Genomic DNA, 57,671 nt, shown 5'->3' on the forward strand with positions numbered 1-57,671 from the left:
TTTGTATAAAATTTTGCGTGGTTGGATGTTGTGGATGGCTAAAAATGTCTACAGTTGTACCATACTCAATGACTTGGCCAGATTCCATGACTGCAATATAATCACAGACTTTTTCAATGACATCCATTTCATGTGTCACCATCACAATGGTTATTTTTTGTTCTTTATTAATTTTTTTTAGTAGATCAAGTACAGATTGTGTGGTTTGAGGATCTAATGCAGACGTTGCTTCATCGCATAATAATATTTTGGGGCGATTGACTAATGCACGAGCGATACCAACGCGTTGCTTTTGTCCTCCAGAGAGTTCATCGGGATATGCATCTTTTTTATGTTTTAGGTCAATAAATTCTAGAAGTTCATCAACCCGTTTTTTGCGTTCAGATGCACTATAACCGAGAAGTTGCATCGGCATAGCAATGTTTTGACTCACTGTTTTTGTTTGCATAAGGTTGAAATGTTGAAAAATCATTCCAATATGCGTACGTTCTTGGCGTAACGCTTTTGCACCTAAAGCTGTGAAGTCTTTTTGATTGATAATGATTTGACCAGTATTTGGACGTTCAAGTAAATTAATCAAGCGAATAAGGGTACTTTTTCCTGCACCACTATAGCCAATAATTCCAAAAATGCTTCCTTCTGGAATATTTAGATTAATTTGATTTAACGCGTTTACACGTTGTCCTTTAAGCATATAGTGCTTAGAGATATTTTTAAATTCAATCATATGTCAAAACAATGCTCGGCATGAAAAACAGGTAAAGTAGTCTTACTTTACCTGTTCAAAGAGAAAAAAGCATAAATATGCAGTGGTTTACTTTTCAGTGAGGTAGCTAATTGGTTTGTTTACATCAATTTTAGTACCACCAAAACGATCAGCAATAAACTTCTTCACTTCTTCACTGTGGTAAAGTGGAACAAGTTTTTGTAGGGTAGGATCGTCTTTTTTCGCTTCTGAAGTAACGAGTAAGTTGATATTTAGCTTGGTTGATTGATCAACTGGTTCATAGAATAAAGCATCTTTAAGTACATTTAAACCACCTTCCATAGCTAGCGTATTACCGAGCACAATCCCATCTACATCACTCATAATGCGCACGGCTGTTGCCATAGGAATGAGTTTTAATTGTAAATTTTTTGGGTTAGCGGTAATGTCTTTTAATTGACCATGGATTGGATCGAAGTCTTTTTTCAGTTCGATCAAGCCTGCACTTTTGAGTAATGATAATGCACGTGCTTGGTTTGATGTATCATTTGGAATAGCGATTTCAGCATTATTTTTGATATCATCTAATTTTTTATATTTGCTTGAGTAAATACCCATTGGCTCAATATATGTCGTTGCAATAGGTGCAAGCTTGTCTTTATTTTCAGTATTATACGCTACAAGGTAGTTGTAGGTTTGAAATGCATTGACATCAATTTCACCTGCTGCAGTTGCTTTATTCATAGCAACATAGTCAGTCATGTTTTTCACATCAATTTTGATTCCTGCTTCTTTAGTTGCAGGAAGCGTTGCAATATAACGCCATACATCAGTATCTGAACCATCAGATGCAAGTACAATTGAAGTCACTTTTTTATCTTCGGTGGTATTTGCTTGATCAGATGGTGCTTTGCTGCAACCTGCTGCAACCAAAAGGCCTGCGCCCAAAAAAACACTCAGTAATTTTTTCATATGTTGAATTGTCCTATGTAGATAATATAGGTTCTCTATATTTAGGGTTTCTCAGTTGAATGGGCTGTTTACCCTAATCATATGAAAGATCGTCATCACATCAAAAACATTTAGCACGCACTGTGTATTTAAATGACATCATAAAATGAACATTTACACGGTGACGAGATATGTTTTGCTATCTTCAGCGGATATTTGAGTGAGAATCACTTTTATACAACAGTGAACTGATAAGATTATGGGCAGTATAAAGTCTATTTTTTTTAAGTCAAAACAATAAAACTCACAATCTATATGAATTTTATTCATTTAAATAATAGATTTACCAATAAAGATTAAAAAAGGATGCATCCAAGAGAGGATGCATCCATATGCTTATGATTCGTGCTGTTCACGTGCAATGGCACGATAACCAATATCAGTACGATATTGCATGCCTGTAAATGTGACTTGACCACAAACTTCGATTGCATTGACTTGTGCTTCAAGTACACTTTCACCAAGGGCAGTTACACATAGCACACGACCACCTGAGGTGATAATGTAGCCATCTTCATTGAGTTTTGTGCCTGCATGAAAAATTTTAGTTCCTTCAGGGGATTGTTCTAAACCTGAAATAACATCACCTTGACGGGCAGTTTCAGGATAGCCTTCAGATGCAAGTACGATACCAATGGCTTTACGCGGATCCCACTGTGCTTGCGCTGGGAGCTGTCCATCTATACCTGCTTGAATAAGGTCGACCAATGATGATTGTAATCGCATCATGATCGGTTGAGTTTCAGGATCTCCAAAGCGACAGTTGAATTCAATGACACGAGGGTGTCCTTGTTCATCAATCATGAGGCCTGCATATAAAAATCCAGTATATACATGCCCATCTTTTTTCATACCAGCCACGGTTGGACGCATGATTTCTTGCATCACACGCTCAAATACTGCATCGGTAACGACAGGTGCAGGTGAGTAAGCACCCATACCACCTGTATTTGGCCCTAAATCACCTTCAAAAATACGCTTATGGTCTTGAGATGTTGCCATAGGTAAAATGTTGTCGCCATCAATCATACAAATAAAGCTGGCTTCTTCACCTGCTAAAAACTGTTCAATAACAACTCGACTGCCTGCATCACCAAACTTGTTGCCAGCGAGCATATCGTCGATGGCTGCAAATGCTTCATCATTGCTCATTGCAACAATCACACCTTTGCCTGCAGCTAAACCATCGGCTTTAATAACAATTGGCGCACCATGTTGTTTAATATATGCTTTTGCAGGTTCAATGTCAGTGAATACATCATAAAACGCAGTTGGAATGTCATGGCGTTTAAGAAAATCTTTTGCAAACGCTTTTGAGCCTTCAAGTTGGGCTGCATATTGGGTCGGCCCCCAAATGCGTAAGCCTGCCGCACGTGTAGCATCTACTACACCATTGACCAGCGGTGCTTCAGGTCCAACAACAATAAGGTCGATTTGATTGCTTTGAGCAAACTCAATAATGGCGCTATTGTCTAAAATATTAAGTGCAACATTAGTACATTTATTTTCAGTGGCTGTGCCTGCATTGCCAGGTGTAACAAAGACTTGTTTGACTTGGTCATCTTGTGCAATTTTCCATGCAAGTGCATGTTCACGACCACCGTTGCCTAAAACTAAAATATTCATGAAGATTCTCTCTATGAATGTGGCATGTCAATGTTGTGTTTTAACATGCCAAGCATACCGTAAGGGGTTCTTAGTGACGGAAGTGGCGCATGCCTGTAAAGACCATAGCAATGCCAGCTTCATCTGCTGCAGCAATGACTTCTTCATCACGCATTGAACCGCCCGGTTGAATAATGCATTTAATGCCTGCTTTTGCTGCATTATCTATGCCGTCACGGAATGGGAAAAATGCATCTGATGCCATGACAGCGCCTTCAACAACAAGGCCTGCATGTTCTGCTTTAATCCCTGCAATACGTGCTGAGTTTACACGGCTCATTTGACCTGCACCCACACCCACAGTTTGGCGATTTTTTGCATAAACAATCGCGTTTGATTTTACGTATTTTGCAACTTTCCATGCAAAAATTAAGTCATTGATTTCAGCATCTGTTGGTGCGCGTTTGGTCACCACTTTAAGATCGCTTGCTTTAATCATACCTAAGTCTTGGTCTTGAACCAATAAACCGCCATTTACACGTTTGTAGTCGAGTTGCGTAGCTCGGTTTTCAAGGTTTGGTAACTCACCACAGGTCAGTACTCGGACATTTTTCTTAGTTGCAGTGATCTCTAACACGCCATCTGCAATGCTTGGTGCAATGATGACTTCAACAAATTGACGTGAAACAATGGCCTGAGCTGTTACTACATCTAATTCGCGGTTAAATGCAATAATACCACCAAAAGCGGACTCGGTATCTGTTGCATACGCTAGATCATAAGCAGTTTGTATGCCATCTAAAGATACAGCAACGCCACAAGGGTTTGCGTGTTTTACAATCACACATGCGGGTTTTTCGAATGATTTTACACATTCAAGGGCTGCATCTGTGTCTGCAATATTGTTATAAGATAAAGCTTTACCTTGTAATTGTTTTGCTGTTGAAACTGATGCTTCTGTAGCATTTGCTTCGACATAAAAAGCAGCAGATTGGTGTGGGTTTTCCCCATAGCGTAGGTCTTGTGCTTTTTGTAATTGTGTATTGAATGTACGAGCAAACGTATCTGCTGAGCCATCTGTATGACCAACACGTGCACCTAAATAAGAGGCAATCATACCGTCGTATTGGGCAGTATGTTCAAATGCTTTAACTGCGAGGTCAAAACGTGTAGCTTGAGAAAGTGTTTTTGCTGTTTTTAATTCATGAATAACAGTGATATAGTCTGATGCATTGACCACAATACCGACTGACGCATGGTTTTTAGCGGCTGCACGCACCATGGTTGGGCCACCGATATCAATATTTTCAATGGCATCTGCCAAACTACAGTTTGGTTTAGCAACAGTTGCTGCAAATGGGTAAAGGTTTACAACCACTAGATCTATTGCTGCGATATCATGTGCATGCATGACATCTTCATCAATACCACGGCGAGCAAGAATACCACCATGAATTTTAGGATGAAGTGTTTTTACACGGCCATCCATCATTTCAGGGAAGCCAGTATGTTCTGAAACTTCGATTACTGAAATATTATTTTCTTTAAGGAGTTTATACGTTCCGCCAGTAGATAAAATCTCTACTCCGAGATCAGAAAGATTCTGCGCAAATTCAACAATACCTGTTTTATCAGAAACAGAGATTAGAGCACGTTTAATAGTCATGATGTATTTAGTCTTTGAAGTTGGAAAACAAAAGGCAAAAAAAATGCCCACGAAGACGTGAGCATTTTATCATTTATTCACTCATTAATCCGTGAGCTTTCAACTTTTTACGTAGCGTACCACGGTTTAAGCCTAGAATTTCGGCTGCACGTGTTTGATTGCCACGGGTGTATTCAAGTACTACAGACAAAAGAGGTTTCTCCATTTCTGCTAGCACCATGTCGTAAACTTGCGATGGTTGCTCACCTTGCAAAGATGCAAAATAGTGACGAACTGCGCGATCCACGTGGATACGAAGCGCAACATCAGACTGTGCAGTAAAAATAGGAGATTTGCTATTCATGCGTTTTAATCCGAAATCAATCCAAACCCGACCAAAAAATGGCGATGGTTTTATATTTAAAAGGTAGATATAGACTCATTTATAAAATGAGATATCTAGAAAACGAGTATAGCTTGCCACATTTTTCTCGCTTTGGTTGAAAAATAACCGTAACAAATATTTAAGAATTGTTACAGCCATTAATCAAAAACAAAAAATAGCTGTATGCGCAATATTGAATAGTGCACATGAGCTTAATTTTTTCTTAATGGGGTAAGACGAGGCGTTTGTTTGGCTAAGCTTTCTTGGCGCACATAATAACATTGTGCAAAATAAAGTGAGTAAATTTGAGTCAGTTTTTTTGTGTTTTTTAATCGTTTTTTTGAATTGAATTGTATTTTTAATTGCTTAAAAGGATTTTGAAGCGGCTTTTATTTACAAGGTGAATATTTTGTGTGTTTTATTTTTTAAGATTATTTCGGTTTTAAGGGTTTTAACCGATGCCAATTAGGCTGTAGGCCAAAGCAATTAAAATAGATAATCCTAAAAATAATACACTGATGATGCTGATCATAAACATTGAAAAAGAGAATTTTTTCGGGCGATAAAGTCCTTTAAATGGAGATATCTTGATTGGGTATTGTCTTTTTTGAGTGAGAGATTCTGATGGTGTGTAAGACGTGTTATTGAGATAAGTTTGTAAGCTAATATTTGACGCATTACTTTTATGATTAAAAATCTCTAATGTAGGATGGTCGTTATGCTGTGGAAGATTATCTAAGTGAAGATCTGTGGTCTGTGGTGTACGCTTTGGTTTGTATTGATCAGATATGCAGTGGTATGCATTAAAATTTTTTGCGCACTTAAAGCAGTTTACATTGCCCTGAGCAATGCGTAGTTGTAAAACAGATACGCGGTATCTGGTTTTACAACTTGGGCAAATACTAGTAATCGAGAGCATCTGATGGGGTTAAGCTAAACGTTTTCCTGAAATACGACACCAACATTCATCTCGTTTTTGAATTTCTATGACTTCAAATAAAGGAGTATAAGCATTGCAGACGTCTTCAAGTTGTTCTTCGATAACACCTGCAAGTGCAAATTCGGCATGTGGTTGAGTTAATCGGCTAAATTCTGGTGCCAAAGCCATTAGAGGCCCTGCTAAAATATTGGCAACCAAAACATCTGCGCGTTGAGTGGTAAATTGTTGATTAAATACCTCGGGTAAATCAACAAATAGCCCTTCTGATACATTGTTTAGTACAGCATTTTGTTGTGTGGCAAGTACGGCTTGAGGGTCAATGTCTGTTGCATAGACTTTTTTTGCACCGAGTAGAAGTGCAGCAACACCTAAAATTCCAGAACCACAGCCGTAGTCAATGACTGTTTTGCCTTTCAGATCTGTTTTACCTAACCATTGTAAGCACAAAAAAGTGCTGGCATGATTTCCTGTACCAAATGCAAGACCTGGGTCTAATTTGAGGTTAACAGCCTTTGGATCAGGTGGTTCTAACCATTCTGGAACAATCCAAAAGTGGTCTGTGATTTGAATGGGTTCGTAATAGTCCATCCATGCTCGTTCCCACACTTGGTCTTCGAGTATGTCATGACAAATAGGTGTACCTGTAGCCAATTGTGTTTCTAAGAACGAGATGAGAGCATCTGCATTCATCGGTGCTGTTTCATCTTGCTGATAGATACCCGTGACAATGACTTTGTTCCACAGCGGGGTTTCTCCAGGAAGTGGTTCAAGGAGTGCTTGATCTTCTGCATCGTCAAGCGTCACGCTGACAGCGCCTAGAGACAGAAGTAGTGACTCTGTCATCTCGACTTGAGCTTGATCAACAGTTATATGAATTTGTAACCACTTCACTGAAATAACCTAATTTTGCTAAATTGAGACGCCATTGTATCGAAAATATGTCAGCTTATAAACGTTAGTTTGTTGATTGGTGCATAGATCTACGAGGCTATAGATCAGTGAATGCTGTGTTGTAAGGTATTTAGTTCTCTTTTACTAAATCCGCGTGACATGAGTACGCGTTTAATTCCTATTGCCACGCCTTCATCATGAGTGGCTTGTAGTGCTTGTAACAGTTCCTCATTGCTTTTACACGCGCAGTCATTTTCGACGCATGCAATGTTGTTTTTGCCACCATTTACAATATTTTTAGGGAGAAATAGTTTTTGCCAAATACTCATAGGAGCTGTGACCTTTAACAAAGATATGTCGAAATATAAATCAAAAAATAAAAAATTCAAGACACGAGTATTTGAGTACATGTGTATATAAATTTTGATTTGATTTCAAGTTGATTTGTTAGATGATAGAACATATTGAATTACTTATAAATTTAGAAAGATATTTTTTTAATATTTTGAAACATTTTGACTTTTTATTTATGTAAACATATTGTTTTTTAAAAGTTTTTTTGAATTGATATTTTATTTTGATTGGTAAAGTAGATCGTGTGTGGTGGTTTTCTTAACCACCACAAGACAACAATTTAACGTTTTTCTAGTAAAATACCACTTTCTACATGATGGGTATAAGGGAACTGATCAAACAATGCAAAGCGTACAATACGATGTGTTTGACATAGTGTTTGCAAGTTCTCTGCTAAAGTGTCTGGATTACATGAAATATAAATGATGTGATGAAAATTTTGCATTAATTGCAGGGTTTTGGTGTCAATGCCGGCACGAGGTGGATCTACAAAAATAGTGCCAAAATCGTAGTCTGAAAGTTCAATATTGGCTTCTTGTAAGCGTCTAAATGTACGTTCACCTGTGTAAGCTTGGGTGAATTCTTCAGCGGCTAAACGAGCAATTGCGATATTGTTGATGCGATTGGTTTGAATATTCCATTCGGCAGCATAAACAGATGATTTAGCCAATTCGGTAGCAAGAACTTTGGGAAATTTTTGAGCAAGAGGCAAAGTGAAATTGCCATTACCACAGTAAAGTTCAAGTAAGTCGCCCGAACAAGTATTTGCAACATCAGATGCCCATTGCAACATTTTTTGACAAATAATGGCGTTGGGCTGTGTGAAGCCATTTTCAATTTGTTTGTATTGAAATATTTTTTGATCGACTTCAATTTTCTCTACAACAAAATCATCACTTAAAATTAATTTTTGACCCCGACTACGACCAATAATTTTTATATTTAATTTTTTTGCTAATGTGTGTGCCAATTGTTGCCACTGTTCATCTAATTTATGATGATAAATGAGCGTGACTAACATTTCACCGCTCAAACTTCCAAGAAAGTCGATCTCAAATAAACGGTGATGTAAGGCTTTTTCTTGTTTCAGTTCTTGAAGGAGAATCGGCATCAATATATTGATGTCAGTTGAAGCAATCGGTAATTGGTCAACACGGACAGCTTTTTTATTTTTACCAGTATCATCACGTTCAAACATGGCATAAAAAAAGTCATTTTCTGTATGCCAAATACGAAATTCTGCACGCATACGAAAATTGGTTTCAGGCGACTCAAACACTTCAAGGTGTGGTGGTTGAAACGTTTGAAATTGAGCACTAATGCGTTCAACTTTTGCTTGCAACTGTTGTTGGTATGCAGATGTCATAGGTTGGTTGGCCACACGCTAAAAATAGGAGCGGCAATGTTAACAAACTACGCCATTTTAGCCTAGTGCTGAAAATGGCGTAGTAGAAAGTTAAAGAATGTTAAGCCATAGTCATTAGGCTTGCATTACCACCTGCTGCAGTTGTATTGATGCTGACAGCATGTTCAATCACAAGTCGTTCTATGGCAACGTGTAAACTATGCGTCGGCTGATGATGAATTGAAACGATCGCACCATCTTGCGTAGCAATGTGTTGTTGTAATGCAGAAAGCTCATCAGTTTCTCCATGATGTAATACGGCATCAAACGCGGCTGTATTGATGTCTGAAACCAATTTAATTTTTGACTTTACTGAGTGAGGTAAATGAGCAAAGTGCGTTTGAATAAACGACGCATCTTTTGCAATCACTGCCTGCGCATTGACTGCAAAAATAGCAAGTAGTTGAGTAATGTAATCTTGCTCATTATTTGCAATACTTGCAATATATTGGCGCGGTTGCATGGTGTATTGATTACTTTCACCTGTTGGGCCTTGTAATTCATAGGTTGTACCCACCATAAATGGTTGAATATCTACGACCTGTAAGGCAGGGAAGGTCGTTTTTGCCCAAGCTTTAAATGCATGTAAAGCTTCAAAATCTGGTTTAGATTGATGATGTAGCTCTTGTTTAACCGCAAATGGTGTGGTGGCATTAAATGTATGAGCTTGTGCGAGGCGATGTAAATAAAGTGGGCCACCTGCTTTTGGTCCTGTACCAGATAGTCCTTCACCACCAAAAGGTTGTACGCCAACAACTGCACCAACAATGTTGCGGTTAACGTATAAGTTACCTACATTTGAATGATTAATGACTTGTTGTATGGTGTCATCAATGCGGGTATGTACACCCATCGTTAAGCCATAGCCTTTATCATTAATGCGCTGAATGAGTTGTGGTAATTCATTTTGCTGATAGGTAATAATGTGAAGTACAGGGCCAAATACTTCTCGTTCTAGATCATCAAGATTAGGAAGTTCAATGACAGTAGGTGGTATAAACGTCCCTTCTTTTGATGCATTTTGAGTATCTACATCGTCAAAAGTATATTGATGAACGGGATAACCTTTGCTTTTCATTTTTTCAATATGACGTTGAATGGTTTCTTGAGCTTCAGCATCAATGACAGGTCCAATATCAGTATGTAAAAAGCGTGGATTACCTAAACGTAATTGTTGCATTGCACCTTTAAGCATGGTTTGGATAGAGTTTGCACAGTCTTTTTGTAGACATAAAATACGTAGGGCAGAGCAACGCTGACCTGCACTGTCAAATGCTGAACTGACGACATCGAGCACAACTTGTTCTGTGAGTGCAGATGAATCTACAATCATTGCATTTTGTCCACCTGTTTCAGCAATGAGCGTAACAGGGTTGCCTTCAGGGGTAAGGCGTTTAGATGTGGTTTTTTGTAAAATTTTAGCGACTTCAGTTGAGCCAGTAAACATAATGCCATGAATACGTTCATCTGCACTTAAAGCAGCCCCTACACTTGCACCGTCTCCTGGTAAAAACTGTAAAGCAGCCGTTGGTATACCAGCGTGATGTAACATTTTAACTGCTTGATAAGCAACCAATGGTGTTTGTTCAGCAGGTTTTGCAAGTACACAATTTCCAGCCACTAAAGCTGCTGCAATTTGCCCTGTAAAAATAGCCAATGGAAAGTTCCAAGGACTAATACAAAGTACGTTACCAAGCGGTTTAATTTTTTCGTCAAACGTATGCGCTTGTTTTGCATAATACCGTAAAAAGTCAATCGCCTCTCTCACTTCTGCAATGGCATTGGCATATGTTTTACCACTTTCACGGCATAGTAATACCATAAGCTCAAGCAGTTGGCTTTGCATTGCATCTGCTGCCGATTCCAAATAGTTGGCCCGTTCAGCAGGTGAGGTCGCTGCCCATGTTGGTTGTATGGTTTGCGCTTTTTCTAAGGCTAAATGGACATCTTGTGTATTGGCCTCAATTACATGTCCTACAATATCTTGATGTTGTGCTGGATTGAGAACAGGTTGTGCAGGGGTTGTATATTGTGTTGCATCTTGATCTGCAATGAGTGGAGTGGCTTGCCATTGTTGCTGATGTAAATTTTGAGCGATTTTATTTAACTCAGCTAAACAGCTATCGTCATTTAAATCAAAGCCAGATGAATTGATTCGACCTAAGCTATACAAATCTTTAGGTAAGCTAATGGATGGATGTTTTGCACCAACAACATGCTCTTTACTGGCAGCGGTTTGAATATCTTGAATTGGAGATTGAATAAGCTCATCAATTTTTACAGACTTGTCTGAGATACGATTGACAAAAGATGTGTTTGCACCATTTTCAAGCAATCTTCGCACCAAATAAGCAAGTAGTGTTTCATGATTGCCCACAGGTGCATAAATACGGCAAGGTATGCCAAGCGAAGTTACCACTTGTTTGTATAGGGGTTCTCCCATACCGTGTAAGCATTGAAATTCGTATTGTGTTGGGTAGTATTGCTCAGGGTTGGCGAGATGATAAATGGTTGCTAAGGTTTGAGCATTGTGTGTGGCAAATTGTGGGTAAATTGCTTCAGGTTCGGCCAATAATTTTTTTGCACAAGCCAAATAAGAAAGATCTGTATGTACCTTACGTGTAAACACGGGGTAGTCTTCCATACCATCGACTTGTGCTTTTTTAATTTCACTGTCCCAGTATGCACCTTTCACTAAGCGAATCATTAGGCGTTTTTCACTGCGTTTCGCCAAATCTACAATATAGTCTATTAAAAAGAAACAGCGTTTTTGATAGGCTTGAATCACAAAACCAATACCATTCCATCCTGCAAGTTCAGGCTCAAAACATAAACGTTCAAGTAATTCTAAAGACAGTTCAAGGCGTTCACTTTCTTCTGCATCTATGTTTAAGCCAATATCATATTGTTTTGCAAGCAATGCTAATTCGACAATACGAGGATAAAGCTCACGATGTACGCGATCTACTTGTGCACGTTGGTAGCGTGGGTGTAGGGCAGATAGCTTAATAGATATGCCCGCACTGGCATAAACCCCTTTTTTTTGTGCAGATTGACCAATGGCATGAATGGCTTGTTCGTAATCTTGCATATAGCGCTTTGCATCGTGTTCGGTGAGTGCTGCCTCACCAAGCATGTCATAAGAGTATAAAAAACCTGCATTTTGCATTGGTTTAGATTTTTCTAAAGCCTCTTGAATGGTTTCGCCTGTAACAAATTGCTCACCCATCATTCGCATAGCTACATCAACAGCTTTACGAATAATGCCCTGACCACTACGTGCCAAAATTCCTGTGAGTGTGCTACTCATGCTTTTACGTGTAGGCGTAGCCATAAGTTTGCCTGTGAGCATAAGACCCCAAGCAGCAGCATTAACAAAGATTAAGCTGCTTTGACCGACATGTTCTTTCCAGTTACCTTGGTTAATTTTATCTTTGATTAAGCGATCTCGAGTGGCTGCATCTGGAATACGCAGTAGTGCTTCAGCCAAACACATGAGTGCAATACCTTCTTGTGAAGACAGTGAAAACTCTTGTAGAAGGCCTTGTACAATGCCTGCTTTACCTGATGCTTTGCTTTTTTCACGTAAATGTTCAGATAATGAATATGCTAGGTCGTAAATCTTTTGATTCAACGCATTGGGTATTTGTGTAAATTCCAAGAGTTGAGTAACACTTTCACTTTCATTAGTACGCCAATGGGTATTAATGCTTTTTTGTAGTATTGTGTGTTCCTGAAGGGGTGTAATATCTTGGAACGCTGTAGAGCAAGGTGACGTAGAGTGATCTGGTGTGTTCATAAGATGACATCCTAGCATTTGGAACGGTGAATAGTGACTTTTGGTTTATAAAATTAATCATTGCAAAAAATATGCCGAATAACTCACTATATTTTTATTTTTTTTTAGGTAAATATTTTATGGCTGATGGAGATGCATCACTAGATCGTATTGATCTTAAAATTCTTGATTTATTGCAAAAAGATGGACGTATATCAAATACCAAACTTGCTGAAGCAGTAAACTTATCACCGACAGCAGTGTTGGCAAGGGTACAGCGCCTCGTTGCAGATGGTTATATTTTAGGCTACTACGCGCATTTGAATCCAGAGAAACTTAATGCAGGGTTTTTGGTGTTTATTGAAATATTGCTTGATAAAACGACACCTAATGTTTTAGATGAGTTTATTGAAGCTGCTCGTAATTATCCTGAAATTATAGAGTGCCATATGATTAGTGGTGGTTTTGATTTTTTAGTCAAAGTGCGCAGTAAAAATATGGATGATTTTCGTCGTATTGCCGGTAATGTCATCTGGAAATTACCAGGCGTAAAAGAAACTCGAAGCTATCCTGTAATGCAAATGGTTAAAGAAGGGCAACAGATTAAGATTCTAACCAAAACGGACAAACCTAAGCGGTAAGATTTGTATGTTTTTTATTACATGTAAAGTCGCCAAAACAGGGACGTTTTGACGACTTTCGTGCAGATTTAGTTTTTGAGTGCAGGTTTTGCAGCCGCCATTGCAGCCGCAACAGCGTCATCTTCTGATAAATGAGCATTTGCTTTTTTCGGTTTGACTGTCTCAGTCGCAGCAACTTTTTCTACTTTTACATCTGCACTTGGCGTGCTTGGAATCTTTTTGACTTCACGATGAACGTGTGTTGTTGTGGTGTCAGTGTTGTTAGCTTCGGTTGTAGCCACCTTTTCAGTACTCTCTTGATGTTCTGTGTGGTGTTTACGATGTGGTTTTTCAGCAGGCTTAGCCGCAGCAGGTTCTGCCATAATGCTCGATGCTTCATCTTTGCTTAAACCTTGAAAAGGTTCAGACGCTGGTGTTGCTGGCGTAGTCATCGGTTGTAGTGGTTCTGACGCAGGATTTTTAGCGACAGGTGTTTGGCTTTCACTTGTTGTTTGATTGTCTGTTGGTGGTGCTTCATGTTGTTCTTTTTTAGAGCAAGCCGCTAGGATCAAACAGGCTGCAATGGCTGTGCCAATAAAAATTGTTTTCTTCATCATTTTTTAGATTCTAATCAAGTGTTGACTTGGCCATTATAACAAAAAAATGCATCACGACATGATGGCAGTTTATATTTCATGTCATTTTATTGTAGATAATATGGGCGACTATAAAGAGTTGTGTGAATAGATGCTGAATGACTTTGCTTAAAATGGCAGAGTAAAGTAAAATTATCCAACATTGCATGCCAATTTAGGCTTGATTGTACGAGAACTCGAATGACCCATTTTATTTTCGTTACTGGTGGTGTTGTATCATCATTAGGTAAAGGTATTTCAGCAGCTTCAGTTGCTGCATTGTTAGAAGCCCGTGGCTTACAAGTGACCATGGTTAAAATGGATCCATACATTAATGTTGATCCAGGAACAATGAGCCCATTTCAGCACGGTGAAGTCTTTGTGACAGAAGATGGTGCTGAAACAGATCTTGACTTAGGTTACTACGAGCGTTTCTTACGCCGTGCAAAAATGACCAAGCTGAACAATTTTACCAGTGGCCGTGTTTATCAAGATGTATTAAACAAAGAGCGCCGTGGTGACTATTTAGGTGGCACAGTCCAAGTCATTCCACACATTACAGACAATATTAAAGAACGTGTACTTCGTGCAGGCGAAGGTTATGACGTTGCGATTGTCGAAATTGGTGGAACAGTCGGTGACATCGAATCACTACCATTTATGGAGTCTGTGCGTCAATTAATGGTTGAGCTTGGCCATAAACACAGTATGTTAATGCATTTAACGCTGTTACCTTATGTAAGCTCTGCTGCTGAATTGAAAACCAAACCAACACAGCATTCTGTGAAAGAGTTACTCTCTATTGGTATCCAGCCAGATATTTTGATTTGTCGTACAGAACACGATGTAGATGCTGATACTACCCGTAAAATTGCCTTGTTTACCAATGTTCAAGCACGTGCAGTCATTGTTTGTAAAGATGCCAAAACCATTTATCAAATTCCACGTAATTTTTCTGAACAACAGGTTGATGACTTAATTTGCGAGCGTTTTGGTTTTGATAATTTACCAAAAGCTGATTTGTCAGATTGGGATCAGGTATGTGAAGCATTATTTAATCCAGAGTACACGGTGCGTGTTGCTATGGTAGGTAAATATGTTGAACTCCCTGATGCATATAAGTCAGTAAATGAAGCCTTGTTACATGCAGGTATTCAAAACCGCGTTAAAGTCCAAATTGACTATGTAGATGCTGAAAGCTTAGAGTCGCAAGATCTTGCGATTTTATCAACCGCAGATGCGATTTTGGTACCTGGTGGTTTTGGTGAGCGTGGTACAGAAGGTAAAATGGCGGCAATCCGCTATGCACGTGAGCAAGGTATTCCATTTTTAGGCATTTGTTTAGGAATGCAGTTGGCTGTGATTGAGTATGCACGCCATGTTGCAAACATGCCTGAAGCGAGCTCAACAGAATTTAATCGTTCAACTAAATATCCGCTCATTGGTTTAATTACAGAGTGGTTAGATGAACGTGGTGAGTTGCAACAGCGTAATCTAGAATCTGATTTAGGTGGCACTATGCGTTTAGGTGCACAAAAATCGGAGCTTGTAGCGGGTACAAAAACACGTGAAATCTACGGCAAAGCAGAAATCACAGAACGTCATCGTCATCGTTATGAAATGAATGACCGTTTTATTGCACCGCTTGAAGAAGCAGGATTGAAAATATCGGGTTACTCATCTGTACAACACTTGGTGGAAACTGTAGAGATTCCAGCACATCCGTGGTTTGTTGCAGTGCAGTTCCATCCTGAGTTTACAAGCTCACCACGTGATGGACATCCGTTATTTGCAAGTTTTATTGATGCTGCTAAAAAGCATTATCAAAACGCGCAATCATAAAACTCATTTTAGGAAGTTTAAATGTCACAATTAAAACCACAACAAATTGTACGTTTAGGCGATATACAGGTGGCAAATCATTTGCCATTTGTACTATTCGGCGGCATGAATGTACTTGAGTCTAAAGATTTAGCTTTCGAAATTGCTGAATCTTATATTGAAATCTGTAAGCGTCTTGATATTCCCTATGTATTTAAGGCCAGTTTCGATAAAGCCAACCGTTCAAGTTTACACTCATACCGTGGGCCGGGTTTAGAAAAAGGTGTGGAGTGGTTAGGTGAGCTAAAAAAGCAACTAAATATTCCAATTATTACCGATGTACACGAACCACACCAAGCAGCAATCGTGGCTGAAGTGGCTGATATTGTACAGCTTCCTGCATTTTTAAGTCGCCAAACAGATCTTGTTGAAGCGATTGCAAAAACAGATGCAGTCATTAATGTGAAAAAAGCACAATTTTTAGCACCTCAAGAAATGAATCATATCTTGCAAAAATGCTTAGAAGCAGGTAATGATAAGGTCATTCTTTGCGAGCGTGGCTCTTCATTTGGTTACAATAATCTCGTTGTTGATATGCTAGGTTTGGATATCATGAAAGCGATGAATGTGCCAGTGATTTTTGACGTGACACATGCACTGCAAAAACCAGGTGGGCGAGCTGATTCGGCAGGTGGACGCCGTGAACAAATTGCGACCTTAGCACGTGCAGGAATGGCAACAGGACTTGCCGGATTATTCTTAGAGGCACATCCAAACCCAGATCAAGCAAAATGTGATGGGCCATGTGCATTAAGATTATCTCAGTTAGAACCATTTTTAGCACAGACTAAAGAATTAGATACGCTTGTAAAAGGATTTAGTAAACTAGATACAAAATAATGCACAGAATGCATTAGCATATAATATAGGAGTTTTTATGAGCCAGATCGTTGATATTCGTGCACGTGAAATTTTAGATTCACGCGGTAATCCCACTATTGAAGCAGATGTCATTTTAGCATCAGGTGTTGTTGGTCGTGCTTGTGCGCCATCAGGGGCTTCAACAGGTTCTCGTGAAGCATTAGAATTACGTGATGGCGACAAGTCTCGTTACCTAGGGAAAGGTGTTTTACAAGCGGTTAATAATGTAAATACTGAAATTAAAAAATTACTTGTAGGTCAAAACGTATTTGAGCAAAAAGCCATTGATGAAGCAATGATTGCTTTAGATGGTACTGAAAACAAAGAAAAACTCGGTGCAAATGCAACGCTTGCAGTATCGCTTGCAGCCGCTCGTGCAGCAGCAGAGGAAAAGAAAATTCCACTGTATCAATATATTGCTGACTTACGCGGTCAAACCACATTGTCTATGCCTGTACCAATGATGAATATCATCAACGGTGGTGCACATGCAGACAATACGGTAGATATCCAAGAGTTTATGATTGAGCCTGTAGGTTTTACATCATTTGCAGAAAGTTTACGTGCAGGTGCAGAAACGTTTCATGCGCTTAAATCTGTACTCAAGAAAAAAGGTTTGAATACTGCAGTGGGTGATGAGGGCGGTTTTGCACCGAACTTACGTTCAAATGAAGAAGCGATTACAGTTATTTTAGAAGCAATTGAGCAAACTGGCTACAAAGCAGGCTCTGATATTATGCTTGCATTAGACTGCGCTGCTTCTGAATTTTACTCAAATGGTCAATACGTTCTTGCTGGTGAAGGAAATAAAGCCTTTTCAAGCCATCAATTTGCTGACTATTTAGCAGGTCTTGCGAACCAATATCCGATTATTTCGATTGAAGATGGTCTTGACGAATCAGATTGGGATGGTTGGTCTTACTTAACATCGATTTTAGGCGATAAAATCCAATTGGTCGGTGATGACTTATTTGTGACTAACCCTAAAATTTTACAACGTGGTATTAACGAAAAAGTGGGTAACTCAATTTTGATTAAATATAATCAAATTGGTACATTAACAGAAACGTTAGATGCGATTTATCTTGCAAAACAAAATGGTTATACCACTGTGATTTCACATCGCTCAGGTGAAACTGAAGACTCTACAATTGCAGATTTAGCTGTAGGTACAGCTGCAGGGCAAATCAAAACAGGCTCATTGTCGCGTTCTGACCGTGTTGCAAAATACAACCAACTCCTTCGTATTGAAGAAATCACTAAAGCGGTTTACCGTGGCCGTGCAGAGTTCAAAGGTTTGAACTAATTTAATATGATCACTTTTTTAAAAGAGACGATGAACTCTTTTTCAAGTGCATTTATTTTAGGGCTTGCGACTATTTTAGTCGCAGGCTTTCAATATATGTACTGGTTCGGAGACGGTGGCTATTATGATCACCAACGTTTAATGCAACAAATAGAGCAACAAGCAGATACAAATAAAACATTACGTGAGCGCAATCGAATTTTAGGCGCTGAAGTGTATGATCTAAAAAATGGTGCTGAAGCGGTTGAAGAACATGCTCGCCTTGATTTAGGCTTAATTAAGCCAAATGAAACATTCATTCAAATGAGTACATTAAGCGCACCACAGTTGCAACAACAGTACATTCCACCACCTGCAAACAGTAAAGACCCAACCAATGAAGATGAAGACAGCCCTAGCCTCCACTAAAATCTGGGCAGTCATTCCAGCTGCAGGATCGGGAAATCGATTTTCTAAAACACAGTTAAAACAATATCAGAAGATTCAAAATAAAACAGTATTAGAACACAGTGTAGATGCCATTTTTCAACTGCCTTTAGAGGGTTGTGTACTTGCAGTACATGAACATGATACTGAAATTCAAAAGATTCAATTTAATGTACCAGAAAAAATGCATTTGTGTGTGGGGGGAGCGGAGCGTGTGAACTCTGTACTCAATGCTTTGTATTATTTATCAGAGATTGCCACATTAGATGATTGGGTTTTAGTACACGATGCAGCCCGTCCATGTGTGCATAAAGAAAGCTTAATCAATTTGATGAATGAAGTTTACTTACATTCGTCGAGTGCGATTTTAGCGACTCCTGTGAGAGATACTCTAAAAAAAACCACAGTAAACAATATTGATCATACAGTGCCTCGTGATAATTTATGGCAAGCACAAACACCTCAAATGGCTCAGTTAGGGCGTTTGATTGACGCATTAGAGCAAGGTTTAACGCATCAGCGTAGCATTACAGATGAAGCAAGCGCACTAGAAGCTATGGGTGAAAGTGTACGTGTGGTAACAGGTCGCGCAGATAATATAAAAATTACTTATCCTGAAGATTTGAACTTTGCAAATTTGGTGTTATCTGCAAGGCAAAAAGAGCGAGTCTAGCAAAACATGTACGTTATCATGTCATTAGATCAATAATTTGTCTGTTTTACAATCAAATGTCCTTTACTAAGTAGTAGAGGAAATTTTTAATCTATACGTATTATTATTAACAGGTCGTATTTTAGTGTTAAAAGCACTATTTTGAACTTTAATGAAAATGTCTAACTTTTTATGTATAGTGAAACCATTTAATTGTTCATACAGCTAATAATACTAAAGCCTTGTGTAGTCGTATTTGATAACTTTGAATTGTATGTCGTTTTGATTATATTTGATAGCATCAAAACATAGCCAATCTATATTTTATCATTTGTACTTGGATGGGTTGTTCAATGATCTCATTGTATGGTTTTAAACAAGATACTTTAGTCATATCTACGATAATTTCCAGCAAAAATACGACACGTCTTTTGGTCGCTGTGTAGGCTTAATAGCCCTTTGTAAAGTTTGATGTTATAAGCACAACCATCTTCATTATTAATAATGCGTGTTAGATTGCTATTTTGACTATAAGCTAAAAAATGCTGTTGTGTTAATTGAGGCAAATGATAAGCATAGCCATCAATTTTTAATTTGTTTTGTTCGAGTTGGTGAATCTGTAGGTATACTTGCTGTGTAGATATTTTACCATCTTGATACTTAATAAAATGTTGTGTCAAAGTTTGGTTGAGTGTTGAAAACTCGTTAAGCTCATGCGTGCGCTGATTGAATTGCGCTGTAAAACAAGATGGTGTTTTGCATAAATGAATGCGTTTATCCCATAAACTATGAGTGATGTGTAAAATAGAGCGCGGCGCATTACTGACAAAATTGGTTTGTTGAAATAAGGCCATGAGCTGTTCTTTTTGTGGCTTAAAAGCTTCACATAGTTTTGGTGCTGAACATGAGCGACTTGCATATGCTTGAGTACATAGGCAATACATTGCTAATATTGAGGCTATTTTTTTAACATAGCTGAAAACCAGATGCATGTGTAAGAGTACTTTAATCGTCTAATGCTCGTGCTAATATAGCGAAATCGCACTGAGAAATACAAGAATTCATTTTTCTTTAAAGGAAATTTATTGTGGTTGGAAAAGTAAGAATTGGTCAGGGCATAGATGTTCATGCGTTTGAGGCAGGAGATTTTGTCACCCTAGCAGGATTGAAAATTCCACATACACAAGGTTTAAAAGCCCATTCAGATGGTGATGTCGTCTTGCATGCATTAAGCGATGCATTACTTGGTGCTTTAGCACTTGGTGATATTGGGCAACATTTTCCAGATACAGATGATGCTTTTAAAGGTGTAGATAGTCGGATTTTACTCAAAAAAGTTTATCAGTTGGTTGGTGAGCAAGGCTATCATTTAGGGAATGCCGATATTACTGTTGCGTGTGAACGTCCAAAATTGGCTAAGCATAATCTTGCCATGCGCCAAAGTATTGCAGATGTTTTGGGTGTAGATGTATCACAAATTGGTATGAAGGCAACAACAACTGAGCAATTGGGTTTTACAGGTCGCCAAGAGGGTATTTTGGCGACAGCAACGGTATTAATCTTTGCTAATTAGTCACTAACCTGTAGGGTTACATAGATTTTGTAGTTCTTGCGTGGCTTTACGGCCTTGTAGCTGTAAGGCCACGTTATGCACAAGTCCTGTCCATGTTTCATTGAGTTCCCAAACCTGTTGGAGCAGTGCTTGCGCTTCTGCAACATCCATACCCATGTAGTATTGTCGGTATAAATAGACCAAAGCACTGACTCGTAAATTTTGAGCACAGTGTACCCACACACTTTGATTTTGAACTAAAAAGTCAATGGTATCGAGTGCAAATAATGCTTGCTCTGGTGCAGGTGTTTCCCATGCAATAGGAAGTTGAATATAGTTTAAGCCTAAATCTAAGCAAATATGATCTTCGTGGGTGAGATGGTCTGGTGAGTCACCTAAAGCTAAATTAATGACCGTTGATATGCCATATTCTTTAATATAACGAAGTTGTTCGGCTGAGGGTTGCCCTGAGCTAAACAGGTGTTCGTGAACGTATTGAAAGTTTGGAATTTGACAGAGTTTTTCTTCAAGATGATTCATAGTTTTTTTCGTAAAAAAACGCCATCAATGATGGCGTAAGTTGAGATTAACGATGTGGCAATACATCTTTTAACGAGTTATGCATGTCTAATAATACACGCTCTGTGGTGTCCCAATCTAAACAGCCATCTGTGACAGATTGCCCGTATTCTAGGTCACATAATTGGGCAGGAATATCTTGACGTCCACCTTTTAAATGACTTTCTACCATTAACCCAACAATTGAAGTATTACCATTTAAGATTTGCTCGGTAATATTTTTGAGTACGAGGGGTTGTAAGTATGGGTCTTTATTGGAGTTAGCATGACTGGCATCAATCATAATATTTTTACTGACTTTTGCTTTAATCAGTGCATTTTCTGCCTGTGCAACGGATGTTGCATCATAGTTTGGTTTGCCATTACCACCTCGTAATACCACGTGACCATATTTGTTACCACGTGTACTAATAATGGCAACTTGACCATCATTGTTGAGACCTAAAAAGTTATGACCATGTTCGACAGCTTGCATGGCGTTAATAGCCACTGTTAAACCACCATCTGTACCATTTTTAAATCCAACAGGTGAAGAAAGACCTGATGACATTTCACGGTGTGTTTGACTTTCCGTTGTACGTGCGCCAATAGCAGACCATGAAATTAAGTCTTGCAAATACTGTGGTGAGTTGGGATCAAGTGCTTCAGTTGCACATGGTAAACCTTTTTCGTTAAGTTCAAGTAAGAGTTTGCGCCCAAGATGTAGTCCTTTTTCAATATCAAAAGAATCATCCATATTGGGGTCGTTAATTAAACCTTTCCAGCCAACTGTTGTACGTGGCTTTTCAAAATATACACGCATTACAATATACAGTGTATCTTTTACTTTTTCGCTTAATGCTTTGAGACGATCTGCGTATTCGTGTGCAGCTTTAGGGTCATGAATAGAGCATGGTCCAATCACAATAAATAGTCGTTTGTCTTGACTATCTAAAATTTTACGTACACTTTCACGTCCTGAAACAACGGTCTGAGATGCTTTATCGGATAAAGGCAAGACTTTTTTAAGTTGTGCTGGTGTGATGAGTGTTTGAACATTACTAATATTGACGTCATCAATATCATTTGAGGTAATAGAATGAGAGTCTGAATGATTCATTGCCTTCACTAATTGCGAAATAAACTAAGTAAGATGAAATTACTATATAGATCATGGTGGTAAAAAACAAATACTATCATATCGTGAACAAATAAGTTTTTGAAATGTATTTTAGTTTGATAGTTGGCTATTTTTTAGATTTTATCTGATTGTTTCTCAAAATAAGTACAAAAATGAGTGGTGTGGCAAAAATCCACCACGACACAAATGCGACACTATAGCGGTATTGTTGTGTCAGCAATAAAAAAGAGCATAAAAACAAAATATAAGCCAATCGTTTAAACAGCCTAGGTTTTTGGGTCACAACAGCCCATTTTGAGTGTGCAACGATCTTTTTTTGTTTATCACTACTTAGATACATTAAGTAAAATGCAAAATAAGTGATGCTGATAGCAAGTAATATGATCATTGAGCATCCTTTTGTAATATTTTTTGCTGTATTTTTTTCTTTGCTTGTTGTTGAATAGGACGAATATTTTTAGCAATAAATCCAGCCAGTAGTGCAAATAACCAAAAAAATGCATCGACTTGAGCATAGTTGGTATAATCACTCATCTGTTTTAAGTCGCCATGTTGCCAAAGGATAACTATATTTACGCAAGGTAAGCATAGGGCGAGCATCACAAATAAAAACAGTTGTATAGGCCATAAATATTGCCTTTTACTCAAAACAGCCAACATTAAACTCACTCCCCACGCTGTAAAAAATACGACAATTTCTTGGTTGTTGGGTGTTGAGTACGATAATGTAATTAGTCGATTACTATAAAAATAGCATAAGACCGCAATTGGTAATCCAACAAAGGTGGCAACATTGAGTCGATCTACACAGTAGTGCCCGAAATGAAAAGTATTGTTTTTGTTTTGTAGTTGGCGTTTTAAGCTCCAAAGTAACAGCCCTGAAGCAACCATAAAGCAACCGAGTATGCCTGAAAAAAATAAAGCAATACGAATGATAGGTTGAGCGAAAGATGCCATATGTAATCCGTATATACCGCTATACAACGTGGCAACAGGGTGCACATTACGGGTATCTTGAATGATTTGACCTTGTGCATTCAAAGTCATTTGTATTGGTTGTTGAGTAATAGAGTGATCTTCTTTTTGTTTAATGATAATTTCTGTGGCAGTGCTAAATGGTTTTTTAATTTCAATACGATCTATTAATGGCTGGTCAGGCCACTGTTGTTGTAAACGTTGGCTAATTTGTTGTGCATTGACCATAGCTATAGTAGATATATTATTGGGTGTAGAAGGTGGTATTTGACTACGTAGTTCAGAGAAAATATCGTAATTGTTTTGAGGGTAGTACTTTTGAATTGCTGAGGGCAAGTACAAGTAAAAAAACATGACTAAGCCTGTGAAGGTAATCACGAAAAAAAAGGGTAAGGCAATCACAGAAACAATGTTATGGAAATCTAACCATGAACGCTGTGACTTAAATGTACGCAAGGTAAAGAAATCTGTGAATATTTTTTTATGTGTAATAACCCCCGATATCAGTGCAATTAACATTATAAAAGCTGCAAAGCTGACCAATAGTCGACCAAATACAATAGGTATGCCAAAAAGTTGAAAATGAAAAGTGTAAAAAAAATCTCCGCCTTGAGTCGGAAGTAAATTCACTTCTTGTTGTGTACGAGGATCAAGTTGTTTAAATACATAATTACCATCATTTTTTTGCCAGTAAATTGTATTGATTGGATCATCGCTAGAAGCAACTTGCATATTCCAATATTGCGCATCGGTTGCATGGTGTTCCAAGTAATCTAAGCCAGAGAGTATCGCTTGCTGTTGTGTGACTTGTGTGTGTTGGAAAGCAGGTTGTGTCCATGCAGTAATGTCATGTCTGTAATAGGACAGAGATCCTGTCAAAAAAATTGCAAATAATAGCCAACCAAGGAGTAGTCCTGTCCAAGAATGTAACCAAGCCATGGATTGACGAAGTGATTTATACATCAGTTAACCTATAAGGTGAGACAGCCCATAAAATAGCAGTGTGATCCCAAAACTGAGTTGGCTTAGGCGTGGAATAGATTGAATACAAAAACAGAGAATAAAAAAAATCAGTGCAAACATGATGGCGCAAAAGCTGGCCAAAAAAACTGCTTCTGCACGTGGTGTAAAATATAAAAAAATAGCTGCTAAACATAAACTAAAGTACACGACACAAAAATAGCCGACCACCAATGAAAGAAGTATGCGGTATGCCACAGTGAACTGATGGGCATATTTGTATTTTTGTATCGTGTTTTTCATCATTTAGTACTTAAACTTCACAGATACAGTGTAGTTTGCAGGTGCGCCGTAATAGCCCTGACCATCTTTTAATCCGGTAAGATATTTTTCATTGCCAATATTTTTAGCGTTTAGTTGTAGATTAATGTGATCATTAACTTTATAGCTGGCCATCAAATCAAAGAGGGCATATGCACTTTGTGTAATGGTGCCTAAATGTGAGCTTGATGCTGGATCACGAATGGTATCTTGCCATTTTACACTTGCACCTACTTTTATTTGTGGGAACTGAGGTAGAGTGTAATTTGCTAGAATATTAAATGATTGGGTGGGATTGTATTGACGAGGATTAATCCCATTGTCTTTGTTTTTTAAACTAAACTGAGTGTAACCTGCCGATACGTCAATATTTTCCGTAACTTTACCTGTTAAGCCAAGCTCTACACCTTGTGATTTTACTGTGCCAAGATCAGAGTAATATGCCGAACCCATAAATGTTGGGTTTAAAGCAAAATGGTTTTGTTGAGTGCTAAAAATAGCAATAGAGCCTGTTAAACGTTCATTGAACCAAGCCCCTTTTAAACCTGCTTCGTAGCTTTTCCCATCTACAGGTACAGCTACTTTATTTGTTGTCTTATCTATGACAGTTTGTGGCCTAAAAATTGAGGTGTAACTCATGTAGCCAGTGTATTGTGGCGTAAAGTTATATGTTAAGCCTGCATAAGGAGAGGTTTTACTCTTAACATAACTGTCTTGAAAATCAATTTTAGAAAAGTTTGCGCCCAAAATTAATTTTAAGTTATCGTTTAAGTGTACACGTGTAGCACCATACATTGAACGTAGCGTATATTGTTGTGTACCTGCACTACTTAATTCTGCCCACGTTGGTTCACTCGGTGACCAACTTGCTAAATCGGTTGTCGGACTTAGTTGATTTAATGCGCCAGCTGCCATGTTGTTGGTCACACTTTTTGACCATGTATAACCAAAGTTTGCTTCGTGACGTTGGTCAAAAAGAGGAAATGTTCCAGAAACATTGGCATTTAATGTTTGTTTTCTAAATTTTTGATTATAAATATCAGGGAAAAAGTAGACGCCAGAAGTATTGTCGCTTGCATTTGGATTATTTAAAAGATAGAGCATTTTATCTTGTGCAGTTAAATGTTTATCATCGTAAGTGAGTTTTGCAACCCAATCACCTGCAACTTTTTGCTCAATGTTGGCGAAGTAAGTGTTTGTTGTCCAGTCAAAATATGTCCAATCAGGCGCATAGTTATAGCTACGCGCATAACTCAGTTGTTGACCTGCGGTATTTGTTAGCGGTAAAGCTCCCCACTGTGAGCCATTCGTGAGTTGATTCGTCCGAGAAAAACCTACAGATGCTTTGGTGCGGTCTGAAAGGTCAGCATCTATAATGGCTTGAACCCCATTTTTTTCTTCAGAATATTTGTCTAGATATGAATCGCCTGTTTTTTCGTAAGCGGTAAGACGACCACGTACATTGCCACTTTGTGTTAATGGGCCTGACAGGTCTGCTTCATAGCGTTTTGTACTCCAAGAGCCATAGCTAAAGCCTGCATTGGCTTGAAATTCTTGAGTAGGACGCTTTCTGACATAGTTAATGGTTGCACCCGGATCGCCAAGTGCATTAGTGAGAGCATCTGCACCTTTAATGACTTCGACACGGTCATAAAAGTAGCTGTCATCATCTGAACCATTGTAATTATAGCTGTCGATTTGTGGTATACCAACACCATCATACAAAATATTAGAAATGTCAAAGCCACGCGCAGTATACGTGGTTCGGTTGGTTTCTAAACCTGTGACCATAACCCCGGGTGTATTACTTAAAATGTCACGGGTAGTTGTTAAATTAAAGTCATCCATTTGCTGACGTGTGACAACATTCACTGTTTGAGGTGTTTCTTTCGTGGTGAGGTTTAATCCTGTAGCGCTACTACTGTTATGAATGATATAGGATTTTGTCTGTTCAGAGCTTTGAGTGGTTGCTTGATCTGCTTTAGATTTAATTGTCGTTAGTGTTGCTGTTTGTGAATAATCAGCAGCATATGTATAAGAAGATATGCTCATTGTTGCAACAATAGCAACAATAGCAACAGTAAGGGGAGAAAGTTTGTATTTCATGTAAAGATTCACTAAATCTAAATGAAAATAATTTGCAGTATCATCAACAAGTTTTTTTTTAGTTCGCAAGTGGGCTTTTATGTTTTTTATAGATTTTTACAATAAAATTGTAACGTCACAGTGTTTAAATTTGCATTTTAGATCATTTTTGTGATTCGAGTTTATATTGGTATTTTTTAATATGTCGGATAAGTCACATTATTTTATATAAAATATAATATTAAAAAGTAATATAAGTGGCGAATTTTATGTTTTATGCCAAATGGGTTAATGGGTTGATGATAAATAGCAGATAAGGCCGTGTAAAAAAGAAGCTTGTGTTTTTACAGTGCAGGATTGCTGTAATCTATTTATAATAGTGATTGAGAAAAAATAAGGTAGAGATGTGTGCAAAAACGTAAATTAAGAATCGGTATTGTGGTTGGAGAGGTGTCTGGAGATACACTTGGTGCCGAATTAATTCGAACGTTTAAAGCACAAGGCATTGATGCTGAATTTGAGGGTATTGGTGGTCCACAAATGATTGCTGAAGGTTTTAATAGTCTTTATGCCATGGATATTTTATCAGTCATGGGCATTGTAGAAGTATTAAAAGATATTAAAACCCTATTTGCCGTTCGTGATGGATTGCTTCAGCGATGGCAACAACAAACCATTGATGTGTTTATTGGCATAGATGCCCCTGATTTTAACTTACGAGTGTCACAAAAAATTAAACAAAAACAATTGCCAATAAAAACAGTGCAATATGTGAGCCCATCAGTATGGGCATGGCGACAAAAGCGTGTGATTGGTATTCGAAAAAATATTGATTTGGTAATGTGTTTATTTCCTTTTGAAAAAAACTTTTATCAGTCTCATCATGTGCCTGCAATTTTTGTGGGCCATCCTTTGGCAAAAAAATTACCTTTGCTTGATCATGTTGATAAGGCACGTCAAGACCTCGGTTTGGATCAAGATCAACAATACATTGCATTATTGCCTGGGAGTCGGAGTTCAGAAGTACAACGCCTTGCGCCTTTGGTCTTTTCTGCAGCAGCCATGTTAAAACAACGTGGTTATACAGGAGTATTTTTAGTTCCTGCGATCAATGATCAACGTAAAATACAAATACAACAGATACTTGCTACATTTCCAAGTCCTCTACAACACAGTGTAAAAATTTTGGATAATACATTTACCGATGCCAAAATTGGTCGACAAGTGATGGCGGCAAGTGACGTGGTGGCTTTGGCATCAGGCACAGCTACGCTTGAAGCCATGTTATTGCATCGTCCGATGGTTACATTTTATAAATTAAATCCATTGACCTATTGGTTGGTCAAAACAATGATTAAAATACCGTATGTTTCTTTACCTAATATTATTGCTGGGAAAAAAGTGATTGCAGAGCTGGTTCAGCAAGAAGCCACCCCCGAATCTTTAACAAGAGAAATACAACATTTAATGAATCATGAGCAAGCTCAGATTCAAAAAATGCAACATTTAAGTATGCACAAACAATTGATTTCAGGAGAAACCGAAGATCCTGTACATGCAATTTTAACGTTAATTGACATGAGTTAATTATATAGAAGTCTGAATAGTGAGTTCATAACCTGTATATTTACGTATATTAATCACACCTGTATCCATGATTAAATATTGCCCTTTAATGCCTTGAAGAACACCAAAAATATGTGGGGTTTTATCGAGGTTATGCGATTTTATTTTACTAGGGTATTGGTTGATTGGGTAAATAAACTCTCTGACTGGCTGTTGCTCCATGTATTCTACATGTTCATCAAACTCCATATTGAGTGCAAATTCATCTGAAATGGCTTCAATTTGTTCTTCAAATTCAATGCATAGCTCATCGCGAATAGCGAGTAAATCGATGGGTTCTGCATCTGCTTTTAACAATTTACGCCAATCTGTTTTGTCTGCGACTTGTTCACCAAACATTGTTTCTAAATAGCCAGACAGGCGTCTTGAGCCAACTTTCATAATCGGTAAGGCTTGACGTGCACCTTGATCTAACCAGCGAGTAGGCATTTGATGTAGACGAGTGATCCCAACTTTTAATGCACTAGAGTTGGCTAAATAAACAATATGTGGTTGAAAGCAGACCCGATGTGCAAAACTTTCATCACGACATGTGCCGAGGTGAAAATGGCAAGTTTCGGGTTTCATAATGCACATATCGCATTCAGCTTGGGTTTTAAAGCATTTAAAACAATGACCTTGTGCATACGATTTTGGGGTTTTTTTCCCACAAGAGATACAATAAATGTTTCCTGTCCATACAATATCAATATGTTGCCCGAGGCTAAGAGGTGTATCTATGACAGATTGATTGAGAACGAAGCTATATTGAACGTTGGCTTGTTCAGTATGTTCATCTTTCATACTGATATTGGCTAAATTGGCATGCATTTTATGGCAAATGCCTTGAAATTCCATATAAAATCTCTCTAAATTTTTAAAAGGTGCAGATTTATGGCAGAGCAAAATGTCATCACGTCTTTGCTAGACGATTTAGCTCAGGAGCAACCCATAAAAACCGCGTTGTGTGTTGGGCAAAATATTGCACTCTTTGAAACAGCACAACCCATAGATTGGCAATATTTTAACGTATCTGAGTTATTAAGTCTGCCATTTACACAGCGTTATGATTTAGGTTTTGTGGTACTTAATGTAGACAACATCACACGGTGTACGTTAGAGCAAAAAACACAGTTGTTGGTAAAACTCAGAGATCTGTTGGTGAAAAAGCTGGTGGTAATTTGTGAAGTGAATGATCAACAATTACTGCGTTCACTAGGCTTTACTCAAATGCTTGGTCAGACTGTGGATGTTGAGCAAAAAATGATGTTATGGCAGTTTAATATTTTAACCTATAAACATGTACCTGATTGGTTTAATTCTCGTTTTTGGGCTAATCCTGAAAATTGGGATAAATTCCGTTGGTAGATTTATTGTGAATGTAAGCTGTATGTAAAAGTAACAGACAGCCACTTTAAAATGCGTTAGTCTTTTGATTTAATTTTATCATAGTAATAATAGAGGTTTTATAAATGACTAATTTGAGTAGCATTGTTGAAACTTTAGCAAAACAAGCATTAGGTGGGCAAAATAATCAAAGTTCATCTGGTGTAGGTGGCATGCTTGGGTCGGTACTTGGTTCTTTAGGCAATAGTAGCCAAAACAATAGTTCAGGGGTTGGGGGTGTACTAGGTTCTGTGTTGGGTTCTTTAACAGGAGGATCGAGTCAGCAGAACACTAATAATAGCGCACCTGCCTCAAGTGGTTTAAATGCACAGTCATTATTGGTTGCTGTTGTACCATTGGTTTTATCATGGATTCAACAACAAGGTGGCTTACAGTCAGCATTAGATAAACTGCGTGGAGCAGGTTTGACGAGCCAAGTACAAAGTTGGGTTGACCCATCTGCCAATGGTGATGATGTTGCAAAGAGCCAAGTACAAAGCTTGTTTAATGACCAAGATGTAGAGCAAGTCGCGACGCAAACACAAACAGAAAAGCAAGATGTGTATGGTGCAATCAGTACTGTACTACCACAAATTATTAATGCATTGACGCCTCAAGGTGAGCAAACCAGTACGCAAGAAGCAAATAATGATATTCAAAAAGTACTCGGTATGGTTTCTGGTTTTTTAAAGTAAAGAACGTAAAAAACCTCCAACAGTGTGTATGTTGGAGGTTTTTTGTATATGGTTAATAAATATTCAAATATGCTTAAAAGGCGGCTTTAATTTTCTCTGCCAAGAGTTTAAGTTCGGTCTGATCTGCCATGTTGGAAGCATGCTCTTTAAGATCATGTACAGAACTTGGAATGAGATGAAAATGCACATGTGGGACGGTTTGTCCTGCTGACTCACCAGAGAGTTGCATGAGTACAATGCCTTTTGCATTTAAGCCTTTTTCTATTGCATGTACGACTTTTTGCACAGTATGCATGGTGTAAGTGAGTTCAGATGCAGGTAAGTCGAGTAAAGTTACAGCCTGATATTTAGGAATGACTAAAGTATGGCCAGTTGCTTGAGGCATAATATCCATAAAAGCCAGTGTATATTCATCTTCATATACTGTAATACACGGTATTTCTTGACGTAAAATTTTTGCAAATATATTGTTTTGGTCGTATGCCATGATGTGTTTCCAACAGTGCAAGGATCTATGTTAGCAACCAACACATGTATTGGTTGCTTCATCGCTTATTTACAATTTAAGGTTTTTTGATCTTCTTTGATTTGATCTAAACGTTGTTGTTCTCGTTCAGAAAATCTAGGCTTATTGGTATGACAGTTGTTGTTGCCATATTTTGCAAGAGCATCTGGGTCTTTAAAACAAAAACCTTTAGCAGCATAAATAAGGTTGTAGTCATCTTGTAATTTTTCACAGGTGGGTGCGGCTAGAGCATAGCTGGCAAATAAACTTGTACATAGCACCATAAAAATTTTTTTCATAAATACATCCTTATCTTGCAATCGGAGTGTGAACAAACGATTGACGCTGTTCCTTACTATATCGGGGTAGATATATTTAATTCAAGGTCTACTCAATTGTTAATTGATTGATGGACTCATACATTTTTGCCAAAGTGGAAAAGTCACTGCCATGTTCAGATAAATTGCTTGCTGCTTGTACTAAGCCTTGTGATGCTGCAATGATTGGTGCTGACAATTGGCTTTCACGGACAAGATCAAGTGCAATTCTTGTATCTTTTGCCAGTAAAGATAATGCAAACGTTGATGGAAAACTGCGATTGAACACACGATTTGGCAGTACAGTGGTTGTTACACCGCTTTGGCCACTTGAAGCATTAATGCAATCAAACGCCTCTTGTAAGTTAACGCCGTGTGATTTGAGCGTTGACGCTCCTTCGCAGGCTGCACACAAATGAATTGCAAGTAACATATTATTAACAGCTTTTACGGCAAAACCTGCACCGGAATCACCAACATGCTTAATGAGTTTACCCATTGCTTGCATGGCAGGCAGGGCACAGTCAAAAGCAGACTTTTGACCACCTACCATAAATGTAAGTGTTGCATTTTCTGCCCCGATGGTTTGACCGCTTACAGGTGCATCTAAGTAATGCACTCCTTTTTCTAACAGTAAAGGGGCTAAAAGACGTGCACTTTTGGGCACGCCACTGGTGCAATCAACCCAAATAGCACCAGATTTAATATCTACACGGGCGATCAAATCTTCAATATCTTGACTAGTCGGTAAGCAAGAAAAAATAATATCTGCTTGTACGGCATGTTCTAAAGAAACGGCTTGAGTTCCAAACTCATGTGCATGTTTTTCTGATTTTTCTATACTTCTGTTCCATACACGAACATCATCAAATACTTTAGGTAAATGTGCTGCCATGCGATACCCCATCGCACCGAGTCCAATAAAAGAAATGCTTTGTGTCATTGTGGTCTCACGTCTATTTTTATTTCATCAATTCTTTATCCTAAGTGGCTAAAAGCAATTCGTCTACTGCTAAATGATGTGTTTTAAAAAAATCCTGCGGACTGGTTTTTTTATCTATATAGAGGGTTTATCATTTTATGCTTGACCCATATGGGGATTGCTATTCAAAATGAAAGTAATATTTAACGCAATATGAGCTTAGAGCAAGAACATGCATGAAGAAGACAGTTTATTTGGACAAGATACTTTAGCGATTCGAACAGGACATGATCGAACTCACGAAGGAGAACATGGCGAACCTATTTTTCTGACATCATCTTTTGTCTATAAAAATGCCCAAGAAGCAGCCAATAAATTTCAGGGTAAAGAAAATGGGAATGTGTATTCACGATTTACCAATCCAACAGTTGCGGTATTTGAAAAACGCCTTGCTGCCTTGTGTGGCGGTGAACGAGCTGTAGCGACAGGCTCAGGCATGGGTGCAATCTTAGCGATTATGATGGCATACCTAAAAGCAGGTGATCATGTGGTCTGTTCACGTGATGTTTTTGGTTCTATTGTGGGGTTGTTTGAGCGCTATATTCGTAAGTTTGGTGTAGAGGTTGATTTTGTCGATTTGACCGATTTAAAACAATGGAAAAACGTCGCTAAACCCAATACGAAAATGTTTTTCATGGAGTCACCATCTAATCCACTTGCAGTGATTGGTGATATTCAAGCCATTGCAGATATTGCACATGAACATGATGCTTTACTTGTGGTTGATAATACTTTTTGTACCCCAGCGTTACAGCAACCGATTAAATTAGGAGCCGATTTAGTTGTTTACTCTGCAACGAAATATATCGATGGTCAAGGCCGTGCTCTAGGTGGTGCTGTGGTTGGTAAGCATGATTTACTTGAAGATGTATTTTCTGTGGTGCGTACTCTTGGCCCATCGATGAGCCCATTTAATGCATGGGTTTTTTTGAAAGGCTTAGAAACTTTACGTTTACGTATGAAAGCACATTGTGAGAGTGCTTTACAGATTGCGCAATGGCTCAATCAGCATGAAAAAGTCAGTAAAGTATATTACTCAGGTTTAGAAACACATCCTGGGCACGAATTGGCAAAAAAACAACAATCAGGTTTCGGCGGGATTGTTTCATTTGAAGTCAAGGGTGGGAAAAATGAAGCATGGACCGTGATTGATAGCACACGATTTATTTCCATTACAGGGAATTTAGGAGATGTTAAATCAACAATTACACATCCTGCAACCACCACACATGGTAAACTTTCGCCACAAGCGCAAAAAGATGCTGGCATTTGTGAGAGTTTAATTCGACTTTCTGTCGGATTAGAAGACATTCATGATATTATGCGTGACTTATCTCATGGTTTAGATTTGATATAACGTTGGAGCGTTTCTTATGAATATTAATATGTTAATGCAGCAAGCACAGCGCATGCAAAAAGATGTAGAAGCGAATGCAAAAAAAGCCAAAGAAGAGCTTGCACAAACAGAAGTTCATGCAGAAGCGGGCGGTGGGCTAGTTAAAGTGACCATGACTTGCCGTCATGTCGTGAAACGTATAGAAATTAACCCAGAGTTGTTGCAAGATGAAGCAGATATGGTTGAAGATCTGATTGCTGCTGCAATGAATGATGCTTCACGCCAAGCAGAAGTGATTTCTGAACAAAAAATGAAAGCTGCAAATGCAGGAACAGGATTGCCACCGGGCCTTGCTGGACTATTTTAAACTCAAGAAAGGTAAACAGGCATGTTTAGCCCAAAATTTGATGAGCTAGTACAAGCACTGCGAACACTGCCAAGCGTTGGGCCAAAATCGGCTCAACGTATGGCACTTAATTTGGTCATGAAAAATAAGCTTCAAGCAGAAATATTGGCCAATGCATTACATCATGCTGTCAACAGTATTGTGACGTGCCAAATCTGCCATTCTTTAACAGAGCAGGACGTATGTGATATTTGCTTGGCCTATGATCGTGATGATGGATTGCTTTGTGTGGTAGAGTCACCTGCTGATGTGCTTGCGATTGAGCAAACAGGAAGTTTTCGAGGAAAATACTATGTACTCGGTGGGCATTTGTCGCCGTTAGATGGTGTTGGCCCTGAAGACATTGGTATTCCTTCATTAATGACTCGATTAAAGCAAGGCATAGTGAAAGAAGTGATTTTGGCAACCAATGCAACCGTTGAAGGCCAAGCAACGGCACACTATTTATTGGAAGCATGTAAGCATTTGCCACTCAAACTCACACGTATTGCACAAGGTGTACCACAGGGGGGTGAATTAGAATATGTTGACAGTCACACTCTAGGACAAGCAATGCACCACCGATTACAGTTTAAGTAATATTATTATTGTTTGGATCTAGAACATGGGTATGTATCAATTTATTCAAACGCAAAGCCAGCTTAGCCAAGTGTTAGAGCATATGGTACGGCATAAAAAATACGCAGCAGATACTGAATTTTTAAAAGTCGATACATTGTGGCCCAAATTAGGGCTATTTCAAATTAACATTCAAGAACAAATTTACCTACTTGATGGTACCACTTTAGATTTAACTGAATTTTGGTCATTATTAGCACAGGCTGAAGAAAATATTTTTCATGCATGTGGTGAAGATGTTGATCTTATTTATTTTTATTCACAAAAATCACCGCTTACTAATATTTTTGATACACAGGTGGCTTTGTCCTTTTTAGGGCAAGGGCTACAAGTGAGTTATCAAAATGCATTAAAACAGTATTTAGATGTAGAGATTGAAAAAGATCAAACACGTTCAGACTGGACAGCACGCCCTTTAACCTCTGAGCAATTATGTTACGCAGCCAATGACGTGATTTTTTTACCTCAACTTGCAGAAATGTTAAAATTACAATTAAGAGAGAAAAAACTACTTGATTATGTTTTTGAGGATTGTAAAAGCTTAGCAGCTGATATTGCCCAAAAAACAGCTACATCAAAATTGTACCAAGATGTGGGAAATTATCGACATTCATCTCGTCAGTTAATGCAATTACAACAACTTATGGTTTGGCGAGAGCAGTTGGTGAAAGCCATTAATATTCCACGAAGTTTTGTACTTAAAAATAGTGCAATGATTGATTTGGTTGAAAAAAATCCTAAAAGTATTTTTCAATTGGCTGAAATTAAAAGTATACGTGCTTCTGTGATTAGAGAGTATGGCAAAATCATTTTAGACTTACTTCGGTTTTTACCTGAATCTGAGGTTTGGCCTAAAAATTTAACTCGACCTGTGAAGTATATTTCCGAACATGTTGCTGTTAAAATAGAACAGTTAATTCACCAAGTTGCTGAAGAATTACAAGTACCTAAAGCTGTTCTCATGAGAAAAAAATGGTTTAACGAATTGTATACTTATGTGGCTTTTGGTGGTGAGAATAAGCAAGTATTATCTCCTTATTTGCTTGGTTGGCGTTATGGTGTACTCACACAACCTTTACTGTCATTGTTAGAGCAAGATAAGGTGTGTTTGGTACAGCAAATGTCTGTGAAACGCCCATTTTAATGCGTCATAGTTTTAGTGTCTTTGTACACAATATTTTAATGTAGGTAGTCTATTCTATGCACTGTAATATTTACCGCTCAAGTAAAAAAGAAGAAATGTACGTTTATGTGGTTGCAGATCAGCACGACAATCAAGTGGTTGAGGAAAAAGATCCACTTGACGTTTTACCTGAAGCGATGCGCAAAGCATTTGGCCGTGCTACTTTTGTAATGCATTTAGCATTGACGGAAGAACGCAAACTGGCCAGAGCCAATGTATTACACGTATTAGATTCATTGCAAACCAAAGGTTTTTTCATACAAATGCCTCCTGAGGGGTTGATTAATCCTAATGCGGTAGAACCAGAGGGGTTAAGAGGTGCTTAATACGCAAACAGGAGTCTTGCATCAATGGCTTTCGGTACTTGACCAGTTTCCTGAAGGGGCAATTGCAATTTCTGTTTATTGCGGTGGTACCTTGATTGTATTATTGAGCTGGTATTTTATAACTAAACCATATTCTAAATTTTGTGCAATTTCTTGTTTAGTTTTATTTTCTTTATTGGTGACACCTACCGTGTCGGAAGGCAATAATGCTGCGCTTTCCCCAGCAATTTTTGGATTGTTGTTTGGTGTGTTAACAAAAGAGCATAGCTTAATTTGGTTTAATGCAGCAGCGATTGTCTTTGTGATGGGGCTTGGCTTGTTGTGTGGTTTTTTTATTATGAAATTTCGAAGAGCTCGTGCGTAAATTTAAAGTGCTTTACTCGAGCAAGATTATAGACAAAATAAAACGCCACCGAGGTGACGTTTTATTATGCGACCATTGTGGCCATCTTTTGCCAATATTGTGCTTTATAGCTATCACGCTCTACACGGAAACCTTGGTTATATAGTTCAGCCAAGAACAGTGCAGATTTTCCATGTCCAGCACGTGCAACATTTTCTAAATCTGTTACAGCGTCTATAAAATTCATTTGTGATTGAATGGTATGAACTGCTGTTGTATATACATGATCTAAATCATGTTGAGAGAGTTGTTGAATCATATTTAAGCTCCTAAGTTTTCTAATTATGATTTTTAAGGACTTCTCACAAGCCCTAGTCGTATATATTAATTTAAACGTATTTTGTTAAACTAATATTACATTCACACGATTGTGTCAACCCAATAGTAGGGTTGCTGAGTAGAAAATTGATATTACATGAATAATAAGTAAACAAAAAGTCCTTTAAACAAAATTCTTAAGAAATTTTTAAGCAAATGTTTCCATTTTTTATGTAAAGCAGACGATGTAATTAAAAAACAGATACATACAAAATAAAGATATGTTGTTTTAAAAGGACTAAGTCGTCTTGTAGTTGTAAAGTATTGGCATTAGACTGACTCATAAGAGGTTTATCATGTTTAATTTTATTCGGTTTTTACCTAAAACTGAGTCATTGCAAGTGACTTTAGTCTATATACATCGTTTTATGCCGATATTTTTAGTGCTCGGTGTATTTATTTTTAGTTATTTTTTACTTAAAAAACCAATTAATGGTCAACAATATACAAAAGTACAACAGATTGCTATGCAGATGAAATACCCTCATGCAGAAGTTATGGCAACCATGTTATTGCAAAAACAGCAGGTGACCACAAGAGAATATTTTCGTTTATTGCATGCATATCACATCGAACAAAAAAATATAAAAAGTTATCCTGCAATACAATTAAAACCTCTTAAATGAGCCAACCTTGTGAGCGAAAGAGTCGGTACGCACAATTGATCTATGTTAATATGACCATTTTTATAATGCACTGTTTTTTCAAGGGACCAGCATGCAAGAGCAAAACAATGTGTCGAACAAGTTCTTAATTGATACAGAGATCGGTGATGATGATGTCACGTTACCTAGCTTACCTGTAGCGAATGTCCCGATTGTAGAACAACCTGTAAAAGAGCTGTCAGATCGTCAACAGCCATCAGAAGAAAAACCTAAAGGTGGTTTTTTTGGGCGAATGAAAGAGGGTTTGAGCAAGACGAGAAAAAATTTCACCGATGGTATGGTGAATATTTTAATTGGCGGTAAAGAAATTGATGATGAATTATTAGAAGAAGTTGAAGAACAGTTACTTGTTGCAGATATTGGTGTTGATGCGACTAAACGAATTATTAATAATTTAACAGAACGTACAGCACGTGGTGATTTGATTTATTCACATTCTTTGTATAAAGCCTTACAAGAAGAGTTGGTGAGCTTACTTGAGCCATGTGTTAAACCATTACACATTGATCAAACAAAAACACCGTATGTAATTTTAGTGGTCGGTGTGAATGGCGTAGGTAAAACGACAACGATTGGTAAATTGGCTAAAAAACTGCAAGGTGAAGGTCAAAAAGTCATGCTTGCAGCAGGTGATACGTTCCGTGCGGCAGCCACAGAGCAGTTGCAAATCTGGGGTGAGCGAAATCAAATTCCTGTTGTTGCTCAAGGGCATGGTTCTGATAGTGCATCGGTGATCTTTGATGCTTTTGAAAGCGCAAAAGCCAAAGGTATTGATGTTTTAATTGCAGATACTGCAGGTCGTTTACATAATAAAAGTAACCTGATGGAAGAGTTGCGAAAAGTAAAACGAGTGATGCAAAAAGCCGATATGACTGCTCCACATGAAATTATGTTGGTGGTGGATGCAGGAACAGGTCAAAATGCAATTAATCAGGTGAAAGAGTTCGATCATGTGGTTGGCTTAACAGGTATTACAATTACAAAACTTGATGGTACAGCTAAAGGTGGCGTGTTGTTTAATATTGCAAGCCAAACTCAAGTGCCTATTCGCTTTATTGGTGTAGGTGAGAAAATAGATGATTTACGACCATTTTCAGCAAAATCATTTGTAGCTGCCCTTTTTGAAACCGATAAATAAAGTGAAATGATGTTAAAAAAAACACCCAATAAGGGTGTTTTTTTTAAGCAATTTGTATGTTGTCCATGCCATAGTTTTCTTTGAAAAAATCAATCAAGGGATTAATATTTTCTGGGTATTGTAGGCGGTGGTAGCCTCCTGAATAGGCTTTAATGAACATAAACTGTTCTAATATTGTTTTTGTTTCATGCATATTTAAAACTTCATCATTAAGTTCAATATATGCTAACTGTGGTATATCGTGCTCAAGATCGTGATCTTGTATATCTATATAGTCTGTTCTAAAACGTGGTTTTAAACTCGGGTTAGCAATAATGGCGGGTAATTTAAAAAAATAAGACATTTTTAATGCCCAATAACCACCAATGCCATGACCAATGAGTAAATTCGGTTTGATTGTACGAATGGTATTTACATATAAGTCAAATACAGTTTGAAAGCTCAGATGGCGATAATCTACATCAATACAATATTTGTGCTCACATGCAATTGCATCAAATTTCTTTGATGCTTTAGATGAATCCAAACCATGCAAAAATAAAATTTTTGCGGTTTTTGTGGGCTGTATTTTCATTATTATCTTTCTTTGAATAGACCAGTGAAGACAATCTGCTGTGTTGCTAGCTTACCGTGTCTGAATGCGCGATAAACTTAGCAAATAGTCTAATAGTTTGTTTGTTTTGTAGAATGTTTTTAAATCTAATCTTGAGAAGAGATGAAAATTAGCTGGGAATTCTGATATGCTATTGCCTTTATTTATTTTGATATTTTATAGAGGCAGAGATGGCGCAACAACACGCTCAGTCGAGTTCTGAACCCACTATTTCCGAAAACGATTTAATTGCACAGCGTCATGCCAAGCTAAAACAGATTCAGGCACAAGCGAAAGAAAAGGGTACAAGCCCTTGGCCAAACACGTTTAAACGTGAGCATTATGCAGGTGACTTGCAATCACAATTTGATGGTGTAGAAAAAGCAGAGATTGAAGCGGCTGAGCATGTGTATGTGAAAGTTGCAGGTCGAATTATGCTAAACCGTGGCTCTTTTATGGTTTTGCAAGATATGACAGGTCGTATTCAGTTGTATGTTGACCGTAAAGGCTTACCCAAAGAAGAGCTTGAGTCAATTAAATCATTAGATTTAGGAGACATTGTTGCAGCGAGTGGTTACATTGGTCGCTCAGGCAAAGGCGATTTGTATGTGCATTTACAATCATTTGAACTATTAACGAAATCGTTGCGTCCTTTGCCAGATAAGTTTCATGGATTAAGTGATACTGAAGCAAAGTATCGTAAACGATATTTAGATCTTATCGTTAACGAAGAAACACGTAAAACATTTGAAATTCGTGCTCAAGTGGTATCGGGTATTCGTCAATATCTAGTGGATCAACGCTTTATGGAAGTTGAAACACCTATGATGCATATTATCCCCGGGGGTGCTTCTGCTAAACCATTTGTGACTCATCATAATGCGTTAGACATGGATTTATTTTTACGTATTGCCCCAGAGTTATATTTGAAGCGTTTGGTTGTTGGTGGTTTTGAGCGTGTGTTTGAAATTAACCGTAACTTTAGAAATGAAGGCGTATCGACGCGACACAATCCTGAATTTACCATGATTGAGTTTTATCAAGCCTATGCAGATTATAAAGATTTAATGGCATTAACTGAGAATATGCTTGAAAAATTAGCCATTGATATTTTGGGTTCTACAGATGTGCCGTATGCCGAAGAAGTATTTGACTTTAAAGGCCCATACAAAAAAATCTCTATGTTTGATGCTATTTTAGAACATAATCCGCAATTCACCGCTGAAAATGTCGCAGATCGTGAGTTTTTGGCTGAGTTTATTCGTACCGAACTCAAAGAGGACGTAAAAGCGGGCTTTGGTTTAGGTAAGCTACAGACCATTGTCTTTGAAGAAACTGTAGAAACACAATTACGTCAACCTACGTTTATTACAGAGTATCCAGCGGAAACATCACCATTGGCACGTCGTAATGACCATAATCCACACATCACAGACCGTTTTGAGTTCTTTATTGGTGGGCGTGAATTAGCCAATGGTTTTAGTGAGTTAAATGACCCTATTGACCAAGCTGAACGTTTCCAAGCACAGGTTGCTGAAAAAGATGCAGGTGATGATGAAGCAATGCATTATGATGCAGATTTTGTGGAAGCATTAGAGTATGGTTTACCTCCAACAGCAGGTCAAGGCATTGGTATTGACCGTTTAGTCATGCTTTTTGCAAATGCGGCCAGTATTCGAGATGTTTTATTATTTCCTCATATGCGCCGTAAAGAAGTTTAAGTAATGATAAAAAAGCCCTCAAATTTGAGGGCTTTTTTTATTTAAATTATTCTGTTTGATTGGGAATAATAATATTTTCATTAATGACTGATAAACGAGTGACAAGTAGTTGATCGATTTTATAATGATCTACATCAACAACTTCAAATTTGAAGTGGTCGAATTCTACAAAATCTGCAGGACGAGGTACTTTTCTAAGTTTGTACATCATAAAACCCGCGACTGTTTCATAGTTTTCTTCATCTGGCAATTCATCTAAATCTAAAGCATGTTTCATGTCTTCAATGGGTGTACTCCCTTCAATCAGCCATGAATGATTATCTCGTTTAATAATTTGTTGAACTTCATCCATTGGGGTGACCCAATCTCCCATGACTGTACTCATAATATCATTTAAACTAATAAAGCCAACGACCCATGCGTATTCATTAATCACGACTGCAATGGTTTCTTTGCTTGCTCTAAAACGGTCGAGTAGTTCAGATAAAGTCAGTGTATCGGGTATAGTGAGTACACTACGAATTGTAGATTCATTAAGTTGGTTGAGTTTTTGATTATTTAAAATACGAACCAATAGATCTTTTGCATCAACATAACCAATCGTTTGATCGATAGTTTCGTTACATACTAAAAATTTTGAGAAAGGATATTGCGCCAGTTTTTGTCGAATGCTTTCTTCAGATTCTGTGAGTGTGAAAAATACAATGTTTTCACGTGTGGTCATACTCGAAGGGACTGTACGTTCTTCAAGTTCAAAAACATTTTCAATAAAATGTCGTTCTTGTTTGAGTAATACACCTGCTTGAGCACCTGCTTCCATGACAGCAGCAATATCGTCAAAAGTCACGTTGTCTTCACGAATGGTATTCACTTTAAACAATCTAAACAGCAAATTACTAATGGCATTAATGACCCATGCTAAAGGTGTACACAGTTTGACGTAAACCAAGGTAGGATTAATGACAGACAATGCAATTTTCTCTGGTGCGATCATTGCAAGGCGTTTAGGCATGAAGTCGGCAAATAAAATGAATGCCATGGTAACAACTAAGAAAGATAAGCCAAAAGCAGCTTTTTCAATCCATGCGCCGACAAAAAACTGTGCAAGGAAATCTGCAAAAAAGGAACGAAAAGCGGGTTCAGCAACAATACCACCTAAAATAGCTGCTGCATTTAAACCAATCTGAGACGCTGCAAAAAAATCTGCTGATTGTGCTTGTACATCAAGTACTTTTTGCGCACGTTCATCGCCAGATTCAGCCAATATTTTTAATTTTACTTTGCGGGCACCTGCTAAAGCAATTTCGGCAAGGGCAAGAAAACCACCACCGATCATGAGTATGCCCATAATAATCATACTTTGAAAGAAAGTCACAATGCACCTATGTTTATAAATTTTGCATTATTTATGTTTTTTAACATAAAAAAGGGGAACTGCATATCTTTGATTGTACCCTATGATTACATGGAGTAAGGCGAAGGGGATTTGTGTTTTGTGAGAAATTCTCTATTTTCTTCTTCAACCATCTGCCTTGCAACATATAAAATCAGTTGTCTGAGCCAACGGTGGGCAGGATGGTGATGAAGAAGAGGGCACCATGCCATTTTTAGTTCAATTTCTGGAATGTAAAAAGGTGGATCTTGAATAACAAGATCGGTATTGGTGTTTTGTAAATTGGCGATTCGTGTAGGGAGTGTGGCAATCAAATCGACATTTCTTGCTAAGAGGGCAGGCATTTGATAATGGCGCGTGAAAATAGAAATTTTACGTTTTTGTCCAATACGTTCAAGTGCTTGGTCAATCCAACCTAAGCCAGATTGTTTTTCTGGATTGACACCAAATCCAATGCCCATTCCTGTTTTTGAGACCCAAATATGGTCAGCATCAAGATAATTTTTAAGATTTAGATTGGTTACATATGGATGTTTTGCATTCATTAAACATGAGAAACGATCACGCCAAACCAAAACTTGATGAAAACTCTGCGGAATTTCATTGAATCGATTAATGGCAAGGTCTACTTTGCCTTGCTCCATATCTCTATAAGAGACATCACTTGGGGTGAGAAAATCTAGTACCACATGAGGGGCTTCAGCACGTAAAGCTTTGATGAGTTTGGGAACCAATGTCGCTTCTGCATAGTCTGATGTCATAATACGAAAAACACGATGACTACTATATGGTTTAAATTCAGTTCGAGGTTCTAAAATCGTGGACAAATCTGCAAGTGCACTGCGTATTCTTGGTTGTAGTTCAATGGCGCGTTCTGTAGGTGTCATGCCTTCAGAAGATCGTATTAATAAAGGGTCATTAAACAATGTTCGAAGTCTGCGTAAAATATTACTCATGGCAGGCTGAGTAACACCCAACTGTTCTGCAGCACGAGTAACATTTTTTTCTCTAAGTAATACATCAAGGTAGATAAGTAAATTTAAATCAACACGCTCAAGATTCATCAAATAAATACCTAAATTTATACCATAATATAATTTTATATTATGCCATATTTCATAGATACTGTATTGTGAATTTTACATGTTAAATCAATGACTCATTGCTATTGTTAATCTATCCCTATTTTCATTGATACATAACGGCATTGGGTTAGATGAAGCTTGATTGAGAATATATTTTTTTCTCATAAAATACTCTGATATAATGCTCGGTCTTTTCATTGCCGATGTTTATAATTATGCATTATCCAAAAGTTTACGATGTTATCGTGATTGGTGGTGGTCATGCGGGTACCGAAGCTGCACTTGCTGCTGCACGTATGGGACGCCAGACTTTACTTCTAACCCATAATATTGAAACTTTGGGACAGATGAGTTGTAATCCTGCTATTGGTGGTATTGGTAAATCTCATTTAGTCAGAGAAATTGATGCTCTTGGTGGTGCAATGGCACTAGCAGCAGATCAAGGCGGTATACAATTTCGTATTTTAAACTCTAGAAAAGGTGCCGCAGTTCGCGCAACACGTGCTCAAGCAGATCGTATTTTATATAAAGCGGCGATTCGTCATACTTTAGAAAATCAACCAAATTTAGATATTTTTCAGCAAGCTGCAGATGATATTATTGTTGAAGGCGACACAGTTAAAGGCGTAGTTACTCAAATGGGTATTCGCTTTGACACAAAAACGGTTGTTTTGACCACAGGGACTTTTTTAGGTGGTGTTATTCACATTGGTTTGCAAAAATCAAGTGGTGGACGCGCAGGTGATCCACCGTCTATTGCTTTGGCATCTCGTTTAAGAGAGCTGAACTTACCTGTAGGTCGTTTAAAAACAGGTACGCCTCCACGTATCGATGCACGTTCTGTCGATTTTTCTGTGATGACTGCACAGCCAGGTGATTTTCCGTCACCAACAATGTCATTTATGGGCAATGCTTCGATGCACCCAGAGCAAGTCAATTGCTATATCACACATACCAATGAACAAACACATGAAATCATTCGCCAAGGCCTAGATCGTTCCCCAATGTACACTGGGGTAATTGAAGGTGTTGGGCCACGATATTGTCCATCAATTGAAGATAAAATACATCGTTTTGCCGATAAAGATTCACATCAAGTCTTTATTGAGCCTGAGGGTTTGACTACCCATGAGTTATATCCAAATGGAATCTCGACATCTTTACCATTTGACGTGCAATTTCAATTGGTTCGATCTATTCGTGGTATGGAAAATGCACATATTTTGCGACCGGGCTATGCCATTGAGTATGACTATTTTAATCCTCAAGCACTTAAAATGACTTTAGAAACTAAGGCGATCCAAAATCTATATTTTGCAGGTCAAATTAATGGTACAACAGGTTATGAAGAAGCAGGTGCACAAGGGCTTCTTGCGGGGTTAAACGCTGCACGCCGTGCATGGGATCAAGAACAATGGGCACCACAAAGAGATCAAGCCTATATGGGTGTACTCGTGGATGATCTCATTACTTTAGGAACAAAAGAGCCTTATAGAATGTTTACATCTCGTGCAGAATATCGTTTGATGCTGCGCGAAGATAATGCAGATCAACGTTTAACTAAAATTGGCCGTGAGCTTGGCTTGGTTGATGATGTGCGTTGGGCTGCTTATTGTGAAAAAATGGAAGCAGTTGAGTCTGAAATGGCAAGATTAAAACATTTATGGGCAGCACCGAATAACCCGATGGGTAAAAAGTTTGTTGATTTGACGGGTGCTGACTTAAGTAAAGAGTGTAGTGCGATTGATTTATTAAAACGTCCAAAAATCGATTTTTCTCATATTGCTGAATTAACGGGTTCAACAGTGTCTGCGCAAGTGGGTGAACAAATTGAAATTGCTGTAAAATATGCAGGTTATATTGATCGTCAGCAAGAAGATGTTGCACAACTTAAACGTTTGGAAGAAACAAAAATCCCTGAAGATTTTGACTATGATATTGTCTCTGGCTTGTCTCGTGAGATTACACAAAAGTTAAAAACAGTACGTCCTGAAACATTGGCACAAGCGAATCGTATACCGGGAGTAACACCTGCCGCTGTACAATTGATTATGATTACAGTACGCAAAAATCATTTTAAACAAAAAAGTGCTTAACATTTAACATGACCATACTTTAAAAACTGCTCTATATGGGCAGTTTTTATTGTTCATAGACTTCTTTAGCCACATTGGCTGGAGCAATATATGAAATACGTTTACCAAAGCTTCTAAGCCACCATACCAATTGCGATGTAAATGGAACCGTTGCAGTGACTTGAGTGGTATATTCATCGATCATTTCTAATGTTTGATCTTTACTTAAGGGGCTTTCATAGAACATTTGTGAAATACTATGATCCATATGTAGTTCTAAATGTATGTTTTGAGTAGGTTTGTTGAGCTCAACTCTAAAGCCTAAAGCGCCAGACTCGATATATTCATCAATATTGAAATTGGCAGGGTGTAATGCCCGAATATCTAATACTTTGGTGAATGAAAATCGATGTAATGCAAATGTTTGTATATCTGAGTGATCTTGGCGTGTACAGATCAGATAAATAACTGCCCCTTTTTGTACCAATGCAAGGGGATTGAGGATGTATTTTTTGTCTTGTGAGGGATTGGTTCTACTACGATATACAGCCTCAATTTGCTTGTCTTGTAATAAGCCTTCATAAATAGCTTGTTGGGCTTTTTTATCAACAATAGGAGGAATCAATGGCTGAGTTGCAGGTACAATTCTGACACGATTAATCCACTGGCGTGCATTATTTTGTTCAGATAAACTTTGCCTTGCCAAATCAAACCACGGGTTCATTTCCTCAATCAGACTTGGTGGCAATAAATGCTTTAAATGGTCTTCGACCATCATAAACGTGACCGCTTGCGAGCTTGTCATATGTGGTAGGCTCTGAATAGGGGCATCATCTCGCCAACGCCAACCTTGAGGAACTTCTTTATTTTTTTCTATAGGAAACCGTTCAGACAGTTGGTTCAGATCTCGTTGTATGGTTCGCATACTCACGTCAATACCATCTCGCTGTAATATGGATTCGAGCTGTCGAGTGCCTATCCATTTTCCTGTCGTGAGATGCGATAAAATTTGCCACTGTCTGTATAAGCTATTAGATGTTTCTTTTTCTTGTGTAGGCATACGAAATAAATAGATATGATCATGCTAAATTTTCAGATAATCATACCTTAATTTAATGTGATAGGGCTATATACAATGTGAAATTTCTCACGTACTTACTCATCATCATCAAATTGATTGTAGTATTCTGGTGATAAGTTACCAAAACGAGTATATTGCCCTTCAAATGATAATCTCACGGTTCCAATCGGGCCATTACGTTGTTTGCCAATAACAATTTCAGCTGTACCGGCTTCTTTAGATTCTTTATTGTAAACTTCATCCCGATAAATAAACATAATTAAATCTGCATCTTGCTCAATTGCCCCAGATTCCCGTAAATCTGACATAACTGGACGTTTATTTGGTCTATTTTCTAAGCTTCGATTGAGCTGTGAAAGCGCAATGACAGGGCAGTTCATTTCTTTAGCGAGAGCTTTTAAGCTTCGAGAAATTTCGGAAATTTCCCCCACACGGTTATCACCCATTCCAGGAACTTTCATAAGTTGTAGATAATCGACCATAATACAACCGATTTTACCATCATGTTGTTTAGCAATACGTCTAGCTCTGGATCGAAGCTCTGTAGGGGGGAGGGCTGATGAGTCGTCAATATAAAGTAGTTTTTCTTGAAGTTGTAAGATGCTCGCAGTGACTTTAGACCATTCATCATCATCTAATTTTCCAGAGCGTAAATGGCCTTGGTGTATTTTACCAATCGATGAAATCATACGCATAGCGATGGAATCTGCAGGCATTTCCATGGAAAATACAAGTGCAGGTAAATTGCTGTTGAATAATACACTTTCGACAAGATTCATTGCAAAGGTTGTTTTACCCATAGATGGACGTGCAGCAACAATAATAAGATCACCTGCTTGCATACCTGACGTTTTATTGTCTAATTCAATAAACCCTGTAGAAAGCCCTGTGATACTACCTTCAAGCTGTGACAATTCATCTAATTTATTAAATACACTCGATACAACAGCCGTAATTGGTTTTGGGCCTACAGATTTTTTATTATTATTATGTTGTTCTGTAATGGAAAAAATATTACTTTCTGCGATGTCTAATATATCAGATACGCTACGCCCTTTTGTGTCATAGGCATTAATTAAAATTTCATTGCCTGCTTTAATCATATGGCGCAGTGTGGAAAATTCTTTAATTTTTTGAGCGTAGGTTTCTAAGTTGTAAAAACTAGATGGTGAGTCAGACATGAGCTGCATTAAATAGCTTTCGCCACCAATACTTTCAATAAGTTTTTGATTGGTTAACCAATCATGTACAAGTACTGCATCGTAAGGAGAGTTCATTTGAGCAAGTTTTTCAATGGCTCTAAAAATATATTTGTGTCGTGTGGCATAAAAGTCATTTTCTTCTAAAATATCACTGACTTGTTCAAATGACTCAGCAACTGTCATTAGTGCTGTGAGTACAGCTTGTTCTATAGATAGGTTATGTGGTGGTGTACGTAACTCTTTAATTTGGCTACTTGTTTTTTGTTCAGAAGGGATGTTGGTAGACTGCTCTGAGTTTTTGGCATTTGCCTGAGACATAAAAAAACCTTGTGCTGACAAATTGTTAAAATAAAAGGCAGATAGAAGCGGATTGAGATTATAAGTTTTTATAGGATTAAAAACTAGTATTACGAATAATTTTAGCGATCAAAAAAAAGAGCATGCAGATGCATGCTCTTTTTAGACTGAAAACTTACTCAGAAACGATAGTTACGAGTACGTCTGCAGAAACGTCATGATGTAATTGAATAGCGATGTTGAATTCACCAGTATGACGAAGTGCGCCATTTGGTAAGCGTACTTCCGCACGATCAACACTTAAGCCAGCATTTGTTAATGCATCAGCAATATCACGAGTACCAATTGAACCGAAGAGTTTACCTTCATCACCAGCTTTTGCTGTGATAACGATATTTACTTCGTCTAATTGATCAGCACGTGCTTGTGCTGCGCCAAGTACTTCAGCTTCTTGCTTTTCTAGTTCAGCACGACGTGCTTCAAAAGCAGCAGTATTTGCTTCGGTTGCAGCAACCGCTTGACCTTGAGGGATCAAATAGTTACGGCCGTAACCTGCTTTTACTGAAACTTTGTCACCTAGTTTTCCAAGGTTTTTAATACGTTGTAATAAGATAACGTCCACAGCTCACCTCACTTATGGTTGTCAGTGTACGGAATCAAAGCCAAGAAACGAGCTTGTTTGATGGCAAGCGCTAGTTGGCGTTGATAGCGTGCTTTAGTACCAGTGATACGGCTAGGAACAATTTTGCCGTTTTCAGTGATGTACTGCTTTAAAGTATCGATATCTTTATAGTCGATGTATGCAACTTTCTCTGCTGTGAAGCGACAGAACTTGCGACGACGGTAAAAACGTGCCATGTGTGTTCTCCTTATGCTTCAGCAGAGTCTTGAGTTGAATGTTGTGCTTCTTCACGCTGTGCTTTACGAGCACGCTTTTCTTCAGCACTCTTTGCAAGCAAAGATTCTTCTGTGATTGCGCTGTCACGACGAATAACGACATTACGGATAATGGCATCGTTGTAACGGAACAATTCATTTAATTCGTCAAGTGTAGTTTGACCACATTCAACGTTCATTAAAATGTAATGTGCTTTATGAATTTTATTGATAGGGTATGCCAATTGGCGACGGCCCCAATCTTCTAAGCGGTGAATTTGACCTTCAGCTTCTTTAATGTGAGAGATATAGCGTTCAACCATACCTACCACTTGATCGCTTTGGTCAGGATGTACCAAAAGTACGATTTCGTAGTGACGCATTGTCAGCTCCTTACGGATTGTGCAGCCTCTTTATTCATAGAGGCAAGGAGTCATACTAATTAGTTTAGTATGTCGCATAAGCGAAGCGAGATACTAAAGGAATTTGATTTTTTTTTCAAGTCATGTATGAAAAATCGATGGAAATAAGATAAAAATAGAGTGTTCGTCCACTCTATTTTGATTGCTCTAAAACAAAGGTAGTTGAGGAGCGGGAGATTGGTAACTGAAACTTAAGCTAATACTTAAAGCTGTGATTAAAATCACCGAATAAAGAAAATAGCGTTTTGCCCACAGTTGATCATCTTTTGTTTTAAAACCAATAATCGATAAATAAATCCAATAAGCACATAGGGTATTGAATGTAATTAAGAAAAATATATTTGTATAATTAAAACAATATAGACCATTGAGAACTGCTGTAAATAAAAGTACGTAAATAAAAGATTCTATTTTTGTACGTTTAATTGAGCGTGCAACAGGTAGGATAGGAATGTTTGCATTTTTGTAGTCATCAAAGCGATAAATAGCTATACCCCAAGAATGTGGCATTTGCCATAAACCATACGCTAAAAATACAAGTAGTGCCGCAATATCAAAAGAATGGGATACAGCAGTATAGCCAACAACAGGTGGACAAGCCCCTGAGATACTACCAATCACTGTTTGGTGAATAGATGTGCGTTTTGACCAAAGACTATAGAAAAATACATACACAATAAAACCAAGTACAGCCGCTCCAAATGCATAAATATTTGTAAACACCCATAACATCGTTAAACCACATACACCTAAAATAAATGCATAAATGAGTGCAGCAGTGGGAGAGATGGTTTTTGTCACCAATGCACGATTTTGTGTGCGGTGCATTTTATGATCGATGTCTTGGTCGATAAAATTATTGATAACACAGCCCGATGCCACAACCAAACTTGTGCCAATGAGTGTGACGAAGAGGAGAAGGATATCTATGTTTCCTTGGGCGGCTAGGAAGAAGCCACCCAAGGTAGTAACGAAGTTACCAAAGATAATCCCTGGTTTTGTCAGGATTATATATTTTTTCAGCATGACGACCAGTTTAGATCATCATGTTGTAGTGAAGATAATTCATTACCCATACAGAACCAATCAGCAAGATTGCGATCGTTAAGATGGTATAAATGAAAGCAATTACATTCCAGCGTTGCTCTTCTGATGCATTCATATGCAAGAAAAAGATTAACTGAACAAGAATTTGGATAATTGCAGTAATTCCCACCACAGAAAGAAGAAATGTTCTACTAAAACCACCTGTCATCACCATACCAAAAGGCAGGATAGTTAAGATGATCGATAGAATGAAGCCAATTGTATATTGCTTCATACTTCCATGTGATGCACCAGAGGCGTGATTATCATGACTCATGAGATAGCTCCCATTAAGTAAACAACACTAAATACACAAATCCATACGATGTCTAAGAAGTGCCAAAAAAGGCTTAGACAAGCTAGACGACGTGTATTTGGCAAAGTTAAACCATTTTTCTTAATCTGCAGCATTAAAATAATCATCCAGACAATACCAGATGTTACGTGAATACCGTGAGTACCCACCAGTGTAAAGAATGCAGATAAGAAAGCACTATGTGTTGGTCCATGCCCAGCTTCAACAAGGTGATAGAACTCGTAAAGTTCCATACCAATAAAGGCCATACCAAATAAACAGGTGATCATAAGCCAAGTTAAAACACCATTTACATTGTTTTTATACCGTGCAAGCACAGCAAAGCCAAATGTAACTGACGAAATAAGCAGGGCAAACGTTTCAACCAAAACGAAGCTTAAAGATTCGCTAAATAACTCATGTGGTGTTGGCGTTCCAGCTGGAATATGTGATTGTAAAACCACGTATGCAATGAAGAGCGTACCGAAAAGCACAAGATCGCTCATCAAGTAAGTCCAGAAACCAAATACAGTAATGTCTGTATCGTCATGATGATGTTCATCATGACTATTGTTTCCGTGATGAAGTACTTCAGCCATGTTTTAGTCCTTCTTCAAGTGTTTTTCTAAAATGGCAAAGCGTTCATTTTCGATACGCTCAACTTCAGCAGCAGGAACGTAATAGTCCACTTTCTTAGTGTTACTACTATTGATTAAAGTAATAATAGTTGCTACGAAAGAAACAATTACAAGCCACCAAATATGCCAAATCAGCGCAAAACCTAAAAGAGTGATCAATATTGCCATAATAAAGCCAGCAGAGCGGTTTGTAGGCATATGAACATCTTCATATTTTGCAGGTTTGTTATAAGCAACACCATTTTCTTTATCTAACCAAAAACGATCGATGTGTTCGCCTTGTGGTAAATATGCAAAGTTATAAAAAGGTGCTGGTGACGATGTTGACCATTCAAGTGTACGGCCATCACCCCATGCATCACCTGTGTAATCCATGTTGTCTTTGCGTTGTAAGAAGCCAACAACGATTTGCATAATAAAACATGCGATCGCTAATGCAATAAGAACAGCACCAATCATCGCAATTGCAAGATATGGTGTCCATTCTGGGTTGTCATAAGTACTTAAGCGACGTGTCATACCCATGAAACCGAGGATATATAACGGCATAAATGCAAAATAGAAACCGATGAACCATAACCAAAATGATGCTTTGCCCCATGCTTCGTTGAGTTTCCAACCAAACATTTTTGGCCACCAAAATACAATACCTGCAAATAGTCCAAATACGACACCACCAATAATTACGTTATGGAAGTGAGCGATTAAGAATAATGAGTTATGTACCAAGAAATCGGCTGGTGGTAGAGCCATTAATACGCCTGTTAGACCACCAATACCAAAAGTGACTAAGAAGCCTAAAGTCCATAGCATAGGTGAGGTATACGTAATACGACCTTTGTACATGGTAAAGAGCCACGAGAAAATTTTAACCCCTGTTGGGATTGCAATAACCATGGTCATAATACCAAAGAATGCATTCACGTTTGCACCTGCACCCATCGTAAAGAAGTGGTGTAACCAAACGATTAACGACAGTACAGCAATTGCTAGTGTTGCGTAAACCATGGTTTTATAACCAAACAATGCTTTACGTGCAAACGTAGGTACAATTTCAGAGTAAATACCAAAAGCAGGTAGTACTAAGATGTACACTTCAGGGTGACCCCATGTCCAAATCAAGTTCACATAGAGCATTGCACTACCGCCAAGCTCATTGGTGAAGAAATGGAAATCAAAGTAACGGTCAAGTGTGAGCATTGCAATGGTTGCTGTCAGTACAGGGAATGTTGCAACAATCAGGATACATGTTGCTAAAATTGTCCATGTAAAGATAGGCATATCCATGAGTTTCATGCCAGGCGTACGCATTTTTACGATTGTTACAAGGAAGTTTACCCCTGTAAGTAACGTGCCTAGCCCTGAAATTTGCAATGACCAAATCCAATAGTCGACACCAACACCTGGTGAGTATTGAATACCTGATAATGGTGGATAAGCAAGCCAACCTGTTGCACCGAACTCACCAAGTACGAGTGATGCCATAATTAGCGCTGCAGCACCTGCAAATAACCAAAAGCTAAATTGGTTAAGAATTGGAAAGGCAACGTCGCGTGCACCAATTTGTAATGGTACAACGATGTTCATTAAGCCAACAACAAGACCCATTGCCACAAAGAAGATCATAATTACACCATGTGCGGTGAAAATTTGATCGTAGTGGTCTGGGTGTAAATAGCCTGTACCGCCACTCCCTGCAAGGAATAGTTGTAAACGCATCATAAATGCATCTGCAAAACCACGCAGTAACATGACAACGGATACAATGATATACATGATACCAATTTTTTTATGGTCTACAGATGTCGCCCACTCTCTCCACAGATATCCCCATTTTTTGAAGTAGGTGATTCCTGTAAATAGAGTAATAGCACCAAGCGCCATAATGATTGCGGTAACAATTACGATGGGTTCTTTTGGAATAGCACCCCATCCAAGTTTACCTAATAGCATCTCCATGTTTTATTCTCCTGCAGAGGCTGCATGTTGCATATTTGCTTGAGAAGAACCCTGAGAACCATAGTAGTTACTCATGTATTTATTAATAACTTTTTTAAATAAATCTGGTTCAACTGAAGAATAGTATGTCACAGGATGTGGCTTCGTTGGGTAAGGGCCCATACGTTCAGCTTGTTCGGCAATTTCTTTTTGTTTAGGTGTTCTTGCATCCATTAACATAGCTTCGATTTGGTGATGCGAACGTTCACCATCGCGTAGCGCTTGTAATGTTGCAAAATCTAAAGTGCCTTTTTGTTCAGCTGATGTATTGTTTTCGATACCTTTACCAGCTTGAATGTCACTTACCCATTTTTTAAAGTCAGTTTCAGTCACACTATGTGCTTTAAAGTACATTTGTGAGAAACCATAGCCATTGTAGTTTGAAGCGAAACCACGGAATATACCAACTTCATTCGCGAGAACATGTAGGTGAGTCTGCATACCTGCCATTGCATATATTTGACCTGCCAACTGTGGAATGAAGAAAGACGTCATTGTAAAGTCAGAAGTGATATGAAAGTGCACCGGTGTTTGTTCAGGGAAACGCAGTTCGTTAACCGTTGCAATTTTTTGCTCAGGATATACAAATACCCATTTGAACGGTTCTGCGATCACTTGAATATCTACAGGTTTCTTATCAGATTCTGCATCAAGCGGTCTATATGGATCGTACTGGTGAGAGCCCCACCATGCCATCCAAGCCAATATAGCGATAATAATAATAGGTATGCCCCAAACAACGATTTCAATCGCAGTTGAGTGCGCCCATGTCGGTTTATAGTCTGCATCTTTATTTGACGCGCGATATTTCCAACCAAACCAAAGAGCCATAATAATCGATGGAATGACCACCAATAGCATTAGGTAAATTGCAGTCATCATTAAGCCGCTTTGGCCTGCTGCAACTGGACCTTTTGAGTTTAGAAGTACTAAATCACCACCACACCCACTGAGAAGTGCAGAAATCACAGATAAAGACAATACAGCTAATATTGTTTGTCTCATTTTACAACCTCGGTGAAGAGAGCCCATGTATATTGGATTATAACTATGGGATAGCGATTATAGTGACGGTAACTTTATCATTAAATATTTAAAGTCTATTACACCGCTACTTTATAGGGCATTATGCCTCATATTAATCAACTACGCTACATTCAGAGGCTTTAAAGTTAGGAGTTTTAAATCCAACAGTTTAAGTTGGATTTAAAGCAATCCTATGTATATATGTATATATAATAGTGACTTATTGTTATTTTACGTTTTTTTTAAAGGTATTTTTTTTGTTTAATTTTTGTTCATACGAATCACTTTTGTTTTGGCTAAGCGATCATGTAATGCTTGACGATTTTTTCCAAGAGCGAAAGCATAGTCAATAATACTCATTAAAGGGCTTGAAAGAAGATTAAATACAATAAAAAATACACTACGAATAAGAAAAATACGGGTAAGTGGGACTTTTTCATCAGTTTTTTGGTCAATAATTTTTATTTTAGTGATCATTTTTCCAAGACTTTGCCCATACTTATTGAGCAAGAATGCTTGAATTGCTAAAACAATAATTACGTATATAAACATGGCAAACCAGGCTTGGCTTGGTATTAACTGAATGAGTTGCTCTTGTGCTGCTGTACTAAATCCATTTCCTAAAGATTCTATTTGCTTGGCATTTTCTTCACTAATGAAAAATGAAGGGACAATGAGTGCGGACAATAAAATGAGCATGTCTACGATTTTAGCAACGGCTCGAGATGAAATACTCGCTAGTTCAAGAGTTGTATGCGTTGATTGTTTGGTTTGAATAGGTTCGTTTTCATTGCTGTATTGGTAACCTTGAGGGAGGTATTGTAGCTGCCCACGGGTGAGTTCTCCGAGAGTTTTCCACTCAGTCATGCCTTGATGCCATACCAAATCAGTCAGTAAAATCTGTTGATCTTGGAGCATTTGATTGAGTTGCTCTAGGGAGTATGGTCCAGCTTGCTGACTATTTCGAGCCAAATAAATTTGCATAAAACTATAATCTCATTAAAAAAGACCCTTGAAAGGGTCTTTTTTAACACGTTTTTAAGATAACTTAAAGAGATTTACTGTCTTGTTTGGCAAGGAAGAACCATGTATCTAACACCGAGTCTGGGTTTAGTGATACAGATTCAATGCCTTGTTCCATCAGCCAATATGCAAGATCTGGGTGATCAGATGGGCCTTGACCACAAATACCTACATATTTATTTGCTTTTTTACAGGCTTGAATGGCCATAGAAAGCAATACTTTAACAGCAGCATCTCGTTCATCAAATAATTGTGAAACAATGCCTGAGTCACGATCTAGGCCGAGTGTGAGCTGTGTTAAGTCGTTTGAGCCGATAGAGAAACCATCGAAATGTTCTAAAAACTGATCTGCAAGCAATGCATTGGTTGGTAGTTCACACATCATAATGACTTTTAAGCCATTTTCACCACGATGTAGGCCATTTTCAGCCAATAATTCAATCACTCTTTTGGCTTCATTGACTGTACGAACAAAAGGAATCATGATTTGTACGTTAGTTAAGCCCATTTCATCGCGTACTTTTTTCAGTGCACGACATTCAAGCTCGAAACAATCACGGAAGTTTTCAGAGACATAACGACTTGCACCACGAAAACCAAGCATTGGGTTTTCTTCTTCAGGTTCGTAAAGTTTACCCCCAATTAAGTTGGCGTATTCATTCGATTTAAAGTCAGACATGCGAACAATGACAGGTTTGTCATGAAAAGCAGAGGCTAGCGTTGCGATTCCTTCGACTAATTTTTCAACATAGAAGTCAACTGCAGAAGGATAACCTGCAATGCGTGCAGAAATCGTTGATTTAACTTCTCTTGGTAGACTTTCTAAGTTGAGCAATGCTTTAGGGTGTACACCAATCATTCGATTAATGATGAACTCTAAACGTGCAAGACCAATTCCTGCATTTGGAATTTGAGCAAAGTCAAATGCACGATCTGGGTTACCAACATTCATCATGACTTTAAATGGAAGTGCTGGCATAGAGTCAATGGTATTACGTTGAATATCAAAGTTGAGTTGACCTTCGTAAATAAAACCTGTGTCACCCTCTGCACAAGAGACGGTAACATCCTGACCTTCGCTGAGTAATTCTGTTGCATTGCCACAGCCGACAATCGCAGGGACACCTAGCTCACGTGCAATGATGGCAGCATGACATGTACGACCACCACGGTTAGTAATGATGGCAGATGCACGTTTCATGACTGGTTCCCAATCAGGATCCGTCATGTCTGAAACAAGGACATCACCTGGTTGAACTTTGTCCATTTCATCAATTGAAGTGACAATGCGAACTTTACCTGCACCGATTCTTTGGCCAATTGAGCGACCTTCAGCCAATACATTGCCTTTTTCTTTTAATAGGTAACGTTCCATCGTACTTACGTTTTGACGGCTTTTAACGGTCTCTGGACGCGCTTGAACAATGTATAAGCGGCCGTCATCTCCATCTTTTGCCCACTCGATGTCCATTGGAGCACCGTAGTGTTTTTCGATGATCATGGCTTGTTTTGCAAGTTCGTGTAATTCTTCATCTGTGAGAGAGAATTGTTGGCGCTCTGGTTTTTCGACGTCAACAATAGAGACAGATTTACCTGCTGAAGCTTCTTCGCCATAAATCATTTTTTGGTGTTTTGAGCCTAGGTTACGGCGTACAACAGCATGTTTTTGAGCAGTAAGAAGAGGTTTAGATAGATAAAACTCATCGGGGTTAACAGCACCTTGTACAACCATTTCACCAAGGCCGTAAGATGATGTAATAAACACCACATCTCTAAAACCTGATTCGGTATCTAGAGTAAACATGACACCCGCTGCTCCTGTTTCAGAGCGTACCATACGCTGAATACCTGCAGACAGTGCAACGAGTTTGTGATCAAAGCCTTGATGAACACGGTAGGCAATAGCTCGGTCATTAAATAGTGATGCAAACACTTCTTTAATGGCAATCAAGACGTTGTCAATGCCGCGAATATTTAAGAATGTTTCTTGTTGACCTGCAAAAGAAGCATCTGGTAGATCTTCTGCGGTTGCAGATGAACGTACAGCGACAGCAATATCTGCATTACCACTTGCAAGGGTACTAAATGCGTTTCGAACATCTTTTTCAAGTGATGCAGTGAGTGGTGTTTCAATAATCCATTGGCGGATTTGAGCACCTGTTTGAGTCAGTGCCTGAATATCATCAACGTCTAGTGCGTCTAGAGCTGTTTGAATTTTTGAGTTAAGACCACTTTGCTCAAGAAATTCACGATATGCTGCTGCGGTTGTTGCAAAACCTCCCGGT

56 protein-coding genes (2 of these 56 cut by a window edge) are annotated in these 57,671 nt (G+C 38.3%); 20 read left to right on the top strand and 36 right to left on the bottom strand.

Annotated features, from left to right (window positions below; translation table 11 throughout):
- From I2F17_RS03740 to putA, 10 genes are all read right to left on the bottom strand, one after another.
- Positions 1-727: the 5' portion of a methionine ABC transporter ATP-binding protein gene (locus tag I2F17_RS03740; protein WP_211139117.1), read on the bottom strand. The gene continues 293 nt to the left of window position 1, outside the view; only the first 727 of its 1,020 coding nucleotides appear in the window; it begins with the start codon at positions 725-727; the stop codon falls past the left edge of the window.
- Between the two features lie 87 nt (positions 728-814).
- Complete coding sequence (locus I2F17_RS03745; RefSeq protein ID WP_196422650.1) at positions 815-1,678, bottom strand: MetQ/NlpA family ABC transporter substrate-binding protein; 864 nt, start codon at positions 1,676-1,678, stop codon at positions 815-817.
- A 375-nt stretch (positions 1,679-2,053) separates the two neighbouring features.
- Complete coding sequence (gene purD, locus I2F17_RS03750; RefSeq protein WP_211139118.1) at positions 2,054-3,343, bottom strand: phosphoribosylamine--glycine ligase; 1,290 nt, start codon at positions 3,341-3,343, stop codon at positions 2,054-2,056.
- A gap of 70 nt (positions 3,344-3,413) precedes the next feature.
- Positions 3,414-4,988: a bifunctional phosphoribosylaminoimidazolecarboxamide formyltransferase/IMP cyclohydrolase gene (gene purH / locus I2F17_RS03755; RefSeq protein WP_211139119.1), complete on the bottom strand. Its 1,575-nt coding sequence runs from the start codon at positions 4,986-4,988 to the stop codon at positions 3,414-3,416.
- A gap of 73 nt (positions 4,989-5,061) precedes the next feature.
- A complete protein-coding gene (gene fis / locus I2F17_RS03760) occupies positions 5,062-5,331 on the bottom strand; it encodes a DNA-binding transcriptional regulator Fis (RefSeq protein ID WP_005014868.1) in 270 nt (89 codons plus the stop codon).
- A gap of 472 nt (positions 5,332-5,803) precedes the next feature.
- Positions 5,804-6,271, bottom strand: a complete 468-nt coding sequence (locus I2F17_RS03765; RefSeq protein ID WP_196422653.1) for an MJ0042-type zinc finger domain-containing protein — start codon at positions 6,269-6,271, stop codon at positions 5,804-5,806.
- A gap of 9 nt (positions 6,272-6,280) precedes the next feature.
- Positions 6,281-7,183: a 50S ribosomal protein L11 methyltransferase gene (gene prmA / locus I2F17_RS03770; RefSeq protein WP_211139120.1), complete on the bottom strand. Its 903-nt coding sequence runs from the start codon at positions 7,181-7,183 to the stop codon at positions 6,281-6,283.
- A gap of 104 nt (positions 7,184-7,287) precedes the next feature.
- Positions 7,288-7,512: a hypothetical protein gene (locus tag I2F17_RS03775; RefSeq protein WP_196422655.1), complete on the bottom strand. Its 225-nt coding sequence runs from the start codon at positions 7,510-7,512 to the stop codon at positions 7,288-7,290.
- Positions 7,513-7,817: 305 nt separating this feature from the next.
- Positions 7,818-8,903 carry a tRNA (uridine(54)-C5)-methyltransferase TrmA gene (trmA, locus tag I2F17_RS03780; RefSeq protein WP_196422656.1) on the bottom strand — a complete coding sequence of 362 codons (1,086 nt, stop codon included), beginning with the start codon at positions 8,901-8,903 and terminating at the stop codon, positions 7,818-7,820.
- Positions 8,904-9,003: 100 nt separating this feature from the next.
- Positions 9,004-12,741 carry a trifunctional transcriptional regulator/proline dehydrogenase/L-glutamate gamma-semialdehyde dehydrogenase gene (gene putA, locus I2F17_RS03785; protein WP_211139121.1) on the bottom strand — a complete coding sequence of 1,246 codons (3,738 nt, stop codon included), beginning with the start codon at positions 12,739-12,741 and terminating at the stop codon, positions 9,004-9,006.
- A 119-nt stretch (positions 12,742-12,860) separates the two neighbouring features.
- Here putA and I2F17_RS03790 point away from each other — a divergent pair, with 119 nt between their 5' ends.
- Positions 12,861-13,361, top strand: coding sequence for an Lrp/AsnC family transcriptional regulator (locus tag I2F17_RS03790; RefSeq protein ID WP_196422658.1), 501 nt, complete (start codon positions 12,861-12,863; stop codon positions 13,359-13,361).
- Between the two features lie 68 nt (positions 13,362-13,429).
- Here the strand turns inward: I2F17_RS03790 and I2F17_RS03795 are convergent, their stop codons facing one another.
- On the bottom strand, positions 13,430-13,957 hold the full coding sequence (locus tag I2F17_RS03795) for a hypothetical protein (protein WP_211139122.1): 528 nt from the start codon (positions 13,955-13,957) through the stop codon (positions 13,430-13,432).
- A 219-nt stretch (positions 13,958-14,176) separates the two neighbouring features.
- Between I2F17_RS03795 and I2F17_RS03800 the strand changes: the two genes are divergently transcribed.
- From I2F17_RS03800 to ispD, 5 genes are read left to right on the top strand one after another with little or no spacing between them, the layout of a single operon-like run.
- The gene (locus tag I2F17_RS03800) at positions 14,177-15,817 is read left to right on the top strand and encodes a CTP synthase (protein WP_211139123.1); all 1,641 of its coding nucleotides are present in this window, start codon (positions 14,177-14,179) and stop codon (positions 15,815-15,817) included.
- A gap of 21 nt (positions 15,818-15,838) precedes the next feature.
- Positions 15,839-16,696, top strand: coding sequence for a 3-deoxy-8-phosphooctulonate synthase (kdsA, locus tag I2F17_RS03805; protein ID WP_196422661.1), 858 nt, complete (start codon positions 15,839-15,841; stop codon positions 16,694-16,696).
- Positions 16,697-16,733: 37 nt separating this feature from the next.
- Positions 16,734-18,023: a phosphopyruvate hydratase gene (gene eno, locus I2F17_RS03810; protein WP_196422662.1), complete on the top strand. Its 1,290-nt coding sequence runs from the start codon at positions 16,734-16,736 to the stop codon at positions 18,021-18,023.
- A gap of 30 nt (positions 18,024-18,053) precedes the next feature.
- Positions 18,054-18,431, top strand: coding sequence for a septum formation initiator family protein (locus tag I2F17_RS03815; protein ID WP_235985072.1), 378 nt, complete (start codon positions 18,054-18,056; stop codon positions 18,429-18,431).
- A complete protein-coding gene (gene ispD, locus I2F17_RS03820; protein WP_211139144.1) occupies positions 18,406-19,122 on the top strand; it encodes a 2-C-methyl-D-erythritol 4-phosphate cytidylyltransferase in 717 nt (238 codons plus the stop codon). Before I2F17_RS03815 ends, ispD begins: the two co-directional genes overlap by 26 nt.
- A gap of 365 nt (positions 19,123-19,487) precedes the next feature.
- Here the strand turns inward: ispD and I2F17_RS03825 are convergent, their stop codons facing one another.
- Positions 19,488-20,093, bottom strand: a complete 606-nt coding sequence (locus I2F17_RS03825) for an A1S_1983 family putative colistin resistance protein (protein WP_456236997.1) — start codon at positions 20,091-20,093, stop codon at positions 19,488-19,490.
- 95 nt (positions 20,094-20,188) lie between these two features.
- Here I2F17_RS03825 and ispF point away from each other — a divergent pair, with 95 nt between their 5' ends.
- Complete coding sequence (ispF, locus tag I2F17_RS03830; protein ID WP_196422665.1) at positions 20,189-20,674, top strand: 2-C-methyl-D-erythritol 2,4-cyclodiphosphate synthase; 486 nt, start codon at positions 20,189-20,191, stop codon at positions 20,672-20,674.
- Positions 20,675-20,677: 3 nt separating this feature from the next.
- Here ispF and I2F17_RS03835 read toward each other — a convergent pair whose 3' ends face one another.
- The 4 genes from I2F17_RS03835 to I2F17_RS03850 form a co-directional block, all read right to left on the bottom strand.
- Positions 20,678-21,193, bottom strand: a complete 516-nt coding sequence (locus I2F17_RS03835) for a protein tyrosine phosphatase family protein (protein WP_196422666.1) — start codon at positions 21,191-21,193, stop codon at positions 20,678-20,680.
- 46 nt (positions 21,194-21,239) lie between these two features.
- The gene (locus I2F17_RS03840; RefSeq protein ID WP_211139124.1) at positions 21,240-22,331 is read right to left on the bottom strand and encodes a 3-deoxy-7-phosphoheptulonate synthase; all 1,092 of its coding nucleotides are present in this window, start codon (positions 22,329-22,331) and stop codon (positions 21,240-21,242) included.
- Positions 22,332-22,736: 405 nt separating this feature from the next.
- Entirely contained in the window at positions 22,737-24,290 is a 1,554-nt protein-coding gene (locus tag I2F17_RS03845; RefSeq protein ID WP_211139125.1) for a PepSY-associated TM helix domain-containing protein, read from the bottom strand.
- Between the two features lie 303 nt (positions 24,291-24,593).
- Positions 24,594-26,714: a TonB-dependent siderophore receptor gene (locus I2F17_RS03850; RefSeq protein WP_211139126.1), complete on the bottom strand. Its 2,121-nt coding sequence runs from the start codon at positions 26,712-26,714 to the stop codon at positions 24,594-24,596.
- A gap of 387 nt (positions 26,715-27,101) precedes the next feature.
- Between I2F17_RS03850 and lpxB the strand changes: the two genes are divergently transcribed.
- The gene (gene lpxB, locus I2F17_RS03855) at positions 27,102-28,280 is read left to right on the top strand and encodes a lipid-A-disaccharide synthase (RefSeq protein WP_211139127.1); all 1,179 of its coding nucleotides are present in this window, start codon (positions 27,102-27,104) and stop codon (positions 28,278-28,280) included.
- Here the strand turns inward: lpxB and I2F17_RS03860 are convergent, their stop codons facing one another.
- A complete protein-coding gene (locus tag I2F17_RS03860; protein ID WP_211139128.1) occupies positions 28,281-29,156 on the bottom strand; it encodes a DUF2797 domain-containing protein in 876 nt (291 codons plus the stop codon).
- A 36-nt stretch (positions 29,157-29,192) separates the two neighbouring features.
- On the opposite strand from I2F17_RS03860, the gene I2F17_RS03865 reads away from it, so the two are divergent.
- Positions 29,193-29,666 carry a DUF6231 family protein gene (locus tag I2F17_RS03865; protein ID WP_211139129.1) on the top strand — a complete coding sequence of 158 codons (474 nt, stop codon included), beginning with the start codon at positions 29,193-29,195 and terminating at the stop codon, positions 29,664-29,666.
- A 104-nt stretch (positions 29,667-29,770) separates the two neighbouring features.
- The gene (locus tag I2F17_RS03870) at positions 29,771-30,379 is read left to right on the top strand and encodes a YidB family protein (protein ID WP_196422675.1); all 609 of its coding nucleotides are present in this window, start codon (positions 29,771-29,773) and stop codon (positions 30,377-30,379) included.
- 73 nt (positions 30,380-30,452) lie between these two features.
- Here I2F17_RS03870 and I2F17_RS03875 read toward each other — a convergent pair whose 3' ends face one another.
- From I2F17_RS03875 to I2F17_RS03885, 3 genes are all read right to left on the bottom strand, one after another.
- On the bottom strand, positions 30,453-30,866 hold the full coding sequence (locus I2F17_RS03875) for an HIT family protein (protein ID WP_211139130.1): 414 nt from the start codon (positions 30,864-30,866) through the stop codon (positions 30,453-30,455).
- A 65-nt stretch (positions 30,867-30,931) separates the two neighbouring features.
- The gene (locus tag I2F17_RS03880; protein WP_235985074.1) at positions 30,932-31,168 is read right to left on the bottom strand and encodes a YARHG domain-containing protein; all 237 of its coding nucleotides are present in this window, start codon (positions 31,166-31,168) and stop codon (positions 30,932-30,934) included.
- 103 nt (positions 31,169-31,271) lie between these two features.
- On the bottom strand, positions 31,272-32,144 hold the full coding sequence (locus I2F17_RS03885; protein ID WP_211139131.1) for an NAD(P)-dependent oxidoreductase: 873 nt from the start codon (positions 32,142-32,144) through the stop codon (positions 31,272-31,274).
- A gap of 211 nt (positions 32,145-32,355) precedes the next feature.
- Between I2F17_RS03885 and I2F17_RS03890 the strand changes: the two genes are divergently transcribed.
- Genes I2F17_RS03890 through I2F17_RS03915 form a run of 6 tightly spaced genes read left to right on the top strand, consistent with a single transcriptional unit; the run spans position 32,356 to position 36,416 of the window.
- Positions 32,356-33,540, top strand: coding sequence for an O-succinylhomoserine sulfhydrylase (locus I2F17_RS03890; protein ID WP_211139132.1), 1,185 nt, complete (start codon positions 32,356-32,358; stop codon positions 33,538-33,540).
- Positions 33,541-33,556: 16 nt separating this feature from the next.
- Entirely contained in the window at positions 33,557-33,886 is a 330-nt protein-coding gene (locus tag I2F17_RS03895) for a YbaB/EbfC family nucleoid-associated protein (RefSeq protein WP_211139133.1), read from the top strand.
- Between the two features lie 21 nt (positions 33,887-33,907).
- Positions 33,908-34,504, top strand: a complete 597-nt coding sequence (gene recR / locus I2F17_RS03900) for a recombination mediator RecR (protein ID WP_196422681.1) — start codon at positions 33,908-33,910, stop codon at positions 34,502-34,504.
- A 31-nt stretch (positions 34,505-34,535) separates the two neighbouring features.
- Complete coding sequence (locus tag I2F17_RS03905) at positions 34,536-35,687, top strand: ribonuclease D (RefSeq protein WP_211139145.1); 1,152 nt, start codon at positions 34,536-34,538, stop codon at positions 35,685-35,687.
- A 56-nt stretch (positions 35,688-35,743) separates the two neighbouring features.
- Positions 35,744-36,052 (top strand): YcgL domain-containing protein, encoded by a 309-nt coding sequence (locus tag I2F17_RS03910; protein WP_196422682.1) that lies wholly within the window; start codon positions 35,744-35,746, stop codon positions 36,050-36,052.
- On the top strand, positions 36,045-36,416 hold the full coding sequence (locus I2F17_RS03915) for a hypothetical protein (protein ID WP_196422683.1): 372 nt from the start codon (positions 36,045-36,047) through the stop codon (positions 36,414-36,416). The genes I2F17_RS03910 and I2F17_RS03915 overlap by 8 nt, the downstream gene beginning before the upstream one ends.
- Before the next feature lie 64 nt (positions 36,417-36,480).
- Here I2F17_RS03915 and I2F17_RS03920 read toward each other — a convergent pair whose 3' ends face one another.
- Positions 36,481-36,714, bottom strand: a complete 234-nt coding sequence (locus tag I2F17_RS03920) for a hypothetical protein (protein ID WP_196422684.1) — start codon at positions 36,712-36,714, stop codon at positions 36,481-36,483.
- 355 nt (positions 36,715-37,069) lie between these two features.
- On the opposite strand from I2F17_RS03920, the gene I2F17_RS03925 reads away from it, so the two are divergent.
- Both I2F17_RS03925 and ftsY read left to right on the top strand, forming a co-directional pair.
- Complete coding sequence (locus tag I2F17_RS03925; RefSeq protein WP_196422685.1) at positions 37,070-37,399, top strand: hypothetical protein; 330 nt, start codon at positions 37,070-37,072, stop codon at positions 37,397-37,399.
- Positions 37,400-37,490: 91 nt separating this feature from the next.
- Positions 37,491-38,576 carry a signal recognition particle-docking protein FtsY gene (ftsY, locus tag I2F17_RS03930; protein WP_196422686.1) on the top strand — a complete coding sequence of 362 codons (1,086 nt, stop codon included), beginning with the start codon at positions 37,491-37,493 and terminating at the stop codon, positions 38,574-38,576.
- Between the two features lie 43 nt (positions 38,577-38,619).
- Here the strand turns inward: ftsY and I2F17_RS03935 are convergent, their stop codons facing one another.
- The gene (locus I2F17_RS03935; protein WP_196422687.1) at positions 38,620-39,150 is read right to left on the bottom strand and encodes a YqiA/YcfP family alpha/beta fold hydrolase; all 531 of its coding nucleotides are present in this window, start codon (positions 39,148-39,150) and stop codon (positions 38,620-38,622) included.
- A gap of 209 nt (positions 39,151-39,359) precedes the next feature.
- Here I2F17_RS03935 and lysS point away from each other — a divergent pair, with 209 nt between their 5' ends.
- Positions 39,360-40,889, top strand: coding sequence for a lysine--tRNA ligase (lysS, locus tag I2F17_RS03940; protein ID WP_196422688.1), 1,530 nt, complete (start codon positions 39,360-39,362; stop codon positions 40,887-40,889).
- A gap of 46 nt (positions 40,890-40,935) precedes the next feature.
- Here lysS and I2F17_RS03945 read toward each other — a convergent pair whose 3' ends face one another.
- Positions 40,936-42,264 carry a hemolysin family protein gene (locus I2F17_RS03945; RefSeq protein ID WP_196422689.1) on the bottom strand — a complete coding sequence of 443 codons (1,329 nt, stop codon included), beginning with the start codon at positions 42,262-42,264 and terminating at the stop codon, positions 40,936-40,938.
- Positions 42,265-42,350: 86 nt separating this feature from the next.
- On the bottom strand, positions 42,351-43,346 hold the full coding sequence (locus I2F17_RS03950) for a LysR family transcriptional regulator (protein WP_196422690.1): 996 nt from the start codon (positions 43,344-43,346) through the stop codon (positions 42,351-42,353).
- A gap of 236 nt (positions 43,347-43,582) precedes the next feature.
- Here I2F17_RS03950 and mnmG point away from each other — a divergent pair, with 236 nt between their 5' ends.
- A complete protein-coding gene (gene mnmG / locus I2F17_RS03955) occupies positions 43,583-45,463 on the top strand; it encodes a tRNA uridine-5-carboxymethylaminomethyl(34) synthesis enzyme MnmG (protein ID WP_211139134.1) in 1,881 nt (626 codons plus the stop codon).
- 46 nt (positions 45,464-45,509) lie between these two features.
- Here the strand turns inward: mnmG and I2F17_RS03960 are convergent, their stop codons facing one another.
- The 12 genes from I2F17_RS03960 to ppsA form a co-directional block, all read right to left on the bottom strand.
- Positions 45,510-46,502, bottom strand: coding sequence for a helix-turn-helix transcriptional regulator (locus I2F17_RS03960; RefSeq protein WP_196422692.1), 993 nt, complete (start codon positions 46,500-46,502; stop codon positions 45,510-45,512).
- A gap of 95 nt (positions 46,503-46,597) precedes the next feature.
- A complete protein-coding gene (gene dnaB / locus I2F17_RS03965) occupies positions 46,598-48,043 on the bottom strand; it encodes a replicative DNA helicase (RefSeq protein ID WP_196422693.1) in 1,446 nt (481 codons plus the stop codon).
- Positions 48,044-48,197: 154 nt separating this feature from the next.
- A complete protein-coding gene (rplI, locus tag I2F17_RS03970; protein WP_211139135.1) occupies positions 48,198-48,644 on the bottom strand; it encodes a 50S ribosomal protein L9 in 447 nt (148 codons plus the stop codon).
- 8 nt (positions 48,645-48,652) lie between these two features.
- Positions 48,653-48,880 carry a 30S ribosomal protein S18 gene (gene rpsR, locus I2F17_RS03975; RefSeq protein ID WP_092748871.1) on the bottom strand — a complete coding sequence of 76 codons (228 nt, stop codon included), beginning with the start codon at positions 48,878-48,880 and terminating at the stop codon, positions 48,653-48,655.
- A gap of 11 nt (positions 48,881-48,891) precedes the next feature.
- Positions 48,892-49,281 (bottom strand): 30S ribosomal protein S6, encoded by a 390-nt coding sequence (rpsF, locus tag I2F17_RS03980; protein ID WP_196422695.1) that lies wholly within the window; start codon positions 49,279-49,281, stop codon positions 48,892-48,894.
- A gap of 186 nt (positions 49,282-49,467) precedes the next feature.
- Positions 49,468-50,346, bottom strand: coding sequence for a heme o synthase (gene cyoE / locus I2F17_RS03985; protein ID WP_196422696.1), 879 nt, complete (start codon positions 50,344-50,346; stop codon positions 49,468-49,470).
- A 10-nt stretch (positions 50,347-50,356) separates the two neighbouring features.
- Positions 50,357-50,683, bottom strand: a complete 327-nt coding sequence (locus tag I2F17_RS03990) for a cytochrome o ubiquinol oxidase subunit IV (RefSeq protein ID WP_211139136.1) — start codon at positions 50,681-50,683, stop codon at positions 50,357-50,359.
- Positions 50,680-51,300, bottom strand: a complete 621-nt coding sequence (gene cyoC, locus I2F17_RS03995) for a cytochrome o ubiquinol oxidase subunit III (protein WP_196422698.1) — start codon at positions 51,298-51,300, stop codon at positions 50,680-50,682. The genes I2F17_RS03990 and cyoC overlap by 4 nt, the downstream gene beginning before the upstream one ends.
- 3 nt (positions 51,301-51,303) lie before the next feature.
- The gene (cyoB, locus tag I2F17_RS04000; RefSeq protein ID WP_196422699.1) at positions 51,304-53,298 is read right to left on the bottom strand and encodes a cytochrome o ubiquinol oxidase subunit I; all 1,995 of its coding nucleotides are present in this window, start codon (positions 53,296-53,298) and stop codon (positions 51,304-51,306) included.
- 3 nt (positions 53,299-53,301) lie between these two features.
- Positions 53,302-54,342 carry a ubiquinol oxidase subunit II gene (gene cyoA / locus I2F17_RS04005; protein WP_196422700.1) on the bottom strand — a complete coding sequence of 347 codons (1,041 nt, stop codon included), beginning with the start codon at positions 54,340-54,342 and terminating at the stop codon, positions 53,302-53,304.
- 282 nt (positions 54,343-54,624) lie between these two features.
- On the bottom strand, positions 54,625-55,347 hold the full coding sequence (locus I2F17_RS04010) for an RDD family protein (RefSeq protein WP_211139137.1): 723 nt from the start codon (positions 55,345-55,347) through the stop codon (positions 54,625-54,627).
- A gap of 64 nt (positions 55,348-55,411) precedes the next feature.
- Positions 55,412-57,671: the 3' portion of a phosphoenolpyruvate synthase gene (gene ppsA / locus I2F17_RS04015; protein ID WP_211139138.1), read on the bottom strand. 119 nt of this gene lie beyond the right edge of the window; only the last 2,260 of its 2,379 coding nucleotides appear in the window; its start codon lies off the right edge, out of view; it ends in the stop codon at positions 55,412-55,414.

It is taken from the genome of Acinetobacter baretiae (assembly GCF_015627105.1).
GTDB lineage: Bacteria > Pseudomonadota > Gammaproteobacteria > Pseudomonadales > Moraxellaceae > Acinetobacter > Acinetobacter baretiae.

What these genes read in the sequence shown, in the direction of transcription:
- I2F17_RS03860 (WP_211139128.1), bottom strand. Translation starts at nt 29,156, where the DNA reads ATGGAATTTCAAGGCATTTGCCATAAAATGCATGCCAATTTAGCCAAT.
- kdsA (WP_196422661.1), top strand. Translation starts at nt 15,839, where the DNA reads ATGTCACAATTAAAACCACAACAAATTGTACGTTTAGGCGATATACAG.
- trmA (WP_196422656.1), bottom strand. Translation starts at nt 8,903, where the DNA reads ATGACATCTGCATACCAACAACAGTTGCAAGCAAAAGTTGAACGCATT.
- dnaB (WP_196422693.1), bottom strand. Translation starts at nt 48,043, where the DNA reads ATGTCTCAGGCAAATGCCAAAAACTCAGAGCAGTCTACCAACATCCCT.
- I2F17_RS03835 (WP_196422666.1), bottom strand. Translation starts at nt 21,193, where the DNA reads ATGAATCATCTTGAAGAAAAACTCTGTCAAATTCCAAACTTTCAATAC.
- purD (WP_211139118.1), bottom strand. Translation starts at nt 3,343, where the DNA reads ATGAATATTTTAGTTTTAGGCAACGGTGGTCGTGAACATGCACTTGCA.
- I2F17_RS03960 (WP_196422692.1), bottom strand. Translation starts at nt 46,502, where the DNA reads ATGCCTACACAAGAAAAAGAAACATCTAATAGCTTATACAGACAGTGG.
- I2F17_RS03875 (WP_211139130.1), bottom strand. Translation starts at nt 30,866, where the DNA reads ATGGCATACGACCAAAACAATATATTTGCAAAAATTTTACGTCAAGAA.
- putA (WP_211139121.1), bottom strand. Translation starts at nt 12,741, where the DNA reads ATGAACACACCAGATCACTCTACGTCACCTTGCTCTACAGCGTTCCAA.
- I2F17_RS03910 (WP_196422682.1), top strand. Translation starts at nt 35,744, where the DNA reads ATGCACTGTAATATTTACCGCTCAAGTAAAAAAGAAGAAATGTACGTT.
- cyoC (WP_196422698.1), bottom strand. Translation starts at nt 51,300, where the DNA reads ATGGCTGAAGTACTTCATCACGGAAACAATAGTCATGATGAACATCAT.
- I2F17_RS03920 (WP_196422684.1), bottom strand. Translation starts at nt 36,714, where the DNA reads ATGATTCAACAACTCTCTCAACATGATTTAGATCATGTATATACAACA.
- I2F17_RS03990 (WP_211139136.1), bottom strand. Translation starts at nt 50,683, where the DNA reads ATGAGTCATGATAATCACGCCTCTGGTGCATCACATGGAAGTATGAAG.
- I2F17_RS03850 (WP_211139126.1), bottom strand. Translation starts at nt 26,714, where the DNA reads ATGAAATACAAACTTTCTCCCCTTACTGTTGCTATTGTTGCTATTGTT.
- I2F17_RS03880 (WP_235985074.1), bottom strand. Translation starts at nt 31,168, where the DNA reads ATGGTGCTATGTACAAGTTTATTTGCCAGCTATGCTCTAGCCGCACCC.
- I2F17_RS03815 (WP_235985072.1), top strand. Translation starts at nt 18,054, where the DNA reads ATGAACTCTTTTTCAAGTGCATTTATTTTAGGGCTTGCGACTATTTTA.
- I2F17_RS03905 (WP_211139145.1), top strand. Translation starts at nt 34,536, where the DNA reads ATGTATCAATTTATTCAAACGCAAAGCCAGCTTAGCCAAGTGTTAGAG.
- I2F17_RS03840 (WP_211139124.1), bottom strand. Translation starts at nt 22,331, where the DNA reads ATGAATCATTCAGACTCTCATTCTATTACCTCAAATGATATTGATGAC.
- I2F17_RS03870 (WP_196422675.1), top strand. Translation starts at nt 29,771, where the DNA reads ATGACTAATTTGAGTAGCATTGTTGAAACTTTAGCAAAACAAGCATTA.
- I2F17_RS03790 (WP_196422658.1), top strand. Translation starts at nt 12,861, where the DNA reads ATGGCTGATGGAGATGCATCACTAGATCGTATTGATCTTAAAATTCTT.
- I2F17_RS03825 (WP_456236997.1), bottom strand. Translation starts at nt 20,093, where the DNA reads ATGCATCTGGTTTTCAGCTATGTTAAAAAAATAGCCTCAATATTAGCA.
- I2F17_RS03800 (WP_211139123.1), top strand. Translation starts at nt 14,177, where the DNA reads ATGACCCATTTTATTTTCGTTACTGGTGGTGTTGTATCATCATTAGGT.
- I2F17_RS03890 (WP_211139132.1), top strand. Translation starts at nt 32,356, where the DNA reads ATGCATGAAGAAGACAGTTTATTTGGACAAGATACTTTAGCGATTCGA.
- I2F17_RS03795 (WP_211139122.1), bottom strand. Translation starts at nt 13,957, where the DNA reads ATGATGAAGAAAACAATTTTTATTGGCACAGCCATTGCAGCCTGTTTG.
- cyoB (WP_196422699.1), bottom strand. Translation starts at nt 53,298, where the DNA reads ATGGAGATGCTATTAGGTAAACTTGGATGGGGTGCTATTCCAAAAGAA.
- I2F17_RS03845 (WP_211139125.1), bottom strand. Translation starts at nt 24,290, where the DNA reads ATGTATAAATCACTTCGTCAATCCATGGCTTGGTTACATTCTTGGACA.
- I2F17_RS03775 (WP_196422655.1), bottom strand. Translation starts at nt 7,512, where the DNA reads ATGAGTATTTGGCAAAAACTATTTCTCCCTAAAAATATTGTAAATGGT.
- eno (WP_196422662.1), top strand. Translation starts at nt 16,734, where the DNA reads ATGAGCCAGATCGTTGATATTCGTGCACGTGAAATTTTAGATTCACGC.
- I2F17_RS03765 (WP_196422653.1), bottom strand. Translation starts at nt 6,271, where the DNA reads ATGCTCTCGATTACTAGTATTTGCCCAAGTTGTAAAACCAGATACCGC.
- ftsY (WP_196422686.1), top strand. Translation starts at nt 37,491, where the DNA reads ATGCAAGAGCAAAACAATGTGTCGAACAAGTTCTTAATTGATACAGAG.
- ispD (WP_211139144.1), top strand. Translation starts at nt 18,406, where the DNA reads ATGAAGACAGCCCTAGCCTCCACTAAAATCTGGGCAGTCATTCCAGCT.
- rpsR (WP_092748871.1), bottom strand. Translation starts at nt 48,880, where the DNA reads ATGGCACGTTTTTACCGTCGTCGCAAGTTCTGTCGCTTCACAGCAGAG.
- I2F17_RS03885 (WP_211139131.1), bottom strand. Translation starts at nt 32,144, where the DNA reads ATGACACAAAGCATTTCTTTTATTGGACTCGGTGCGATGGGGTATCGC.
- I2F17_RS03950 (WP_196422690.1), bottom strand. Translation starts at nt 43,346, where the DNA reads ATGAATCTTGAGCGTGTTGATTTAAATTTACTTATCTACCTTGATGTA.
- rpsF (WP_196422695.1), bottom strand. Translation starts at nt 49,281, where the DNA reads ATGCGTCACTACGAAATCGTACTTTTGGTACATCCTGACCAAAGCGAT.
- cyoE (WP_196422696.1), bottom strand. Translation starts at nt 50,346, where the DNA reads ATGCTGAAAAAATATATAATCCTGACAAAACCAGGGATTATCTTTGGT.
- I2F17_RS03865 (WP_211139129.1), top strand. Translation starts at nt 29,193, where the DNA reads ATGGCAGAGCAAAATGTCATCACGTCTTTGCTAGACGATTTAGCTCAG.
- cyoA (WP_196422700.1), bottom strand. Translation starts at nt 54,342, where the DNA reads ATGAGACAAACAATATTAGCTGTATTGTCTTTATCTGTGATTTCTGCA.
- purH (WP_211139119.1), bottom strand. Translation starts at nt 4,988, where the DNA reads ATGACTATTAAACGTGCTCTAATCTCTGTTTCTGATAAAACAGGTATT.
- fis (WP_005014868.1), bottom strand. Translation starts at nt 5,331, where the DNA reads ATGAATAGCAAATCTCCTATTTTTACTGCACAGTCTGATGTTGCGCTT.
- I2F17_RS03935 (WP_196422687.1), bottom strand. Translation starts at nt 39,150, where the DNA reads ATGAAAATACAGCCCACAAAAACCGCAAAAATTTTATTTTTGCATGGT.
- mnmG (WP_211139134.1), top strand. Translation starts at nt 43,583, where the DNA reads ATGCATTATCCAAAAGTTTACGATGTTATCGTGATTGGTGGTGGTCAT.
- recR (WP_196422681.1), top strand. Translation starts at nt 33,908, where the DNA reads ATGTTTAGCCCAAAATTTGATGAGCTAGTACAAGCACTGCGAACACTG.
- I2F17_RS03895 (WP_211139133.1), top strand. Translation starts at nt 33,557, where the DNA reads ATGAATATTAATATGTTAATGCAGCAAGCACAGCGCATGCAAAAAGAT.
- I2F17_RS03745 (WP_196422650.1), bottom strand. Translation starts at nt 1,678, where the DNA reads ATGAAAAAATTACTGAGTGTTTTTTTGGGCGCAGGCCTTTTGGTTGCA.
- I2F17_RS03925 (WP_196422685.1), top strand. Translation starts at nt 37,070, where the DNA reads ATGTTTAATTTTATTCGGTTTTTACCTAAAACTGAGTCATTGCAAGTG.
- lysS (WP_196422688.1), top strand. Translation starts at nt 39,360, where the DNA reads ATGGCGCAACAACACGCTCAGTCGAGTTCTGAACCCACTATTTCCGAA.
- I2F17_RS04010 (WP_211139137.1), bottom strand. Translation starts at nt 55,347, where the DNA reads ATGCAAATTTATTTGGCTCGAAATAGTCAGCAAGCTGGACCATACTCC.